Annotated in this window: 53 protein-coding genes and 1 pseudogene (2 of these 54 running past the window's edge); 10 read left to right on the top strand and 44 right to left on the bottom strand. The window is 58.7% G+C overall.

The window, feature by feature from the left end:
• Window positions 1-575: the end of a penicillin acylase family protein gene (locus ABD837_RS06215; RefSeq protein ID WP_345051664.1), read on the top strand. Its footprint begins 1,621 nt before the window's first position; the window shows 575 of its 2,196 coding nt (coding positions 1,622-2,196); its start codon lies off the left edge, out of view; the stop codon is at window positions 573-575.
• A gap of 138 nt (window positions 576-713) precedes the next feature.
• Window positions 714-902 (top strand): hypothetical protein, encoded by a 189-nt coding sequence (locus tag ABD837_RS06210; RefSeq protein ID WP_342300892.1) that lies wholly within the window; start codon window positions 714-716, stop codon window positions 900-902.
• A gap of 70 nt (window positions 903-972) precedes the next feature.
• On the opposite strand, the gene ABD837_RS06205 is transcribed toward ABD837_RS06210, so the two are convergent.
• The 7 genes from ABD837_RS06205 to ABD837_RS06175 all read right to left on the bottom strand — a co-directional run bounded on the left by ABD837_RS06205 (window position 973) and on the right by ABD837_RS06175 (window position 6,812).
• A complete protein-coding gene (locus ABD837_RS06205; protein WP_345051661.1) occupies window positions 973-1,479 on the bottom strand; it encodes a cupin domain-containing protein in 507 nt (168 codons plus the stop codon).
• Window positions 1,480-1,521: 42 nt separating this feature from the next.
• Window positions 1,522-2,172, bottom strand: coding sequence for a hypothetical protein (locus ABD837_RS06200; protein WP_345051658.1), 651 nt, complete (start codon window positions 2,170-2,172; stop codon window positions 1,522-1,524).
• Between the two features lie 32 nt (window positions 2,173-2,204).
• Window positions 2,205-3,086, bottom strand: coding sequence for a ChaN family lipoprotein (locus ABD837_RS06195; RefSeq protein ID WP_345051655.1), 882 nt, complete (start codon window positions 3,084-3,086; stop codon window positions 2,205-2,207).
• Between the two features lie 88 nt (window positions 3,087-3,174).
• On the bottom strand, window positions 3,175-4,560 hold the full coding sequence (locus tag ABD837_RS06190; protein WP_345051653.1) for an ABC transporter permease: 1,386 nt from the start codon (window positions 4,558-4,560) through the stop codon (window positions 3,175-3,177).
• 9 nt (window positions 4,561-4,569) lie between these two features.
• The gene (locus ABD837_RS06185) at window positions 4,570-5,517 is read right to left on the bottom strand and encodes an ABC transporter ATP-binding protein (protein ID WP_345051651.1); all 948 of its coding nucleotides are present in this window, start codon (window positions 5,515-5,517) and stop codon (window positions 4,570-4,572) included.
• 150 nt (window positions 5,518-5,667) lie between these two features.
• A complete protein-coding gene (locus tag ABD837_RS06180; RefSeq protein WP_345051648.1) occupies window positions 5,668-6,303 on the bottom strand; it encodes a hypothetical protein in 636 nt (211 codons plus the stop codon).
• Window positions 6,303-6,812 (bottom strand): RNA polymerase sigma factor, encoded by a 510-nt coding sequence (locus tag ABD837_RS06175; RefSeq protein WP_345051645.1) that lies wholly within the window; start codon window positions 6,810-6,812, stop codon window positions 6,303-6,305. The genes ABD837_RS06180 and ABD837_RS06175 overlap by 1 nt, the downstream gene beginning before the upstream one ends.
• Before the next feature lie 298 nt (window positions 6,813-7,110).
• On the opposite strand from ABD837_RS06175, the gene ABD837_RS06170 reads away from it, so the two are divergent.
• Window positions 7,111-8,001, top strand: a complete 891-nt coding sequence (locus tag ABD837_RS06170) for a TraB/GumN family protein (protein ID WP_345051642.1) — start codon at window positions 7,111-7,113, stop codon at window positions 7,999-8,001.
• 106 nt (window positions 8,002-8,107) lie between these two features.
• On the opposite strand, the gene dnaJ is transcribed toward ABD837_RS06170, so the two are convergent.
• Both dnaJ and ABD837_RS06160 read right to left on the bottom strand, forming a co-directional pair.
• A complete protein-coding gene (gene dnaJ, locus ABD837_RS06165) occupies window positions 8,108-9,247 on the bottom strand; it encodes a molecular chaperone DnaJ (protein ID WP_345051639.1) in 1,140 nt (379 codons plus the stop codon).
• A 117-nt stretch (window positions 9,248-9,364) separates the two neighbouring features.
• Window positions 9,365-9,946: a nucleotide exchange factor GrpE gene (locus tag ABD837_RS06160; RefSeq protein WP_345051636.1), complete on the bottom strand. Its 582-nt coding sequence runs from the start codon at window positions 9,944-9,946 to the stop codon at window positions 9,365-9,367.
• Window positions 9,947-10,086: 140 nt separating this feature from the next.
• Here ABD837_RS06160 and ABD837_RS06155 point away from each other — a divergent pair, with 140 nt between their 5' ends.
• Window positions 10,087-10,563 carry a hypothetical protein gene (locus ABD837_RS06155; RefSeq protein WP_345051634.1) on the top strand — a complete coding sequence of 159 codons (477 nt, stop codon included), beginning with the start codon at window positions 10,087-10,089 and terminating at the stop codon, window positions 10,561-10,563.
• Window positions 10,564-10,566: 3 nt separating this feature from the next.
• On the opposite strand, the gene obgE is transcribed toward ABD837_RS06155, so the two are convergent.
• From obgE to ABD837_RS06130, 5 genes are all read right to left on the bottom strand, one after another.
• Window positions 10,567-11,556: a GTPase ObgE gene (gene obgE, locus ABD837_RS06150; protein WP_345051632.1), complete on the bottom strand. Its 990-nt coding sequence runs from the start codon at window positions 11,554-11,556 to the stop codon at window positions 10,567-10,569.
• Between the two features lie 159 nt (window positions 11,557-11,715).
• Window positions 11,716-12,339, bottom strand: a complete 624-nt coding sequence (locus ABD837_RS06145; RefSeq protein WP_345051629.1) for an adenylate kinase — start codon at window positions 12,337-12,339, stop codon at window positions 11,716-11,718.
• Window positions 12,340-12,414: 75 nt separating this feature from the next.
• Window positions 12,415-12,954 (bottom strand): phosphoribosyltransferase, encoded by a 540-nt coding sequence (locus tag ABD837_RS06140; RefSeq protein WP_345051626.1) that lies wholly within the window; start codon window positions 12,952-12,954, stop codon window positions 12,415-12,417.
• 232 nt (window positions 12,955-13,186) lie between these two features.
• Window positions 13,187-15,463 carry a sodium-translocating pyrophosphatase gene (locus ABD837_RS06135; protein ID WP_345051624.1) on the bottom strand — a complete coding sequence of 759 codons (2,277 nt, stop codon included), beginning with the start codon at window positions 15,461-15,463 and terminating at the stop codon, window positions 13,187-13,189.
• Between the two features lie 208 nt (window positions 15,464-15,671).
• A complete protein-coding gene (locus ABD837_RS06130) occupies window positions 15,672-16,586 on the bottom strand; it encodes a M20/M25/M40 family metallo-hydrolase (RefSeq protein WP_345051622.1) in 915 nt (304 codons plus the stop codon).
• Window positions 16,587-16,694: 108 nt separating this feature from the next.
• On the opposite strand from ABD837_RS06130, the gene ABD837_RS06125 reads away from it, so the two are divergent.
• Together ABD837_RS06125 and ABD837_RS06120 are read left to right on the top strand one after the other, a co-directional pair.
• Window positions 16,695-17,945: a tetratricopeptide repeat protein gene (locus tag ABD837_RS06125; RefSeq protein ID WP_345051619.1), complete on the top strand. Its 1,251-nt coding sequence runs from the start codon at window positions 16,695-16,697 to the stop codon at window positions 17,943-17,945.
• Complete coding sequence (locus ABD837_RS06120; RefSeq protein WP_345051616.1) at window positions 17,945-19,333, top strand: hypothetical protein; 1,389 nt, start codon at window positions 17,945-17,947, stop codon at window positions 19,331-19,333. Before ABD837_RS06125 ends, ABD837_RS06120 begins: the two co-directional genes overlap by 1 nt.
• A 7-nt stretch (window positions 19,334-19,340) precedes the next feature.
• Here ABD837_RS06120 and ABD837_RS06115 read toward each other — a convergent pair whose 3' ends face one another.
• The 29 genes and pseudogenes from ABD837_RS06115 to asnB all read right to left on the bottom strand — a co-directional run bounded on the left by ABD837_RS06115 (window position 19,341) and on the right by asnB (window position 51,835).
• Window positions 19,341-20,417, bottom strand: a complete 1,077-nt coding sequence (locus ABD837_RS06115; RefSeq protein WP_345051614.1) for a glycosyltransferase family 4 protein — start codon at window positions 20,415-20,417, stop codon at window positions 19,341-19,343.
• A 40-nt stretch (window positions 20,418-20,457) separates the two neighbouring features.
• Window positions 20,458-21,600, bottom strand: coding sequence for a dTDP-4-amino-4,6-dideoxygalactose transaminase (gene rffA, locus ABD837_RS06110; RefSeq protein WP_345051611.1), 1,143 nt, complete (start codon window positions 21,598-21,600; stop codon window positions 20,458-20,460).
• Between the two features lie 62 nt (window positions 21,601-21,662).
• Complete coding sequence (locus ABD837_RS06105) at window positions 21,663-22,397, bottom strand: GNAT family N-acetyltransferase (RefSeq protein ID WP_345051608.1); 735 nt, start codon at window positions 22,395-22,397, stop codon at window positions 21,663-21,665.
• Window positions 22,394-23,344 (bottom strand): glycosyltransferase family 2 protein, encoded by a 951-nt coding sequence (locus ABD837_RS06100; protein WP_345051605.1) that lies wholly within the window; start codon window positions 23,342-23,344, stop codon window positions 22,394-22,396. The genes ABD837_RS06105 and ABD837_RS06100 overlap by 4 nt, the downstream gene beginning before the upstream one ends.
• 39 nt (window positions 23,345-23,383) lie before the next feature.
• A complete protein-coding gene (locus tag ABD837_RS06095) occupies window positions 23,384-24,964 on the bottom strand; it encodes an ArnT family glycosyltransferase (protein ID WP_345051603.1) in 1,581 nt (526 codons plus the stop codon).
• Between the two features lie 165 nt (window positions 24,965-25,129).
• Entirely contained in the window at window positions 25,130-26,347 is a 1,218-nt protein-coding gene (locus tag ABD837_RS06090) for a glycosyltransferase (protein ID WP_345051600.1), read from the bottom strand.
• 76 nt (window positions 26,348-26,423) lie between these two features.
• Window positions 26,424-27,335: a glycosyltransferase family 2 protein gene (locus tag ABD837_RS06085; RefSeq protein WP_345051598.1), complete on the bottom strand. Its 912-nt coding sequence runs from the start codon at window positions 27,333-27,335 to the stop codon at window positions 26,424-26,426.
• A gap of 39 nt (window positions 27,336-27,374) precedes the next feature.
• Window positions 27,375-27,953: an acyltransferase gene (locus tag ABD837_RS06080; RefSeq protein ID WP_345051596.1), complete on the bottom strand. Its 579-nt coding sequence runs from the start codon at window positions 27,951-27,953 to the stop codon at window positions 27,375-27,377.
• A 720-nt stretch (window positions 27,954-28,673) separates the two neighbouring features.
• On the bottom strand, window positions 28,674-30,074 hold the full coding sequence (locus ABD837_RS06075) for a lipopolysaccharide biosynthesis protein (RefSeq protein WP_345051593.1): 1,401 nt from the start codon (window positions 30,072-30,074) through the stop codon (window positions 28,674-28,676).
• Between the two features lie 60 nt (window positions 30,075-30,134).
• Window positions 30,135-31,073, bottom strand: coding sequence for a glycosyltransferase (locus ABD837_RS06070; RefSeq protein ID WP_345051590.1), 939 nt, complete (start codon window positions 31,071-31,073; stop codon window positions 30,135-30,137).
• A gap of 22 nt (window positions 31,074-31,095) precedes the next feature.
• Window positions 31,096-32,250 (bottom strand): glycosyltransferase family 61 protein, encoded by a 1,155-nt coding sequence (locus ABD837_RS06065; protein ID WP_345051587.1) that lies wholly within the window; start codon window positions 32,248-32,250, stop codon window positions 31,096-31,098.
• An 87-nt stretch (window positions 32,251-32,337) separates the two neighbouring features.
• Window positions 32,338-33,462 (bottom strand): GDP-mannose 4,6-dehydratase, encoded by a 1,125-nt coding sequence (gmd, locus tag ABD837_RS06060; protein WP_345051584.1) that lies wholly within the window; start codon window positions 33,460-33,462, stop codon window positions 32,338-32,340.
• A gap of 164 nt (window positions 33,463-33,626) precedes the next feature.
• Window positions 33,627-34,622 carry a glycosyltransferase gene (locus ABD837_RS06055; RefSeq protein WP_345051581.1) on the bottom strand — a complete coding sequence of 332 codons (996 nt, stop codon included), beginning with the start codon at window positions 34,620-34,622 and terminating at the stop codon, window positions 33,627-33,629.
• A 152-nt stretch (window positions 34,623-34,774) separates the two neighbouring features.
• On the bottom strand, window positions 34,775-35,554 hold the full coding sequence (locus ABD837_RS06050) for a methionyl-tRNA formyltransferase (protein ID WP_345051578.1): 780 nt from the start codon (window positions 35,552-35,554) through the stop codon (window positions 34,775-34,777).
• A gap of 14 nt (window positions 35,555-35,568) precedes the next feature.
• Entirely contained in the window at window positions 35,569-36,492 is a 924-nt protein-coding gene (locus ABD837_RS06045) for an NAD-dependent epimerase/dehydratase family protein (RefSeq protein WP_345051576.1), read from the bottom strand.
• A 107-nt stretch (window positions 36,493-36,599) separates the two neighbouring features.
• Window positions 36,600-37,169, bottom strand: a complete 570-nt coding sequence (locus ABD837_RS06040; RefSeq protein ID WP_345051574.1) for an acyltransferase — start codon at window positions 37,167-37,169, stop codon at window positions 36,600-36,602.
• A gap of 108 nt (window positions 37,170-37,277) precedes the next feature.
• The gene (locus ABD837_RS06035; RefSeq protein WP_345051571.1) at window positions 37,278-38,411 is read right to left on the bottom strand and encodes an aspartate aminotransferase family protein; all 1,134 of its coding nucleotides are present in this window, start codon (window positions 38,409-38,411) and stop codon (window positions 37,278-37,280) included.
• Between the two features lie 35 nt (window positions 38,412-38,446).
• Window positions 38,447-38,593 (bottom strand): annotated as a pseudogene (locus ABD837_RS24950) (DapH/DapD/GlmU-related protein); the annotation flags it as partial.
• Between the two features lie 387 nt (window positions 38,594-38,980).
• Complete coding sequence (locus ABD837_RS06025; RefSeq protein ID WP_345051565.1) at window positions 38,981-40,021, bottom strand: hypothetical protein; 1,041 nt, start codon at window positions 40,019-40,021, stop codon at window positions 38,981-38,983.
• 47 nt (window positions 40,022-40,068) lie between these two features.
• Entirely contained in the window at window positions 40,069-41,001 is a 933-nt protein-coding gene (locus ABD837_RS06020) for an NAD-dependent epimerase/dehydratase family protein (RefSeq protein ID WP_345051562.1), read from the bottom strand.
• Between the two features lie 8 nt (window positions 41,002-41,009).
• Complete coding sequence (locus tag ABD837_RS06015; RefSeq protein ID WP_345051559.1) at window positions 41,010-42,170, bottom strand: DegT/DnrJ/EryC1/StrS family aminotransferase; 1,161 nt, start codon at window positions 42,168-42,170, stop codon at window positions 41,010-41,012.
• Between the two features lie 214 nt (window positions 42,171-42,384).
• Entirely contained in the window at window positions 42,385-43,893 is a 1,509-nt protein-coding gene (locus ABD837_RS06010; RefSeq protein ID WP_345051557.1) for a DUF6056 family protein, read from the bottom strand.
• A 107-nt stretch (window positions 43,894-44,000) separates the two neighbouring features.
• A complete protein-coding gene (locus ABD837_RS06005) occupies window positions 44,001-44,933 on the bottom strand; it encodes a glycosyltransferase family 2 protein (RefSeq protein WP_345051554.1) in 933 nt (310 codons plus the stop codon).
• A gap of 10 nt (window positions 44,934-44,943) precedes the next feature.
• A complete protein-coding gene (locus ABD837_RS06000) occupies window positions 44,944-46,047 on the bottom strand; it encodes a DegT/DnrJ/EryC1/StrS family aminotransferase (protein ID WP_345051552.1) in 1,104 nt (367 codons plus the stop codon).
• Window positions 46,048-46,056: 9 nt separating this feature from the next.
• A complete protein-coding gene (locus tag ABD837_RS05995) occupies window positions 46,057-47,004 on the bottom strand; it encodes a GNAT family protein (protein ID WP_345051550.1) in 948 nt (315 codons plus the stop codon).
• Complete coding sequence (locus ABD837_RS05990; RefSeq protein ID WP_345051546.1) at window positions 46,986-47,408, bottom strand: sugar 3,4-ketoisomerase; 423 nt, start codon at window positions 47,406-47,408, stop codon at window positions 46,986-46,988. Before ABD837_RS05990 ends, ABD837_RS05995 begins: the two co-directional genes overlap by 19 nt.
• Before the next feature lie 11 nt (window positions 47,409-47,419).
• Complete coding sequence (locus ABD837_RS05985) at window positions 47,420-48,376, bottom strand: UDP-glucuronic acid decarboxylase family protein (protein ID WP_345051542.1); 957 nt, start codon at window positions 48,374-48,376, stop codon at window positions 47,420-47,422.
• Window positions 48,377-48,504: 128 nt separating this feature from the next.
• Window positions 48,505-49,842 carry a UDP-glucose dehydrogenase family protein gene (locus ABD837_RS05980; RefSeq protein ID WP_345051539.1) on the bottom strand — a complete coding sequence of 446 codons (1,338 nt, stop codon included), beginning with the start codon at window positions 49,840-49,842 and terminating at the stop codon, window positions 48,505-48,507.
• Between the two features lie 43 nt (window positions 49,843-49,885).
• Complete coding sequence (gene asnB, locus ABD837_RS05975; RefSeq protein WP_345051537.1) at window positions 49,886-51,835, bottom strand: asparagine synthase (glutamine-hydrolyzing); 1,950 nt, start codon at window positions 51,833-51,835, stop codon at window positions 49,886-49,888.
• 187 nt (window positions 51,836-52,022) lie between these two features.
• Between asnB and ABD837_RS05970 the strand changes: the two genes are divergently transcribed.
• Window positions 52,023-52,469 (top strand): acyl-CoA-binding protein, encoded by a 447-nt coding sequence (locus ABD837_RS05970; RefSeq protein ID WP_345051534.1) that lies wholly within the window; start codon window positions 52,023-52,025, stop codon window positions 52,467-52,469.
• Between the two features lie 182 nt (window positions 52,470-52,651).
• Window positions 52,652-54,307: an amidase gene (locus ABD837_RS05965; RefSeq protein ID WP_345051531.1), complete on the top strand. Its 1,656-nt coding sequence runs from the start codon at window positions 52,652-52,654 to the stop codon at window positions 54,305-54,307.
• Between the two features lie 205 nt (window positions 54,308-54,512).
• Here ABD837_RS05965 and ABD837_RS05960 read toward each other — a convergent pair whose 3' ends face one another.
• The gene (locus ABD837_RS05960) at window positions 54,513-55,934 is read right to left on the bottom strand and encodes an FAD-binding oxidoreductase (RefSeq protein ID WP_345051528.1); all 1,422 of its coding nucleotides are present in this window, start codon (window positions 55,932-55,934) and stop codon (window positions 54,513-54,515) included.
• 85 nt (window positions 55,935-56,019) lie between these two features.
• Between ABD837_RS05960 and ABD837_RS05955 the strand changes: the two genes are divergently transcribed.
• Together ABD837_RS05955 and ABD837_RS05950 are read left to right on the top strand one after the other, a co-directional pair.
• Window positions 56,020-56,601 carry a C40 family peptidase gene (locus ABD837_RS05955; protein ID WP_345051525.1) on the top strand — a complete coding sequence of 194 codons (582 nt, stop codon included), beginning with the start codon at window positions 56,020-56,022 and terminating at the stop codon, window positions 56,599-56,601.
• 168 nt (window positions 56,602-56,769) lie between these two features.
• Window positions 56,770-57,005 carry the 5' end (the start) of a TonB-dependent receptor gene (locus tag ABD837_RS05950; RefSeq protein ID WP_345051523.1) on the top strand. 3,346 nt of this gene lie beyond the right edge of the window, so only the first 236 of its 3,582 coding nucleotides appear in the window; the start codon lies at window positions 56,770-56,772; the stop codon falls past the right edge of the window.

Below are 57,005 nucleotides of genomic sequence, written 5' to 3'. Positions count from 1 at the left end.
CCTCGGTGGCCCAGACCGTGGCCATCTATTGGGGCGAACGGGTGCTGGCCAAAGCCCGGTCGCGCATGCCCAGTGCGCAGCCGCAGCTGGACTACATCGCCTTCACCAAATTTGCCATGGCCAACACCAGCCCGCAGGAGAAAACGGCGGCCCTCGCCGAAGCCATTGAGGACCTGACCCGCGACTTCGGCACCTGGAAAATGCCCTGGGGCGATGTGAACCGCTTTCAACGTCTTACTGGCCGCATCGAGGAATCGTACGACGACCAGAAGCCCAGCGTGCCAGTGGCGTTTACATCCTCCTCGTGGGGCTCTTTGGCTTCCTTCAAGGCGCAGGTGTATCCCGGCACCAAAAAACGCTACGGCACTGTGGGCAACAGTTTCGTGGCGGTGGTAGACTTTGGCCCGCGCATCTCGGCGCGTTCCGTAGTCACGGGTGGGCAAAGCAGCCGGCCCGGGACTCCCCACTTCACCAACCAGGCTGATTTATATTGCAACGGCCGCTTCAAGGAAGTGCGTTTCTATCCCGAAGACGTGAAAGCTCACGCCGAGAAAACCTACCATCCCGGCGGGTAAACTCTTTTTGTTTCATCAGAACGTCATGCTGAGCTTGTCGAAGCATCTCTACCGCGCACGTAATTGATTTACTATTGCGGTAGAGATGCTTCGACAAGCTCAGCATGACGTTCTGAAATCATTCAACCCCTACTCATCATGGACGTTAAATATCTCTCCGACGACAAAGGCAAAATCACCGGCGTGTTCATCGCCATCGAAGAATGGGAGCGGCTGCAGAAGCAGTACAACATCAGCGAAAAAGCCCCCGCCGACTCCGGTGCCAAGCTGCAGCAGTCGCTGGCAGAAGCTATGAAAAAGGTGAAACCCAGCGAAGAAGCCGAATAGCTTCTTACAGCCCCGAATTCACGAAAAAAGCCCGGCATGGCCGGGCTTTTTTACTTCTTAGTGCAATCTCCTAGCGGCCGAAGTCATCCTGCACGCGCACGATGTCGTCTTCGTCGGATGGGCTATTGGAATCGGTGTGCTGCCAGATTTCGGCCAGCACGCCCCAATCTTTAAGGCCCACCAGGCGGTGACGCTCGCCTTGTTTGAGCACGATGCGCTCGCCCACCTGGTAGCTTTTCACTTCGCCCTGTTCGTCGGTGTCGCTGGTAGCCACGCCCACGGGGCCCTGCACCACCTGCCAGATTTCGGCGCGACGGTGGTGGTATTGCCAGCTCAGGCGCTGCTGCGGAGCCACGAGCAACACCTTGGGGCTAAGCTTGCCCGAAATGCGCAGGTTATCAACCGAAAGTCCGTTGAAATAGGTGTCGGCAAATTGCTGGGCCTGGTCTTCGTCAATCACGAAAAAGCCGCCCCACGGGCGCGTGGGGTCTTCTTTGGCGATGGTAAAGCCTTGCTGCTTTAGTGTTTCAGCGACCTGCTGGAACAGGGCTCGTTTTTGGATGTCGGTATCGGGCATAAGGTCAAATAGACTATTCTGTTTAGAACCGGCAATTTACGATTACGCACGCCAGTTTTTCTCCAATTGGTTTTTTGATTGCTCCACCGCGAACCACGTCGAGGCGTCAGCTTCACTGGGGTAATCAGCCGATTGCATGTAAGGATTTTCGGCCATGATGTAGTGAAAATAAAGCCGTTCCCCATCTTCCATGGCGGGAATTTGGGTAGACACTCCCCACGGGGTTATCGTGGTTATTTCCATCTCGTACTTCAACAACGGAGATGCAAAGCGCGTGGGCATCCAGTCGCCACATTCTGCACGACCGGCCATTGCCTCTTCGTCCTCGGTGCCGATGTGGATTTGTCGAATGCCGTTTTCCAATCCTATGGCAATCAGATTTTGTCCTGTCTCCCCTCCGCATTGCACGGACGTATTTGGCTCTCCTAATGCTATGGCAAACGACAATTGCTCGATGACGGTATTGCATTTGCTGATGTAAAAAAGCCACGCAACGGCCGACTCAACTTGCATTCCGAGCGGCAGCCAGGCAAAATCAGGAGTCCCTCTTTTAAGCTGCACTTTATGGCCTGCCGTAGTGTAAACTCCATTTTCAACTTCTACCTGTCCCAGTTGGCTGGTTGAACACATCAAAAGCTCAAGCTGCCCAAGCTGCGACTGATACGTTTCGATGATAATGCGCGAATGATTCATCGGTAACAGCTTGGTCTAATCTGAACTATTGGTCAATATGTCTTAGCCGCATCGGCCGGTATTACCACCACAAAATCGGCGATGTTCACCTGCTCTTTCTCCAGCGTCTGCAGCTGCTCCTGGGTTACCACACTTAGGGTCTTCACGCGCAGCTTGGGGGCCGACTGGCGCAGCCAGGCCACAATGCCGTCGTGGTGGTCGGAGTGGTAGCTGCCGTTAAAGTGCAGCAGCGTCTGGCCGGGCTGCCGGCTGGTTTCGATGAAGTGCGCCATGGTGGCATCCTTCAGGGCCTGGGCTTGGATGATGTTCTGAGCGCCACCGCCATGGGCCTTGCCGTCGCCGCCAAACATGGCAGCCATGTTTTTGTAGCCGGGCAGGTCGTAGTCCACTTTCAGCGGTAATGGTGCCAGCAGGGTGCGGTCGGCGGCCGTGAGCTTGTCGAGGGCAGTGAGGCTGCGCTGGGCCACCACTTTGGCGAAAGGGCGCGGCGCGTTGGTGCCAATGATGGGCAGGTGGTTATCGCGGGCGAACTGCAGCAGCGGGCGGTAGTCGGTGCCGTAGTTGGGCCACGGACGGGCCTGGCGCTCGAAAGCCGTGTCGGCCAGCGTGCCGGCGGCGTATCGGGCCACCAGGGGCTGCACATCGCGCTCAAACATCTCCATCCCGATGAGCAGTTGCCCGGGTTTCTTCAGCTTCAGCAGGTCTTTGGCTACCTGCAACTCCAGCCAGTGGGCCAGGGCATCGTTGTGCTGTTCGCCAAAGAGCACCACATCGGCTGCGGCCAGCTCCTGCATCATCTGGTCGTAATCGGCGGGTTGGCCGGCGGCAGTAAACAGGCGGTAGGCCAAGCGGTCGCCGCGCAGCGTGAAGCTGGTGAGCAGAAAGAAGAAACTGGCGAGGCAGAGGAAGCGCATAGCGTTGAAAGTGGTACTACAAAAGAACGTCATGCTGCGACAAGCGCAGCATGACGTTCAAAGTTTGGCAAACCAGCAATCGGGCTTACTACCCCTTGTAGAACATCCATTTACCCAATTCCTTGTAGGTCACTTTCTTGCCGTACATCAGGATACCCACACGGTAGATACGGGCGGCCACCCACACCGCGCCAATGAAGCCGAGGATGAGCAAAAAAATGGATAGGGCCAACTGCCACATGGGCACCCCAAACGGCAGGCGAATAACCATGGCAATAGGCGAAGTCAGCGGGAACATCGACATCCAGAAAGCCACCGGTCCGTCGGGGTTGCGCAAAATCACTGTCACTCCTACAATATAACTCAAGATGAGCGGCATAGTAATCGGGAACATGAACTGCTGGGTATCGGTCTGGTCGTCTACGGCTGCTCCCACTGCTCCGAACAGCGCCCCATATAGCAGGTAGCCACCCAGGAAGTAAATGATGAAGCCGAATAGGATGGTGCCCAGCGGCAGGTTGGCAAGAGTGGCGAACATGCCGCCAGCACGGTTAGCCGGATTCATGTTTGCTGCCGAGCCACTCATCGCCTGGTCCATTTTTGCGCTAGTCGATTGCGTAGCGGTAGCCGAAGCCGATGAGGTAGTTGGAGCAGTAGTTGCCATTTCAGTCTTGGGCTTATCGGCCTTCATCACCATCGGCATGAGCACCGACGATACGCCAAACGACAGCACCCCCCATAACAAAAACTGGGTTAGGCCTACCGCCGCAATACCTACAATTTTGCCCATCATCAAGTCAAACGGTTTCACCGATGATAGCATCACCTCCATGATGCGACTTGATTTCTCCTCCCCTACCCCACGCATAATCTGCACGCCGTAGATGAAAATGAACAGGTAAATGGCCAGTGCCAGTCCATATGCAGTTAGCGAAGTAGCTTTTGCATTACTATTGGCCTCCTTGCCCGATTCATCGAGACTAATAGTTTTGAGTTCAACTTCCGAGCGCAACCGGTCAAGCTTTTCTTGCGAGAGGCCTGATTTCTGCATTTTTAACTCCGAGAATGCTTTATTAACTGCATCTTCTACAGCGCCTTGTTTTTTCAGGCTAATGTTGCCTTTGCCATAGAATTGTACACCTTCGGCCTTTTCCACGTCGAGGCCGGCAGGCAAAACCAGCAGACCATCGTGCTTGGCTTTTTGGAAGCCCTTTTTGGCTTCGGCCAGCGTACCGGTAGCTGTTTCGAAGCGTAGCTGCGGAGTGCTCACCAAATGGGCAGTCACATTAAGCCCGGAATCGTCGCGCACTTCCACTACATCGGTGGTGTCATTGTCGGAGCTGGCTACTTTAACGATGATGAACCCGAAGGCCGCCAGCAGCAGTGGCACGGCAAGCGTCAGGATAATAAAGGCTTTTTTGCGAACGCGGGTGAGGTACTCGCGCTGGGCTATGAGGAAAAATTTAGAGGCCATGATGACGTATTAAAGCAGCGCCTTAGCGGTTTCTTTGAGGGTTTCGGGCATGGTTTCGCCCACGCGCCGGATGAAAATCTCGTTGATGCTCGGGATTTTCTCGCGGAATGCTTCCACTTCCACCGCCCCAATGAGGTAGCGCAGCAGGTCGTTGGGCCGCACGCCGTCGTGCAGCTGCACGCGGGCGTAGAAGTGGCCGTTTTCGCGCTCCTTTTGCTCCACCACCTCAAAGTCGGGGTGCACCAGAATGAGCTTGCCTTTGCCTTCCACCTCGTAGGTATTGGTTTTGAACTGGTTACGGATTACACCAATGGGCCCGTCCAGCACCTTGCGCGAGCGGTTGATGAGAGCGATGTTGTCGCACATCTCTTCCACCGATTCCATGCGGTGCGTCGAGAAAATGATGGTGGCGCCTTGCTTGCGCAGCTCCAGAATCTCGTCCTTAATCAGGTTCGCATTAATCGGGTCGAAGCCCGAGAACGGCTCGTCCAGAATAATCAGCTTGGGGTCGTGCAGCACCGTGGCAATGAACTGCACCTTCTGCTGCATGCCCTTGCTCAGGTCTTCCACGTTTTTGCCGGCCCATTCTTTTATATCGAACCGGTTCAGCCACTGCTTGATGCGCGCCGTGGCATCGGCCCGGCTCATCCCGCGCAGCCGGGCCAGGTATAGCAGCTGCTCGCCTACTTTCATCTTTTTGTAGAGGCCGCGCTCCTCGGGCAGGTAGCCAATTTGGGCAATGTGGCTCGGGTTGAGCCGCTCGCCCCGAAAGCGGATTTCGCCTTCGTCGGCCCCCGTTATTTGGGTGATGATGCGGATGAGCGAGGTTTTGCCGGCGCCGTTGGGCCCGAGCAGGCCGAAAATGCTGCCCTCGGGAATTTCCAGGCTCACGCCGTCGAGGGCAACGTGGTTGGCGTAGGCCTTGCGCACGTCGATGGCTTCCAGAATTGGTTTCACAGAAAGAAGGGTTAGTTGGCGGGTTAAATGTAGAGGAATAGAGCTCGGCAAATGTATTGAGCGACTCCGTCCCTTACCAGAAGATGAGAGCCAAGCGGCTGCCCCGAGCCCCCAAACGGTGAATAAACCAGATGAATGGGCGCGTCCAGCTTAGTGGGGGGGGACCGGCCCGGGCTCGTCCAGCTCGCGCAGATTGGCTTCGAGGCGGTCGAGGTGCCGGCCATAGAGGCGTTGCTGGAACCAGCGGGTGGCGTACACAATGACTATTTGCATCAGCCCACCGCCAATAAACATCCCGGCGCCAAACGAAAGCATTTTGGTGGAGAACACCTCTCCCCGAGCCAACGCCCGGCTCACGTAATAGCCATACATGAGCACCAGCGTCCACGGCCCGGCCCACAGCGACAAGCGGTAGTAGAACCGGAGCATTTCCCGTATCCCGCTGCACAACCGAACTAGGCTTTCGCGCACGTTGGTATCGGCGCGCGTCATTTGGCCCAGCATTTTCAGTTTGCGGTAGTAGTAGCGCAACATCACCAGCACCAGCACTAGCAACAGCACGGCTTCTGCTTTCAGCAAGGGGTTCTGCGCCTGCAGCAATATCAAAGGAGTAGCCAGCCCGAAGAGCGTCGTGTAGGCCATTTCCAGCCGGGCATTGCGCTGCATTTTTTCTATCAGGCTGCCCGAACGTTGGGCCAGCAGCCCGTCTAGCTCTCGGGGGTTGAGGGCCGGCAAATCGGCCGGCGCGGGCTGCTGCCATTGGCGGCGGAGGTCATCGAGTTCCATCAGGCGGCGGGGACTAAAAGGGCACGGAGTTTTTCCTGTACGCGGTGCATTTTCACGCGCACATTGTTTTGGGTGATGCCGAGAATGTCGGCCATTTCCTCATAAGGCCGGTCTTCGAGGTAAAGCAGGATAAAGGCCTTGTCGACCTCCGACAAGCGGCCAATGGCGCGGTAAAGCTGCGCCAGGTCTTCCGCATCGAAACCCGTTTCCGGGGCCTGGGCCACGGCTAGCGCCTCCGCATCCAACTCGCTCGGGGCCGGGCGGCGGGTGCGCTGGCGCAGGTTCGAGATGGCTACGTTCAGCGCGATGCGGTAGAGCCAGGTGCTGAGCTTGGCTCCCGGCTGCGGTACGTAGCGCGGCCACGCCCGCCACAGCTGCAGCACCATCTCCTGGAACAGGTCCTGCCGGTCGTCGGCATCCTGGCAATACAGCCGGGCCACGCGGCGCAGCAACGGCTGGTACTCGTGCAGCGCGGCAACAAAATCAGCGGAGGGAGCAGTTGAGCTCATGCAGAAGAAAGATTTCGGGAAGTTAATCGTCGCCCTGCCGCGGGCATTACAGCGCTAGCTAAAAATATTGTTGTGATAAATTTTAGCCTCGGGGGTAATGCCGGTTGACCGGCGGCGATATATGGGTCAACACGAACATCCCCGTCCCTAATCTGCCCCATCAAATGCCTACCGACCCTCGCCGGCAATGCCTTCGGCTCGGGAAGCAGCCCACCATTTACCTGCCCGCAAAAGCTTGCGTTTGCCCAGGTTACCTAACCACCTACATTTTTTGATTCTCTCACCTTTTTTCTGTAAAATGCGCCTTATTATCCTTTCCCTGGCCGCCGCGGTGCTGCTGGCTTCCCCTCTGGCTCAGGCCCAAAAAACCACCAAAACGGCTGCCGCACCCGCGGCTACCAAGTCCCTGCTTTGGGAAATTTCGGGCAATGCACTCGCCAAGCCTTCTTATGTGTTTGGCACCATTCACCTGCTTTGCGCCGATGACCTGAAAGTGAGCGAGGCAGTGAATAAAGCCGTCGGCAATTCGCAACAAGTGGCCCTGGAGCTGGACATGGACAGCCCCACGATGGCCGAAGAAATGCGCAGCCGCCTGACGCTGCCCGCTGGCCAAACCGTGCAGGGCTGCATGACCAAGGAGGAGTACGCGGCCGTGAACGACTACTACACCAACGAGTTGAAAATGCCCTTCGCCCAAATGGGCACCTTGAAGCCGTTCATCCTGTCAACCTTGCTCTACCCCAAAATGCTGGGTTGCCCCACTGGAAGCTACGAAATGAAGCTAGTGGAGATGGCCAAAGCCAAGCAAATGGAGGTCATCGGCCTGGAAACGGTAGCCGAGCAACTGGGCCTTTTCGACAAAATACCGTGCGACAAGCAAGCCCGCCTCCTGTCCGACATGGTGATGAAGAGAGCCGAGGCCCAGCAAGAATTCCGGGCCCTAATCCAGCTCTACCAAGCCCAGGACGTGGAAGGCATCCTGAAAATGTCGATGGCCAGCAAGTTTGGCATGGAGGAGTTTGAGGAAATGCTGGTCACCAGCCGCAACAAGCGCTGGATACCGCTTATGGCCCAGCAAGCTGCCAGCAAGCCAACATTTTTCGCGGTGGGGGCAGCCCATCTGGGCGGCCCGAACGGGGTACTGGCGCTACTCCGCCAGCAAGGCTACCAGGTCAAACCCATCCTCTAGGCTCGGAGAGGCTATTCGGCCAGGCCCCTGGCCTTATTTCAACCCAGCAAAAAGCCCGCCTTCCCATTGAGGAAGGCGGGCTTTGTATTGTAAAACACTTGGGTGCTTACGCGAAATATTCCTTCACTTTCTCGAAGAAGCCCTTCTCGTTCTTGCCGGGGTGTGGTGTAAAGTTGTCCGAATCGCGCAGCTTCTCCAGCAGCTCGCGCTCCTGGTTGCTCACGTTTTTAGGCGTCCACACGTTCAGGTGAATGAGTTGGTCGCCGCGGCCGTAGCCGTTCAGGTCCTTGATGCCCTTGCCGCGCAGGCGCAGAATTTTGCCAGGCTGCGTGCCGGGGTCCACCTTGATTTTCACCTTGCCCTCAATGGTCGGCACTTCCAGGTTGGCACCCAGGGCGGCATCGACGAACGAGATATACTGCTCGAACATGATGTTGTTGCCGTCGCGCTTCAGGAACTCGTGCGGTTCCTCCTCAATCTGAATGAGCAGGTCGCCGGGCACACCGCCGCGCTCCGGGAAGTTGCCTTTGCCGTTCATGCTCAGCTGCATGTCGTTGGCCACACCGGCGGGGATATTGATGGGAATCACCTCCTCGTGCAGCTGGCGGCCTTCGCCTTTGCACGCGTCGCAGGTGGCCACAATGGTTTTGCCTTCGCCGTTGCAGGTGGGACAGGTGCTAGAGCTCACCATCTGGCCGAGCATGGTGTTCACCACGCGCTTGGTCTGGCCCTGGCCCTGGCAGGTGGGGCAGGTTTTGAGGTCGGTGCCATTTTTGGCGCCGGTGCCACTGCACGGCTGGCACGCCACGTAGCGCTTCACCTTGATTTTCTTCTCCACGCCGTTGGCGATTTCCTCCAAATCAAGCTTCAGCTTGATGCGCAGGTTCGAGCCTTTGCGCTGGCGCCGGCCACCGCCCTGGCGCCCGCCCCCGAAAAAGCCTTCGAAGCCCCCGCCACCACCGAAAATATCGCCGAACTGCGAGAAGATGTCCTCCATGTTCTGCGGACCGCCGCCACCGCCGCTGCTCTGGTGGCCGTACCGGTCGTAGCGTGCCCGCTTGTCCGCGTTGCTAAGCACTTCGTACGCCTCAGCAGCCTCCTTGAACTTGTCCTCGGCCGTTGGGTCGTCGGGGTTTTTATCGGGGTGGTACTTGATGGCCATCTTGCGGTAAGCCGACTTGATTTCGTCGCCCGCCGCATTCTTGGCAATGCCTAATATTTCGTAATAATCGCGCTTAGTAGCCATTTTCTGCTTTATGAATCATCTGTCATCCTGAGCGTAGCGAAGGACCTTATCATAGCCGAGCAATTTGTTTCAGCGTGATAAGGTCCCTTGATACGCTCAGGATGGCAGTTAGTTAATTTACTGCCCAAGCACCACTTTGGCGTGGCGAATTACCTTGTCGCCCAAATAATAACCCTGCTCCACCACGTCCACGATTTTCCCTTTCAGGTCGTCGCTCGGTGCCGGAATCTGGGTGATGGCCTCGTGCAGTTCGGCATCGAAGTCGCCACCCTTGGCCTCCATCGCGGTCAAACCCTTTTGCTGGAGCGTTTTGTTCAGCTTGGTCTGAATAATCTCGATGCTTTCGCGCACGGCGTTGGCATCGGTAGTAGCCTGGGTAGCATTGCGGGCACGCTCGAAATCGTCGAGCACCGGCAGCAGGGCTACCATCAGCTCCTGATTGGCGGTTTTGAACAGGTCGATACGCTCCTTACTGGTGCGCCGCTTGTAGTTCTCAAACTCGGCGGCCAGGCGCAGGTACTTGTCTTTGATTTCGGCCAGCTCGGCATCGGTGCGGGACTCCTGCGGCTGCGGCGCACCGGTGGCCGTCATGTTCGGGTCGGTGATTTCACCGTCGGCGCTATCGGTCATTTCGCCGGCTACGTGGGTGGGGTCAGCGGTCAGGTTGTCGTCCTGGGGCAAGGTGTTCTCGTCAGCCATTTTAGGAAATATTCGTCGGAAGGGGTTTTTCACGGGGTTAGCCGGTTGGTCACGTTGCGGGCGCAATTCACTTGCCAAAGGGGAGGCGGCTGCCATAGTGGCACGGCATCTACTTCTGACCTTTTGCCAATCTTTGTAGGATGAAAAACTATTGGGCTGGCTTGTTGATGGCGATGCTGGGCATCCTTTTTCTTGGACTGAATACAAACACCAACTCTTCCGGTGCATTAGGGATTCTTGCCTTTGCACTCATTTTCGCGGCTATTCCTTTTGCTATTTATAATACATTTGCAGCCAGCCGCTTTACATTGATTACGGCCGTTGCTTCTCCGCTTATTCTTGGCCTAACGTGGGGCAAATGGGCAACGTATCTGCAAAATCGCCAGCTAGATTCGAGAGGCATTACTACTAAAGGGGTTGTGTTCGCAACCTGGAAAGAGAGAACCAAAAACGGCGGCCAGCAGAAACTATTTAAAGCCACATTTCAAGCAGCTTTAGAAACACATGAAACCACTTCTCACAACAACCTGAATAATTTACAAAAGGGCGACACCATTGTAGTGAAGTACATTCCGACTGACCCAAGCACCTACCAGATTATTGGCCTCAAGGAATAATTTCTACTCATGCAACGCCTTCCAAATCATGTCCTTCAGCGGCGTGATGTTCTTGTTCGTGAGGCTGGAAATGAAGATGGCGGGCACCTCAGCTGGGAGCGTGGCGCGGATTTCAGCCTCCAGTTCCTCATCAATCATGTCGGACTTGGTGATGGCCAGCAGCCGCTTCTTGTCCAGCAGCTCAGGGTTGAACTGTTCCAACTCGCCGATTAGCACCTTGTATTCGGCATCAATGTCGGGCGAGTCGCAGCTTATCATAAAGAGCAGCATGGAGTTGCGCTCGATGTGGCGCAGGAAACGGGTACCCAAGCCCTTGCCCTCGGCCGCGCCCTCAATGATGCCGGGAATGTCGGCCATCACGAAGGACATGTAGTCGCGGTAGGCCACCACGCCCAGGTTAGGCACGAGCGTGGTGAAGGCGTAATCGGCAATCTTGGGTTTGGCGGCCGACACCACCGACAGCAGCGTGCTCTTGCCCGCGTTCGGAAAGCCCACGAGGCCTACGTCGGCCAGCAGCTTCAGCTCTAGGATGACAATGGCCTCGATGGCCGGCTCGCCGGGCTGCGCGTACTCGGGGGCTTGGTTGATGGAGTTTTTGAAATGGTCGTTGCCCCAGCCGCCGCGCCCACCGGGCACGAGGATAAGCCGCTGGCCGTGCTCCGTGATTTCCAGCAGGTGGGTGCCGTCGGGGTCGCGGGCCACGGTGCCAAGGGGCACTTGCAGCACAATATCTGCGCCCTGAGCGCCGCTGCGCAGGTTTTCGCCCCCACCGTCGCCGTCTTTGGCGAACACGTGCTTCTGGTATTGCAGGTGCAACAGCGTCCAGAGCTGCGAGTTTCCTTCGAGAATAATGTGGCCGCCGCGGCCGCCGTCGCCACCATCGGGCCCACCGTTGGGCAAGCCCTTAGCCCGGAAAAAGTGGTGCGAGCCCGCGCCGCCTTTGCCCGAGCGGCAGATGAGTTTGACGTAGTCGATGAAGTTATTAGAGGCCACGGAGATGGGGTATTGAGGTAAAAAACGGTCATCCTGAGCGTAGCGAAGGACCTTGTCACGTTGAGGAATGCCGGCAGAACTGACGTTCTAATGCCGGTTTTCTAACGTGACAAGGTCCTTCGCTACGCTCAGGATGACAGTCGTATTGAAAACGTAAAGTTACGCCTTTACTTCTTTGGTAGCTGCGGCCGGGGTTTCGGGCTTCACGGTCTGGTGCTGGTCAATCAGGCCGCAGATTTGGCCGAAGATGCTGTCGATGGGACCGATGCCGTTGAGGGCGTGGAATTTATTCTGCGTGGCGTAATAGCCAGCTACCTGGGCCGTCTCGGTGTTATACACCTTCACGCGGCGGCGGATTTTGGTCTCGTCCTGGTCGTCGGGGCGGTTGCTGGTTTTGCCGCGCTCCAGCAGGCGGGTAACCAGCTCTTCTTCCTGTACTTCGAGCGCAATCATGCAGCCAATGTGCGTGTTGTGCTCGGCCATCAGGCGGTCAAGGCTTTCGGCCTGGGCCACGGTGCGAGGAAAGCCATCGAAAATGAAGCCGCCCGCCTGCGGATTATTCTCGAGCGCGCTGCCAATCATGCCAATCACCACGGCATCGGGCACGAGCAAGCCTTCATCCATCAGCTTTTTGGCTTGTATGCCCAGCTCGGTGCCTTCGGCAATCTGGGCGCGCAACAGGTCGCCGGTGCTCAGGTGCACAAGGTTATACTGGGCGATAAGTTTCTGGCTCTGGGTTCCTTTGCCGGCGCCGGGAGGGCCGAACAGCACGATATTCAACATGAACGAGAAGAGTTGCGCGGAGGCAGGTGGGTTAGTGGGGTTGGGCAAGTTACTCAATCGGGGGCAGAAACGTTGCTATACGGCCACGTACACGTCGGGCAGGTTGCGGCCCAGCCCGTCGTAGTCGAGGCCGTAGCCCACCACAAAATCGTTGGGAATTTCCTTAGCCACGTAGCGGATGTTTAACTCGTGGCGCAGGCTTTCGGGCTTGAAAAACAGCGTGGCTATCTCCACCGAAGCGGGGCCTTTGCTTTGCAGCGTAGGCAACAGGTGGTGCATGGTGGTGCCGGTGTCCACAATGTCTTCAACCAGAATGATGTCGCGGCCCTGCACTTCTTCACGCAGGCCCAGCACCTCCTGTACCACCCCGGTGCTGCTCGTGCCTTCGTAGGAGGCCACGCGGATGAAGACAATCTCGCACTCGCCTTGGTAGTGCTTCAGCAAATCGGAGGCAAACATGAAGCCCCCGGTAAGCACCACTACAAACAGTGGCTGCCGGCCCGCATAATCGGCACTGAGGCGGGCCGCTAACCCGACCACAGCTTCATCCAGCTGAGTAGCCGACAGATACGGCCTGAATTCTTTGTCGTGGATGGTTACGTTGGCGTGGCCCATGCGGCGCGAAGGGTGTAATGGAGCCGCAAAGCTAATCATGGATTTAGCCGAATTTTTCGGATTCCACGGATTTAGTGGACAATACCGTTTGGTACCGTGCGCTACTCCTACCTGCAACCGCAACAAAAAAGGCCGCCCGTAGGACGACCTTTTTTGAGATTGAACCGCGGCGGGCTGCCTGCGGTTGGCATCATTTGACGCCACTGTAACCTAGCACAATGGTGTCCGGTGGCTACTTTACCAAAACGGTGTACACCACGCGCAGGGCGGCCGGGGCTACCTCTTCCATGGCGTAGCGCACGTGGGGGCGGGCAGCTACTTCTACCCGCTCCTTTTCGAGTTGCACCGGCGCCATGCCGCGCTCGCCGTCTTTTACAGCGATGTGAGGCGCGATAACCAGCGACACAATGCTCATCAGCTTAATAAGGATGTTCATGCTGGGGCCCGAAGTGTCCTTAAAAGGGTCGCCGACGGTGTCGCCGGTTACCGAGGCCTTGTGAGCTTCGGAGCCTTTGTACTGCATTACGCCGTTTACCATCACGCCTTTCTCGAAGGATTTTTTGGCGTTATCCCAGGCTCCACCAGCGTTGCTCTGGAACATGGCCATGAGCACGCCGCTCACCGTGACACCGGCCAACAGCCCGCCTAGTACTTCGGGCGAAGACGCATTCGAGAACAAACCCCGGCAGCCGAAACCTACGATAATGGGCGTGAGCAAAGCAATGGCCCCGGGCAAAATCATTTCCCGAATGGCTGCCTGGGTCGAAATAGCCACGCACTTCTCGTACTCCGGCCGCCCAGTACCTTCCATAATGCCTGGAATCTCGCGGAACTGACGGCGCACTTCCTGCACCATGGCCATGGCGGCACGGCCCACAGCAGCAATGGCCAACGAGGAGAATATAAACGGAATCATAGCGCCGATGAATACTCCGGCCAGCACGGGGGCTTTGCTAATGTCGATAGACGTGATGTTGGCAGTACCCATGAAAGCGGCAAACAGAGCCAGCGACGTGAGCGCGGCCGAGGCAATAGCGAAGCCCTTGCCGGTGGCGGCGGTGGTGTTGCCCACGGCATCCAGAATATCGGTGCGCTCGCGTACTTCCTTGGGCAGCTCGCACATTTCGGCGATGCCACCGGCGTTGTCGGCAATGGGGCCAAAGGCGTCGATGGCCAGTTGCATGGCGGTTGTGGCCATCATGCCAGCGGCAGCAATAGCCACGCCGTAGAGGCCAGCCGCCTCGTAGCTGAGCACGATGCCGGCGGCCAGCACCAGGATGGGCAGCACCGTGGACTCCATACCCACGGCCAGACCGCCGATAACGGTGGTGGCATGGCCCGTGCTGCTTTGCTGAATGATGCTATTGACCGGGCGCTTGCCCATGGCTGTGTAGTACTCCGTGATGATGCTCATCAGCGTGCCTACTACCAATCCTACCAGTACCGCATAGAAAACGTGCATAGCATCGAAACCAATGCCACGAATGGTGAAGGTGCCGCTCGGCAGAATCCACATAATCAAGCCATAGGCTCCTGCCGCTGATACAGCCACCGAAATGTAGTTACCCGTATTGAGTGCGCCCTGAACGTTGCCGCCCTCTTTCACCCGCACACAAAGAATGCCGATAAGGGAGGCAATAATGCCCATGCCCGCAATGGCCATCGGCAGGAAAATGGGCGAAAGGCCACCGAAATTATCAATCATGCGGTCCGAGCCTTGGCTTATCATTTCCTTGCCCAGCACCATAGTAGCAAGGATGGTAGCCACATAGGAGCCAAACAAGTCGGCCCCCATGCCGGCCACATCGCCCACGTTATCGCCCACGTTGTCGGCGATGGTGGCGGGGTTGCGAGGGTCGTCTTCCGGAATACCGGCTTCTACTTTGCCCACGAGGTCGGCCCCTACGTCGGCTGCTTTGGTGTAGATTCCGCCACCCACCCGGGCAAACAGGGCTATGCTTTCAGCACCCAGCGAGAAGCCGGTGAGAACCTCGAGGGCTTTTTCCATCTCCTGCCCGTTGGCCATGCCGCTGGGCACAAACATCTTATAGAATACAATGAACAGCGAGCCCAGGCCGAGTACGGCCAGGCCAGCCACGCCCATGCCCATTACCGAACCGCCCGAAAACGAGACATTGAGGGCGGTGCTGAGGCTGGTTTTGGCGGCCTGCGCGGTGCGCACGTTGGCTTTGGTCGCAATCTTCATCCCGATGAAGCCGGCCAAGGCCGAGAATACCGCGCCAATCAGAAAGGCGATGACGATGACGGGGCTGGAGTTGCCACTGGTGCTGCCCAGGTAGAACAGGAAAGCTCCGGCAATGAGGCCAAACAAGGCTAGTACCTTGTATTCAGCTTTCAGAAAGGCAATGGCACCGTCGGCGATGTAGCCGGCAATAGTCGTCATGCGAGCATCGCCTGCGTCTTGGCGAGCTACCCAGCTAGCACGAATCGCAGTATAGAACAGCGCAAGGACACCCATGATGGGCACTGCGTAGAGGTAATTCGTCATAAAAAGTGAACGGGTGGGAAAAAGTGAATTAAGCGGTTTTCGGTTCGCAAAATAGCGGAAATTGAAGCGAATCCAAGTTTATGTGATTTAGCCACTCCGAATCAGGGATGTTACTCGTGGCTTCCTCACCATTTGCCCAGAGCGACAGCCAGTTTAGCGACAACCGCATTGAACCCGTGATTGGGAACGCCCCCAAGGGCCTCCTCATTTAGAGTTCGCGCATCAGCACTTGGTAAAGCGCGAGCATGCTGGCAATATCACGCTTATCCACCAATTCGTTGGGAGTGTGCACGTGGTCTTCGGGTGCGCCAACAAAGCACCAGTCCCAAGGTGCAGCGGCGTGCTGTAGTTCCTTGGCGTCGGAGCCCCCGCTGCCTTCAACTTCGAGCTGGTGCGGAACACCCGAAGCTGCCGCAATGGCCCGGATGCGGTTGATGTAGCTGCGGCGTGGAATGAGCGAGTCGCGCAGCGAAATAGCGCAACCCTGGCCGGCGTGCACGCCTTCCGTTACCCAGGTAATATCGGAGATGAGGGCCTGGCGTACGCCGTAAATTTCGTAAATGTGCTTGGCTAGGTAAGCAACGGAGCCACCACCGTGTTCTTCCCAGCACGAGAAGGCGATGATGCCATGCTCGAGGGTTTCGCAGAGGCGCAGGGCATTCCACACGCCAAGGCGGTTGTCGAGGTAACAGCTTTGTACTGTAGTTTCGGTTTCGCGGAAGTCGCAACGAAAGGTGAGTTCGGTGCCGCGGTCGATTTCACGCGGGAACGCATAACTAAGTTCGCCGGTTTCTTCATCAACCGTTAAAGTACAATCTATCTCTCCTTGCGAATCTTTCCCCACCAAGCGATATCCGGCCTCGGCCTGCGGGCCCCCGATGCGCACGAGCTGGCGCCCGTAGCGCACCGTGAAGCCGATGCTGTCGAGGTGGGCAAAGACAGCCGTGCGGGGCTCGCCAAACACCAACAGAAGGCAATCCTGCAGGTTTTCGTGGGCTACCACGCGGGGCTGGTGCTGCCACGAGGCCTGATGCTGGCGCACGTAGTCGAGGACAAATGTTGTGAGTGGGGCTTCGTTGCCCGAGGGAGCCGCAATGCGGCACAAATTGTGCAGAAGCTGCATAGGAAACAGGGAAAACGCCCAAAGCTAGGCCAAAGTCCGTACTTTAGCTGTTCCATTTCCTCTTCGGCTCTTCCGCGGAATGCCGGCCCTGCCCTCTATATATCTCTTATGCTGCGTTCGCTGCTTTGTTTCTGCCTCGGGCTGCTGTTGCTGCCGCTGTCGGGCCGAGCCCAAACGCCTGATACCATTCGCACTCCGCCGCCAATGCGCACCGTGGCGCTCGATTCGGTGGGCGTAATGCCTTCGGCCGTAGATACGCAAGGCTGGCTACTGCTCGACAAGGATATTCAATTAGAATTGGATGGGGCTGTCCATAATATTTACAATTTTAAGTTCGACAAAGCTGAAAAACAGTTTCGCTCGCTGCGTCGTCGCTACCCCAACCACCCGATGCCCTACTTTTTGCTGGGCCTCAGCACCTGGTGGAAGATTCAGCCCTCCCGCTTCCAGTCGACGCAGTACGACAAAGCTTTCTTTGCATACCTCGACACGGCTGCAACCAAGGCCCAAAAGCTATTCGACGCTGACAATAACAACTACGAAGCAAGCTTTTTTCTATCGGCCGCCTACGGATTTTCGGCGCGGCTGCACGGCGAGCGTCACGATTGGCGCAAAGCCACTGTGAATGCCCGGCGCTCACTCAACTACCTCAAAAAGAGTCAGGAAGCAAACGGATTGAGTCCGGAATTTCAGTTCGGGCAGGCACTGTTCAACTACTACTCTATCTGGATTGGCGAAAACTATACCTTGCTTAAACCAGTGCTGCTGTTTTTTCCGAAGGGCGATAAAAAAGTAGGACTTCAACAATTGCGCAGTGTGGCGGCCAACGGCTTTTACACGGCAACCGAAGCGAAGGTCTATTTGATGCTCATCCTCAAAAACGAAGAGAATAACGCTGAGGAAGCACTGCCAGTGGCCAGACAGCTGGCCTTCACTTACCCCGACAACGGTTACTTTCAGCGTTTCTATGCCTTGCTAGCTTACGACCAAGGCGATTTTGCGGACTGCGAGCGTGTGAGCCGCGAGATTCTCGACAAAATCAACAAAGGCATGCCCGGCTACGAGGCCATCAGCGGGCGGTACGCCAGCTATTTCCTCGGTTACCTGATGCAAAACCGCTACCGCGACTTGGCCAAGGCCAAGGATTACTTCCAACGGTGCATCGTATTTTCGGAAAGCACCGGGGATATCGACGCTGGTTTTTATCTGTTTGCCAATGCCAACTTGGCCCGCATCGCGGCGAAGGAAAAAAATGTGGCAGCTGCCAAGCGCTACTACAACGTGGTGGTTGACAAGGCCCCCCGGAAGTCGGAGATGTTCAAGGAAGGCAAAAAATACTTGGCTTCGGCCCCGAAGTAATGGTGAAGACACTGTTTTTGTCGCTTCAGGACCTGCTCCTGACGCCGATATACCTCGGTATACTTTATGGTATTGCCTATGCCGTGCGGTCGAAGGTAACCAATGTGTACACCCGCAAGTACTTCATACCGGCGCTGACCATTAAATTCATCGGGGCCATCATGTTTGGCCTGATTTACGAGTTTTACTACCATGGCGGCGACACCAGCGGCTATTTCGCCGAGTCGCATCGCGTGTACGACATCATGGGCCGCGATTTTACCGAAGGCTGGCAGTTGATGACTACAGCCGTGGGCGGCACCAGCCCGGCCACGCTGAAGTACGGCGGCATGTTCACCTGGTTCACGCATGCGCCCACTGAGGACTTTGTGGTGCGCCTGTGCGTAGTGCTGGCCATCCTCAGCTTCGGCACCTACACGGTAATGGCCCTATTTTTTGCCGTGCTCAGCTTCAGCGGGATGTGGGCCATGTACATCACCTTCATCAAGTTACGGCCGCAACTGTACGAGAAGCTGGCACTGGCCGTACTGTTTATTCCGTCGGTGTTTTTCTGGGGTTCGGGTGTGATGAAGGATTCCCTTTGCATTGGGGCGCTGGGTTGGGTATTTTACGCGTTCTATCGTGGAGCTATCGAGAAGAAGAACATTCTACGCGTCACCATCACCGGCCTGATTGCAGCAGTTCCGCTCGTGGAAACCAAGATTTACATCCTGCTGGCGTTCCTGCCGCCGGCTTTGCTGTGGGTGTTCAACGAAAACAGCACCCGCATTAAAAGCGCGGGATTGCGCCTGGTTGCCAAGCCTGTGCTGCTGCTGGTGGGCGGTGGGCTGGCGTATGTGGCCGCCACCACCCTCACGGCCGGCGATGAGCGCTACGACATTGATGCCATCGGTGAGCGCACCAAAATCACGGCCGACTACCTCTACATCACCAGTGTGACGCAGGAAGGCTCGGCCTACAACATCGGCAAGCTCGACGGCTCGATTGGCAGCATGATAAAAATCAGCCCACAAGCCATTGTGGTGACTTTGTTCCGCCCCTTCTTGTGGGAAGTTCGCAACCCCATCATGTTGCTCTCGGCATTTGAAGCACTGTTCTACTTGTACTTCACCATCCGCACGTTTTATCGAGCGGGAGTGGCCCGAGGGCTCAGCCTAGTTGCCACCACGCCCATCCTGACGCTGTGCTTCGTGTTCTCACTGATTTTTGGGGCGACGGTGGGCATTTCAAGCAGCAATTTTGGTACGCTGGTGCGCTACAAAATTCCGCTGATGCCCTTTTATATGTGCGGCCTGCTCATCATGGAAGATATCGCCCGCATGGGCCGTGTGCCCAAGCGCACGGCTGTAGCGGCGCGCCGGCCACAGACTAACCTTCGGCCGGCTTAAGGGTGTTTTACGAGAACAAGCCCAGAAAATTCGGAGTGTTGGCCACTACGGAGTAGCGCTGCTCGACAGTGCGGCGAGCTGCCTGGCCCAGGCGTGTACGCAGCGGCGCATCGATTAACAACTGCTTGAGGGCGATGTACCACTCGTCGGGCGTGGTGCACACGTAGCCGTTTTCGCCATTCTGCACCACTTCGGTGTTCATGCCTACCGGCGATACCACGGCGGGCATACCCAAGGCCATGTATTGCAGTGCTTTAAAGGCGCACTTACCTTTGGCCCAAGGGTCGTCTTCCAGTGGCATCAGGCCAAAGTGGAAGCCCAGCAGGTCGGCAATTTCCGTATCCTTGCGCCAGGGCTGGAACTTGAGCGAGCGCAGCGGGACCGACAGCACGGGCGGCTGATTGGAGATAACGCGAAACTCAAAATCCAGCCCTTCGGCTTCGAGACGAGCCAGCACGGGCAGCACGGGCTCAAGATACTTGAGGGTGGAGTGGGTGCCCGTCCAGCCGATGACGAGGCGACCGGGGGCCGTCTGGTCGCGCACCTGGTTGTGCAGGTGCACCGTGTCGATGGTAGTGGGGTTGACAACGGTGCTGGGGTTGAACTGCCGGGCGTAGGCCGCCAGGTAGCCGTTGCCGCAGCTGTTGCGGTAGGCCCAGCGGCAAATGCTGTCCACCTTGTGGTGGAATTTCAGGCCCGCCGCTATGCTGTTGGCCGCCGAAGTATTCGGAATCCAGATGGCGTCGTCAAAGTCGTAAATGAGCTTTTTGCCCAGCACTTTTGAGATGAGCCACTCGAACACGGGCGGCCCCAGCGGCGCTGCCTCACGGTGCACAAAGATGTAGTCGTAACCCGGCACGCTTGGCAGCAGTAGCAGCCGCCGCCCAAACCCGGCCGCGATGCCCAACGCCTTTTGCAGCGCCCGGCCCGGCTTGTAGAGAATGCTCCAGGTTTCGGGGCTGATAAAGGGTGCCAAGTGGTACTCGTGCCCGTACGCGGTCAGGATGTCGAGGTACTGCTCGAAGCGGAAGCGCTGCGACGGGGCCTGGCCGGGCGGGTATGGAACAAGAAAAAGAATGCGCACGGTATCGTGGTGCACCCCTGGGCCGCCCGCGACGGGCAGCCTAGCGGCTGTGATAAAAATTCAGAATGGCGCTGATAACACGCTGCTGCAGGGCCGGCGTGAGCTCGTAATAGAGTGGCAGGCGTACCAGGCAGTCGGTGTAGAAATCGGACCAAGGCAACTCGCGGCCGTCGTGCTTGTCGGCGTAGAAGGGGCTTTTGTGCAGCGACAGGTAGTGGAACACCGGCAGAATCTGCTGCTCGCGCAGGTGTTCAATCAGGGCGGTGCGCTCGGCCAGACTGGTGCAGGTGAGGTAGAACATGTGCCCGTTGTTGGTGGCGTAGGCCGGCAGGTTAGGCACGCCCACGCCGTACTTGCTCAGGCTGCTCAGGGCCGTGTGGTACACCTGCCACAGGGCCTTGCGCTGGTCCTGAATCTGGTCGAGGTTTTCGAGCTGCGCGTAGAGGAAGGCCGCGATGATGTCAGAGGGCAGGAAGGACGAGCCCATGTCCACCCAGCCGTATTTGTCGACTTCGCCCCGGAAAAAAGACGAGCGGTTGGTGCCTTTTTCGCGGATAATCTCGGCGCGTTGCGCAAAGCGCGGGTCGTTGATGGCCAGCATGCCGCCTTCGCCCGAAATAATATTCTTGGTTTCGTGGAAGGAAAAAGCCGCCAGTTCGCCGAGGCTACCAAGGGGCTTGCCGTTATAGTACGAGTCGATGGCCTGGGCGGCATCCTCCACCACGGCCAGCCCGTGGCGGGCAGCCAACGCCTGAATGGCGTCCATGTCGCAGGCAATGCCAGCGTAGTGCACCGGCACAATGGCGCGGGTACGCGGCGTAACCAATGCTTCAATGGCCGCCGCGTCGATGTTGGGGTTGAGGGCGGTGCTGTCGGCAAACACGATTTTGGCTCCGCGCAGCACAAAAGCATTGGGCGTGGAGACGAATGTGTAGGATGGCACGATGACTTCGTCGCCGGGCTGCAAATCGAGCAGGATGGCCGCCATTTCCAACGCATCGGTGCAGCTGGTGGTTAGCAGCACTTTATGAAATCCAAACCGCTCTTCAAAGAACTGGTGGCAGCGCTTGGTAAACAGGCCATCGCCGGAGATTTTGCCGGAGCGCACAGCTTCTTCGATGTAGGTGGTTTCCTTGCCCGACAGGTAAGGCTTGTTGAACGGGATGGCCGTGGAAGTAGTCATAGAAAGTAGTAGGCGGTGCAAACGCAGCCGCAAAGGTACGCAGGCGCGGTGGGTACCGGGCCTTACAACCAGAAGTGGTAGATATGCTCGACCTGCCACTCCACAAAGCCGCAGCGGCGGTAGAAGCAGCAGGCGGGCTCGTTGTCGAGCTGCGTCACGACCTGCAACTCGGCCAGCCCCCAGGCGGCGGTGCGCTGCCGGGCGGCAGCCACCAGCTGCTGCCCGATGCGCTGCCCGCGCGCCTCGGCATCCACGGCCAGCAAGCCAATATCGGCGCGGCCGTTTTTCAGACCCAGCGTGAGCAGGCCCTGGGCGTGGCCGGTACTTGCTGTATCAAAAACCAATACTTCGCGGGCAATTTGGTGGTTCAGCGAGTTTTGGAGCCAGCGGTGGTAGAGGCCGGGGAAGACCGTGGGGGCGAAGTTGGCATCGAGCCGGAAGCGCGAATACTCGCCGCTTTGCAGGGCTAGGCTTTCGAGCTGCGGCGTCCAAAAGGTGGTGGGCTGAATGGCCGGGCCCAGGAGCGCGGACTGCTCGGCCAGGCCAACGGGCATGGCAAACGTCACCTTGCGGTCGGCGAGCCACGCGCCGGCGGTGTGAGCGCTGGCGTTGCTGGCCGCATCGTCGGGAGCAGCAATGAGGTAGAGCAGGCGCAAGCCGGCGGCGCGAGCCTCGGCTACGCAGCGGGTCAAATCCTCCGGCGCGAGGTTTTCAGCTTTGAGGCGCGCTACGCCAAAACCCATGAATTCGCTGTCCCAGGCCAAGGACTGGAGGGCATTGACGGAGGGAGTGCTCATGCAGTCGCGGTGGCGGTGGTATCGATGTCGACCAAATAGATTGGCCGGTTCTTCACTTGCTCAAAGGTTTTGCCCAGGTACAGGCCCACCATGCCGAGCACCGACAGCAGCAGGCCCGAGAAGAACCACACCGAAATAATGAGGCTGGTGTAACCCAGCACCAGAATGTGGCCCGTCAGAAACCGAACGAACATCACCAGCACCATCAGGAACGCCGAGGCGGAAACCAACAGCCCCAGCTTAATGGTCAGCCGCAGGGGTTTGTCTGAGTACGCCAGAATAATATCGAGCGCCAGGTTGATGAGGCTGCGGAAGTTGTAGCTGCTCGAGCCTTCGGCGCGCTCGGCATGCACCACATCCACAGCGCTGGTGCGAAAGCCCACCCAGCGCACCATGGTGGGGAAGTAGCGGATACTCTCGCGCATGCGCAGCACGGCATCCACCACTTTGCGGTGGTAGATGCCGAAGTTGGCAATGGCCGGGTCCTGCTTGGTATCGGTCAGGTACGAGAGCACGCCGTAGAAGGAGCGTGAAAAAAACCGCTTGAAGAACGTGTCCTGGCGCTGGGCGCGGCGGGCAAACACAATTTCGGCGGGCTTTTGCTGCGCGTGGGCCAGCAGGGCCGGAATCTCTTCGGGCTGGTCCTGCAGGTCGCAGTCCATCACCACCACCCACTCGCCGCGGCTGTGGTCGAGGCCGGCCGTAATGGCGCGGTGCTGGCCGAAGTTGCGGCTTAGGCGCAGGCCGCGTACGCGCGGGTCGAGGGCGGCTTGGGCCTGAATGCGGCCCCAAGAATTGTCCGGGCCGCGGTCGTCGACGAGGATGATTTCGAAGTTGTCGGTGATGGGAGCCAGACTGGCCTTGATACGGCGCACCAGTTCATCGAGCATGGCTTCGGCCCGGTACACGGGGCTGACAACGGAAATATAGGGAAGCGGAGCAGCCAAAGGGCACGAACAGTAAGTGAGCAAACGGAGCCGGGCTGTTTACGCAGCTTCGGCCGGAAGAGGTTGGGCTGGGGCCAGGCGGCGGCCCAGCAGGCGGTCGGCCAGCGCGCCCAGCAGCACGGCCGCGGGCAGTAGCATCAGAATGTCGGCCTGCAACAGGTAGCGCATCTCCAGGTTACGCATCAAAAAACACACGAAGAACACCATCCCCCCGGAGAACAGGGCGATGGGCCACATGGCCGGCTCGCGACGGTGCACCCACAGGGCCAGCACACCCAGCAGCAGCAGCAGGCTGCGGTAGCCAAACAGCACCCGGATGGCCAAGTCCTTGGCCCCGCCCATGCTGGCGGCTGTGCTCGACTTGAAGAAGGCTTTGAACAGGTTGGAGCCCGGCACGCGCAGCCAGTAGCTCACGGAGTGCTGGCGGGCGTAGCTCCGGCGCAGCCCCCGGAACCCCGCTGCTATCTCGGCGTTGCAGTTGTGGTTGCGAAAGTGCAAGTAAGTCGAGTCGTGCATCATGTAAGCGGTGTCGCGGTACACGGTGTAGATGCTGCGGTATATCGACTGGCCGTTGGTGCCGGTGATGGGCAGGTTGGCGGCAGCAGCGGCCTTTTCTTTCTCAAGACCATAGTGGGTGCTATTGGCGGCCTCGCGCTGCATGAAGAAGCTGGAGCCGCACTGCCGGGCCATGGTAATGAGTTCCTGAGCGCGGGCAGCTTCGGTGACATTAGCAAAGACGCCAGCGGGAAAGGCAATGGGGCCGTCGCCTTCGGCAATTTTCTCAATCCAGGGGTTTTCATCGTTGGTCCAGGCGTGCACCCAGCTGCGGTACTCGTCCAGGTCTTCTTTGTGGCTGGCGTAGCCGGCGGTCTTGGGCTTGATGAGCTCGATGCGGTGGTAGCTGAGGTAGTTGCGGATGGGCCACAGTGCATACAGGGCCGTGAAGCCCAGGCCCACCAACACGGCAGCGGTCCAGGCCTGGCGGTGGGCCAGGCCCCCTTTTTTCCACATCACCCACAGCAGCACGATGGGCAGAAACAAGCCCAGGTACTCACGCGTGAACAAGCCCACGGCCACCAGCAGCCCTAGCCCAAAAGCCGCCCGGCCGCTGCCCGAGTACCGCAGCATAAAGTAGAAAAGCAGCAGCATCACATCCGTGGCCATCAGTTCGGTGTACGTCATGGGTACCCAGAAAATGATGAACGGGTACGACGCGTACAGCGCCGCCCCCACCCACGGCGCACAGCGCGAGCGCGGGGCCAGCCGCCGCACAATGGCGAATACCAGCAGCACCGCCAGCGAATCGAGCACCACCTGCGACCACGCCGTGGCATAAATGGCGCGCACCGGCCCGAAAATCAGGTAGTGTAGGCCGTAGAACAGCGGGTAGCCCGGCAGCCGCCCAAACGCCGCATCGGGCTCCAGAAAATCAAAAGTGTAGTGGCCCTTGTCAATCAGGTTTTCGGCCGCCCACATGTAGGAAGTGGCATCGCCGAAGGAGTAGCACAGCGGCGCGGGCATGCCGTAGTACACCGGCGCGCCGTACACCGTGAACAGTGCTCGCAGCACGAACGCGGCCAGTACCAGCGCCAGCAAGCCCTGTTTAGCAGATATTTTCATGTAGTCAGGTAAGCAGGTCGTCGGATTCAAGCAGCCAGCAACAAGACAATAGTGGGCAGGCAATCAAAAATCATTTGACGCCCCGCCCCTGCTTGCGTATATCTGGCCACTTATGTAAAGGCCAAAGTTACGCGGCAACCCCTGCTTTGCGCACCCGGCCCGGCACTAAGCCGCGCTGCCCACCGGCAACAAGGCCGCGTAGGCCTCGCGGGCGCGGGCACTGCTGCGATGGCGCAAGGCTAGCTCGTGGATGCGCGTGCGGTAGTCGGGTACAGCCAGCAGGATACTGAGGCGGGCCAGCGCGGCGGCCACGCTGCCGGGCCGGGTCACGTCGAACACAGCCCCGCCCTCTTCGGCTTCGATGATGGCCGAGTCGTCGCCCACGCCGGGCGTCACGAGCACGGGCAGGCCGCTGGCCCAGTATTCGCCGATTTTGATGGCCGAGCAAAACAGCCGGCAGGGCGCGGGCCGAATGGGCGCAAACGCGAAGTCGGCGGCCGAGAGGTAGTCGGCCACTTCGGCGTGCGGAGCTTTGGTGACGAAGGCCTGTTCGGCGCTTAGCCCCACGGCGGCCAGCTTGCGGCGCACCTCGGCTTCGGGCTGGGGCGTGAGCACGATGAGGCGAAAGCCCGGCCCGAAATGGTCGGCCGCCGCCCGAAACAGCGCAAAGGCCTCCTCGTCGTAATAGATATCGCCGAACTTGCCTACATAAATGCCCACCATGGCCTCGGGGCCCGGGTAGCCCAGGCGCTGACGCACCCGCTGGCGCGCGGCGGCATCGAAGGCAAACGCCGTGGCATCCACCGAGCAGGGCACCGTGACGATGCGGCGGGCGGGCACGCCTTCGGTGATGAGTTGGCGACGGTAGTTTTCGGCCACTGGCATCAGGCCCTGGGCCAGCTGCTTCTGACGCGTTTCCCAGTGCCGTTGGAACAGGTAGCGAGGGTCGTAAGCCTTCCATACCCCCGACTCGCGCATGTAGTCGGCGTGCGGCTCGAAGGACTCGACGTAGAACGGCAGCTTGGTTTTTTGCCACACCAGGTAGGCCAACGCGCCGGCCGGCGCGCCCCGGCCGATAATAAAGTCGGCCCGAAACTCGGCGGCCTGCCGAATCAGCTCTTTCGGAAAGCGCGTGAAATCCTCCATCTTGTTGAGGATGACATTGCGGCCCGGCTTCGAGCGCAGCGGCTCGAACGAGATTTTGGGCGTGGCATAGCCCGGCGCGAACGTGAGCGCAGCCTGGGCCTCGGCCCCGCGCTCGATGGTGACGAGGCGAATGGCTTCCACGTCGGGCCGCTCCTGCAGCAAGCGCAGGTGCGGAAACACGGTTGAGGTGGTCAGGCCGTCGTTCAGGCCCCAGTAGCTTAAAAAAAGAATGCGCATAGCGTCGGTGACAAAGCAGGAAAGCGAATGGTTGCGGGCAGGCAAGTAGGCGGGCGGCCCGTGGCAGCGGCAGGTATTAGGCGCGCTGCTTTTTCAGCCAGCCCACCACGCCGGGGCCCACCACGCAGCGGGCCAGCAGCACCGCCGCCTGCGCCGCCGGTAGGTGCGGGGCCGCCAGCCGCGCAAAACGCAGCGACTCGGCCCGGTACCCGTCGGCGTAGGCATGAATGGCGCACAGGTAATACACCCGCCCCGTGAGCACGCCGCGCTGGGCGGCCGAAAGCTGCACGCGGGTCAGCATCCAGCCCAGGGCCAGCTGCAGGCGGCGCACCAGGGCCGTGTTGTCTGAGCGCATCGAGCGCTGGTCGTGGTCGTTCATGGTCAGCGTCACGGCATTCACTAGGTAGATGCGGTCGTGCTGGGTGTTTTCGAGCATGAACATCCAGTCCTCCACCGCCGCGTAGCTGCGGTCTTCCTCGAAGCGGCGCAGGCCCGGGTTCTGGCGGCGCACGCAGATGTTGCAGGCCAGGGCGTTGCCGCGCACAAACGTGTCGAGCCCGTACCAGCCTTCGGGCAGGGCAGCGGTGTCGCTGGGTGCCACCACGCCGTCGCGGTCGAAGTCGTACTTCGTGGCGATGAAATTGGGCTGGTTTAGCTCCTGGATTTTGGCATGCAGCGTGGCCAGGTGGTTGGCGTGGAACCGGTCGTCGGAGTCGAGAAACAGCACGTACTCGCCCTGCGCGCGGGCCAGGCCGTAGTTGCGGGCCACGCCGCGCTCGGCGTTTTCCTTGGGGTAGTAGCGCAGGCGCGGGTCGGCGTAGCGGCCCACCACCTCGGCAGTGTTGTCCTTGCTGCCGTCGTCCACCACCAGTATTTCCAGGTGCGGAAAGGTTTGGGCCAGCACCGAATCGAGGGTGGCACCGATGAAGCCCGCTCGGTTGTAGGTGGGGATGACAACAGAAAAAAACAATGTCACGGGTTGGTTCATGGCGCAAAGGTAGGGGCTGTTGCCAGCCGCCCCTGCTTCTCACCACTTCACATTGCGCCGCACTATCTGCGCTGGATTACCCGCTAATAGAACATTTTCCTCGGTGAACGCATGTTTAACAACCGAGTTGCTCGCTACAACGCAGCCGTTTGGAATAACCACACCTTTATACACGCTCACGCGGTTGCCAATCCAGACCCGGTCGCCAACAACTATTTCGGGTGGTCCACTGGGGCGCTGGCCTTTGTAAGAAAGTGTGTGAAAATCCTCGTCTAAGAACTGGCACTCCCACGATATAGCACAGTGCTGGCCAATGCGCAGCCCGTGTTTAATCACAAACTGGGAACGCGGGTTGATGTACGTTCCGTCACCGATATCAACAGTAGCATCTGGGCCGATATCGACACGACAGCCGCGGCCAATGGCAACATCACCATTTATCTGCATTTTGCCTTGTACATCAAGCGAAGTTGGCTCAGTCCCGTCGATGGCCCCACAACTCAGGAGCAGGTTGAGGACGCCCCCGTCTGTGCTAATGTTTCGCAGCCCTTTAATGCGCGTCTTCGGGTGCGACAAAACATTGACTCCTTGCCATTTTCGCCAAGAGTAGCTCACCATGGCGGGGAACGCAGAAGTGTGGTTGGCGCGGCATGTGCGGTAAACTCCTTTAACGGAATGGAGCTTTTTCGACAGCCATTGAATTGGACCTGGCATAATTTGACCGGGGTATATGTGGACTATACTCCCGGCTTACTAACGAAGCGTTGCCCATTCCTGATGCCTTTTTCAACCATCAACTAGCCGTATACCAATCAACAATTCGTCGCCCACTTCCCGGCACTGGCGTGGGTAGCTGGAGCATTAAGCCTGTAAGCGCACGACGTGCAGCCCTTTACCTGGCTTGGGTGCGAGCCAGGTTTTGCCAGGCAATTTAATCTGCTTTATCGGCTGCGCCGTAAGCCGCCCGGCGCTATTGCCATGCGTTATTTGGCGCGAGCGGCGAGCCGATGCGTAGCACCAACCACCCGTTACGGGCCGCTCTGAATGCGTGCAAAGCACTTCACAGGCCCTGGAGAACTCGGCTCAGATAGCCGGGAGCATGCGAACGTGGCTTCACCAGTGGGCTAGCGGTGCGCACCAGGTTCCGTACAAGACAAGCAAGCCGTTTAGGTTGCGAAAAAAGGGGCGGCCGGCAGTGGCACCATGGTGGGCGGCCCCTGCCCGTTGTTAGGACGCAGTAAAACGGAACGTTTCTTTTTAAATCCATGCCCTACTAACGAAGCCCCGCAAGCCAAGGGCCCGCGGGGCTTTGTCGTTTCGTGCCGGGTTCGGGCCAACCTATTGCAACAGCATTTCGGCCCCCATCCGGAGGCCTTTCAGCACCACCAGCGTGGTGCCCACAATGGCCACCGTGCGCAGGCCAATGCGATACACTGGCAGCTTCAGCAACGACAGTACCTGCAGGTCGATGATGAACGTGGCCAGCAGGCTGAACAGGCCAAACAGCATCAGGGCCGTATTCAGGCTGTGCATGAGCAGGCCAATGCCCAGGCCGGCAGCCCGGGCAGCCAGCAGGGCAATGTTGCTCCAGAGAATGTAGCGCTGCTTGCCCATCACAGTGTAGATGGGCCCGGTGGCCTGCGACATCAGCTTAAACACGTAGTAATACCCCAGGTAGCCGGTATACACGCCGGCCATTTCCCAGCGCGCCCCGAACACGAACTTGAACAACAGGTCGCCGTACACGGTGATGACGCCAAACGGCAACAGCCCCAGGTACAGCAGCTTGTAGTACAAACTCAGCGTCATGCCGGGCAGGCGCTCGGGCTCGTTCTGCTGGGTTTCGGCCGCCTTCTGCCAGAACACGGGCACGATGGCATTGCCAATCAGGTTGATGGGGATTTCGAGCAAGCCCACCGAAAACGAGTAAAGCCCCACCGGGGTCGAGCCGAAACTCGCGTTGAGGGTGTAGATGGGAAGCTGCGTGGAAAGCACGCTGATGAAGCTGGCGGGCAAAAAATACAGCGGAAACTCCTTGAACTCCATCGCAATGGCCCGGATATCAACCCAGCGGGCCGTGCGCCACAGCGCCCCGAACGAGTGTCGAATGCTGCCGGCCGCTAGAGTAATGGTGCTGGTGAGGCGGTTGAAAAACTCGCCTAGCAGCAGGCCGGCCACGCTGCCGCCCATCCACCAGCCGTAGCCGATGGTGGCCCCGCGCCCCACCAGCGCCGTGGTCACTTCCACGCTGCTGCGCTTCAGGAACTGCTTGTCGCGCATGTACCAGCTGCTCATAATGCTGTTCAGATTGAAGAGCAGCAGCACCACGGGCAGCGTGTAGAACAAGTTGCCCAACGCTTCTACGTTTAGCCAATGCAGCACGTGGTTGCCGCCCAGCACGAGCGCACCCACCAGCAGCAGGCAGGTGGCAAACGTGAGCGCCACCGTGAGCTGCACCAGCGACAAAAATTTCTCTTGGGTTTTGGGCAGCAGAAATGCTGCCGTGTATCCCAGCGTAGTCACCATGCTCAGGTTGCCAGCCAGCGAGCTGAACACGGCAAACTGCCCGTACGCGGCCGGCGGGTAAATGCGCGACATTACCGGCGAGAGCAAAAAGCCCAGGGCCGTCACCGCTGCCGAACCCGACAGCGTCACGGCAAAATTCTGCGCGAACGAGCCTTTCCGCAGCAGCGGAGCGATAATATTCTGCTTAAATCGTTGGATGGGTTGCTGAAGCAAACTCGTAAACTAAGGCCCGGTGACTGATGCTTGAACTAGCGGCTTGCCCAGGCGAATGGGCTAATAAATAAAGTCGAGCTTGCGCACGGCGTTCTGCGCCGCCATAAACTCGTCGCACACCCGGTACACAGCATCGAGCGGGTCTTCGCCCGGCGTGGGCACGTAGCCGGTCGGAAACACTTCCGGGTTTTGCACCTGCGCCCAGCCCATGCGGTCGAAAAAAGCCCGCTTGGCCGGCCGCATCGGACGCTTGGCCTGCTCCACGAGGTCGCGCACTACCTGCGCGGGGTTGCGGGGCTTGGGCTTGAGGTAGAAGCCGCTGATGCGCTGGTATTCCAACTCGCGCGCTTTGTTGGCCATCTGATTGAAGTTACCTTCGGGGTGGCTCACGTGCATGCTCATCACGGCCGTGCACCAGGCCATTTTCGCCCCCGAGGTGCTAATGCGGTACAGAAAATCCAGGTCCGGAAACTTGGTGTTGGTGTAGAGCAGCCCCGTCAGGGGCAGCGCCGAGCGGCGAATCATCAGCGGCAGGCCAATCATCCAGAAAGGCTGCTTGGTTTCGAGCCACAGCTGGAAATCGCGGGCCGGCTGCTCCTTCACCACGGCGTAGGTCAGGTCTTCAATCTGGGTGGAAGCGTTGTAGCCGTTGATGGCCGCAACCTGCGGGTTGGCGAGGGCAAAGTCGGTTACGGCCCGAATTACGGGGTACGCAAAAGCGTCGTCGTCCGAGATAAACTTTATCATCTCGCCCCGGGCCATCATAATGGCCTTGTTGAAACCGTGGGCCTCGCCCCGGTCGGGCTCTGATACAAACTGCTGAATGCGCCCAGCCGCGAAGTGTCCCTGCAGGTAGTCCACGGTGCCATCGGTGCTGCCGCCATCGGTTACCACGATTTCTTCGTCGGGTTGCCGGGCAGCCATCAGGCGCTCCAGCGTGTGCCGCAGGTACCGCGACTTGTTGAAGGTGGTAATGATGTAGGTAAGACGGTATTGCATTAGGCTGATAACTGATTGAAAATTAAACGCTGGCGCTGCAGATGCGGCGCACCACCTGCTCGACCAGTACGGGGTCAGCCGTGATGTCGGCGTAATTGTGCTCTACTTCCGGTGGCGAACCCAGCGCCGACGGCACCAGCGAGTAGTGCACGCCAATACTGTCGGCCATCGATAAGTAGCTGGGGTTTACGTAAGTATTGCTCATCATTTCGATGGCGTGGGTACCGGGCGTCATGAACAGGATATTGGTCATGTTGGCCCCATGAATCCCGATGAATACCGCCGCTTCGTACATGGTACACACCTGCTCCACGAAGCTCATCTCCTCGAAATAGATGGTTTCGAAGCCGTAGCCCTGCAACACGGCTAACACTTCGGACTCGTTGGTAAGTTGCCGCCAACTCTGGCGACTGCGCGACACGTAGAGGCGCCGGCTGGCCCGGCGGGCGGGGTCGAGGCTGCTAGCCAAATGTTGCATAACGGCTTCGCGCACTTCGCGTACCAGCGAAGGCAACATGTATCCGTGGCGGCCGGGGCGGGCCGCCACCCACAGGTCGGCCACGGGGGCCAGTTCGCCGGGTGCCAGCACGTAGGTATGCCGAAAACCCAGCGCCGCAACGGTATTGGCCACGTACTCGGGCGTTTTGGGGCCAGGCAGCAGCAGCACGCAGTCAGGCTGCACTTTGCGTAGCAGCGCCAGCCGGGGCAGCACCTCGGCAATCCAGTGAAAGTAGTTGCCCGACCAACTATCGAAAGCCAGCCCAACTGGCCCGGCGGCCAGTTGCGGCACCGGCTGGCGGCGCAACTGGCGCAGCATAAATAAGCCAGCCAGTTCCATTTCCATCCAGGGCTGCGGCAGGCTGGGCAAAAACACCCGCAACCCTTTCAGTACCGAGCCATGCCAAGCTACCCGGGCGTGTCGCAGTCGGTACACCACTTGCCGGAAGTTCGGCTGGATTTCCGAAAAAATCTCGGCAAACCCGGCCAAAAACACCGGTGGCACCATGTCGGCGTTGAAGGGCTGCGGCAGGCGGGCATCCGAGGGTGCCGGGGCAATTTCAACTTCCTCGGCCACCAGCGGCGTGCTCAGGGCCTGCCCGGCCCGGCCCAGGGTGCGGTCGACTATTTTTTTGGTGCGTTGCCACCAGGTGGGGCGCGGCAGCGGCGCGGTAGCCATGGCGAGTGCAATAAGAGCCCCAACCACCCGGCACAGGGGCCGGCCGGTTGGGGCTGGGGGTTAAATCAAAAAGAGGAGCAGCCGCGCTTATTGGTGCTGCTCGTGCTGCCACGACACCTTGTGGCCGCCTTTCAGCAGGTAGGCTTCGCGCTTAAACAGGTCCACATCGGCCCGCATCATATCCTGTACCAAGGCTGGCAGGTCGTACTTGGGCTCCCAGCCCAGCTTCTCCTTGCACTTGGTGGGGTCGCCGATGAGCAGTTCTACTTCGGTGGGGCGGAAGTAGGCCTTGTCGACGCGGCACACCACGGTGCCCGTTGCCACTTTGTATTCGGGGTTGGTACACGCCACCACCCGGCCAATTTCCTGCACGCCTTCGCCTTCGAAAGCAACTTCAATGCCTACTTCGCCAAAGGCCATGCGCACAAAGTCGCGCACGGTAGTAGTAACACCGGTAGCAATTACGAAGTCTTCCGGCTCGTCCTGCTGCAGAATGCGCCACATGGCTTCCACGTAGTCTTTGGCGTGGCCCCAGTCGCGCTTGGCGTCGAGGTTGCCTAGGGCAATATCGTCGCGCATGCCCATGGCAATCTGGGCCACGCCGCGGGTGATTTTACGGGTTACGAAGGTTTCGCCGCGCAACGGGCTTTCGTGGTTGAACAGGATGCCGTTGCAGGCGAACATGCCGTAGGCTTCGCGGTAGTTTACCGTAATCCAGTAGCCGTAAAGCTTGGCCACGGCGTAAGGTGAACGGGGGTAGAAAGGCGTGGTTTCGCGCTGGGGCACTTCCTGCACCAAGCCATAAAGCTCTGACGTGCTGGCCTGATAAATCTTGGTTTTCTTGGTGAGACCCAGCAAACGTACAGCCTCCAGAATGCGCAGCGTACCTACGCCATCCACGTCGGCCACGTACTCAGGCGCATCGAAGGAAACCTTCACGTGCGACATGGCCCCGAGGTTGTAAATCTCATCGGGCTGTACTTCCTGAATGATACGAATCAGGTTGGTCGAGTCGGTCAGGTCGCCGTAGTGGTTGGTCAGGCGGGGGTTCTTACGGCCGTGGTCGTCGGCCAGCAGGTGGTCGATGCGGTCGGTGTTGAAGAGCGAAGAACGACGCTTGATGCCGTGGACGTCATAGCCTTTTTCAAGCAAAAATTCGGTGAGGTAAGCGCCGTCCTGGCCCGTAATACCGGTAATGAGTGCTACTTTCATGTAAATTAATTGGTGCGGCTGAAGTGATTATTGCGGCTGGCGCGTGAGTACCGTCGGATGAGCCGCGTCGGGAAACTTGCGAATATATAGAGGCCAAGGAAGCTAGGGTGCAGTCCTTGTGCCACGCAAAGTTAACAGGTAGGAGCCAATCCGGGTCGGGCGTTCTATGCGTCCAGCGCTTTGGTAATGGGCTGGTCACGGTGCAGAAACTCTAGGGGGTGCTGCTCGTTGTAGGCCTTCATAAAGTTGTCACAGATGCGGAAAGCCGCTCCCAATGGGTCTTCGCCGGGTGCCGGCTGGTAACCGCTCGGAATCTTCTCGAAGCCTTCGTATTGCTTCATTTTTAGTGTTTCGAACAGCAACCGCTTAGCAGGACGAATGGGAGCCTTCAGTGATTCCACCCAGCCCGATTTGTGGCGGGCAAAGTCGAGGAAAGAGTCGCTGATACCTTTGTCGTAATAAAAGCGCATGCGATTCGACTCCAGCACACTGGTGTTGCGGCCCTTACCTTGGTTCATTACCCGGAAATTGCTCTGCGGGTTCTCAATTCGCATGCTCAAAATGTGCGAGCACCAGGCAATATTGACGTTGAGACTGGTAATTCGGTAGGTGAATTCTGTGTCCATCTGCACCACGCCAGTATTGAACAGGCCTGTGAGCGAGAGCGAAGTGCGGCGAATCAGCAAGGGTAGACCAATCATCCACACCACTTCCTTGTGGCTGAGCCAGCGCCGAAAATTGTCGGCAACGTCCTCATACAGCGTTACGCTGCTTAAATCTTCAAGCAGTAACAACCCAGTATGGCCTGTAGCCACATCCACGGCAGGATGTTCCACCATAAAATTGGCAGCCTGGCGAATAGCAGGGTAGCAAAAAGCGTCGTCGTCGGTAATGATTTTAACGAATTGCCCACGCGCCATTAGCATGGCTTTGTTGAAGCCGTGCGATTCGCCTTTGTCGCGCTCCGACACAAATTGCTGGATGTGCCCAGCTTCGTGAAGGCCACGCAGGTAATCGGGCGTGCCGTCTTTGCTACCGCCATCGGTTACCACAATCTCCTCATCGGGCAGCCGTGCGGCGACGAGCCGCTCGAGCACCTGTTTCAGGTACGGCAGTTTGTTGTAGGTAGTGACGACGTAGGATATTTTATAATTGCTCATGCACTTTGTTGGTTAATAAGCATCTGCTTAGCGTATTTCAGCTATTTTCTGTACGCTTCTGTTATTGCTGAATATACCTGTATGCCTTACGACGTACAGGGCCCCACGTTGGTTGCTACCGCCAGATAAGCCGAGTTCCAAAACGCTATTTATTATTCAGACTGAGGCTGAATAGTGGGCATGATGGTATAACGACGGCCAGCTATTTGCATCCAAGGGTACGAAATTGGCTCGAATGTAGTAGCCCGGATGAAGCGCTCGATTTGGTCGCGGCTCCAGCTTAGGTCAACCTCTAAGCCATTGGGTTCTTCAAACTTGTAGTAATTGCTCTGGCCGTGTTGGGGGCTGCGTGGCAGCGGCTTTTGCTGGATGAAATATTCCAGGGTACGCTCAAAAGCTATGGTCCCCACTTCTACACAGCGCATATACAAGGTACGGGCAGTATCGGTGGGCAGTACCGGCAGCCAGTCCTCAAAAACAACGTCTCCGGTGTCTACGCCCTCGTCAATGTAATGTGTTGTGACACATGTTTTTTCTTCGCCGTTGAGAATGATATGCGTAACAACGAACCGTCCCTGATACTGTGGCAAATGGCCGTAGTGGAAATTAATAATTTCCATCCCAGGCAAGTCAACTAAAGCCCTGGGAATGATGCGGTCGCAGAACACATTCAGAATTGTGTCAATATTGAGCTCCTTGAACCGAGCCACTACCGCTGACGATTTAAGTGAGGACGCTTCAAATACCTCGAAGCCCAATTGGCGAGCATGGTCCAGCAACTTGGGGTTCCAGTCGGAGCCCTCGGTACCGTCCTGCCGTAGGCACATTACAAAATGTACATTAAACTGGTCCCGGTAGCGATTCAATATCTCCAGGCACCGGTAGCCAAGAATACGCCCGCCCATAAACACAACATTACGCTTAGGTCCCATTGATTTACAAGCGGTTATAATAATTCTTTATAATAAGCAACGGTAGTCGCAATGCCTTGTTCGAAATCAGTAAATTTAAAATCGGGGAAAACCTGCCGGAAGCGGGTGTCATCCATCACCTTCTTCAATACTCCGTCGGGTTTAGCAAGGTCATAGTGTACAGCACCATCGTAGCCAACGATACGCTGAATCATCCCCGCCAGTTCGCGGATACTCAGGCCGGTATTCTGGGCGACATTCAATGGATGTTGTAGACCACTGTTTTGCGGGTTCAGGCAAATTTCTACCATGATTCGCGCCAGGTCGGGGGCGAAAATCCACTCCCGGATGGCCGCGCCCGAACCCCAGATGACAACTGGCTGGCCGGTACGCCGGGCGGTGAGAAAGCGAGAAATCAGCGCGTCAAGCGCAGCTGTCTGGTTAGGGTCGGTTGAATCGTGGGGGCCGTACATATTCGGCACGAGCAACGATATACTACGAATACCGTGGCTTTGCGCAAAGCTCTCGCCAGCGGCCCAGGCCAGTCGCCGCGTCGCCGCAAATGGCAAAACGGTGGAATGAACCGGGCCATCCTGCCAGGTTTCTTCACTCATAGTCTCAGCGTTGGCCGGAAACACACAGTTAGCAAGTGGATGCACGATAATAGCTTGCGGGCATACCTGGGCCATGGCCTCGTAGACCGACAACGCCATGCGCGAATTGTCGAGCATAACCGCTGAAGCATTTTCGGTTACATAGTTGAAGCTCCCTACATGCGCGGCGCAATGCAGAACCACGTCCGGACACGTATTGCGTAGGAAGTCAGCCGTCTGCTCGACGCTACGCAAATCGACCCCATTGCCACGCGAGGCACCTGCAAACGCAATTCCGGCTTGTGTAAGCGCGTCGGCTACGTTTTTACCTAAGAAACCTGTGTGGCCAAGTAAAGCTACTTGCATAGAATGTACGAACTAGGTTAGTTATCTGCCTGCCTCCTACTGAAAGCACGACAAGCCCGGCAGGCACAAGCCTGAGTGACTATTGGCTAATGAATACCCCTTCTCGACTAATAGCCGAGACGCTTGGCATATTCGAGCATCTTTTCGCGCGGCCGCACTTTAATGGGCTTGGCTGGCACTCCCACATATATAGTCCAGGGTTCGGTGTCTTCCGTGACCAAGGCGCACGCGCCAATAACACAGCCTTCGCCCAACGTCACGTTGGGCATAATAACGACATTGGTGCCGACCCCAGAGAATCGCCCGCAGCGAATGATGCCGAAATCGACAGTATCCCGAAACTCATCCGGAACGGTCACACTGGTAAAGCCGTCGCCCATAAAACGGTCAGAGCCGCAAATCAGGCGGCTGCCGGCCGCAATAGTCACGAAGTCTTCGACAATCAAGGTGCTCTTACTACCCCCAATAATGGTCAGATAAGGTGAGAGGTGTACGTAATTGCCAATCTCCGCGGCCGTAGTCAGGTACACACCGGAGTCGATGGCTACGTGGCTCTTGACCGATACCAAATGGGGCCGACGAATTTCCACGGCAGCGCTGATGAATACATCTTCACCGCACGCTTGGAGTAACGATTTATCGTATTGCCCGGAGATAGAGCCTGCTGATTCGGTCATGTGCGAAAAACAAAAAACTATAGAAAAGATAATTCGTCAGCCGCAACGATTTTAAGCATCACTCGGCTGAGCCGTGCGCCAGCAGCCGGCTGAACCCCGGCTGCTAATTTAAAGTGGTCCCAGCTGGCGAGCGGTCTGCCCGAAACGCCGGGCTACGTCCTGCATGTCCTCTGAGGTGTAACGCTGGTCGAGCGGCAGGCACATGATGCGAGCCGAAAGATGGTAGGAAGAAGCAAACTCGTTAGTGTCGATGGCTTCGGGCAGTGGCCATAGCACCGGGCAATACAACTGCTCCCGCACCAGTGCGCGGCGCAAATCATCACGCAACGGCGGGCTTACCAATACCGGAAAGGCAAAAGGAGACGCTCCAGCGGGCAATGTGGTATACAATGGAGTAGCCCAACGGGCAAGGTCTGAGTGCTGCCAAGCCTCGGCCAGTGCTGCGAAGTTTAGCCGGCGCTGTGCACGTGCGGCGGTTAAGTCCTGCGCAGCAAGTACTGGAGCAGACCACGGCGAGGCTGGGTAAGGAACTCCGCTGGCATCGAGAAGCTTTTCGGCCTGGCTAAACATAGTCATGAACAAACCTTCCGCTTCGGGCGGGCCACCAGCACCGTGCAGAAACTCCCACCGCAACAGCTTGGCGAGCGTGCGCTGCCGACCAAACGCCTCGGCGGCAAGGTCAGGAGCGAGGCTAGCATTGGAACCTAAACTGCTCGGGTTCTTTATGCGCAGCAACGCGCCATCGGGTACAGGCAGGTATTTGCGCAAGCTGCTTACCACTGCGTCGCCGAGGCGGCCAGCGGGAGCATCGTCTCCTTCTAAGACCGAGCCGTGGGTAGCATCCTCGATGATGAAACAGCCATACTTCCGCGCATCGTCGATGGCCTGTTGCTCATCAGGCAGCAGCGGCATACCAAAATAGTTGATGAACAGCAGGCCCACCGGCTGGTAGCGCGTTATCTGTGCTTGCAGGTGGGCGACATCGATGCGGGCATCGTCGTTGATGCGGTAAAACTGCACGGGGCATCCCAACTCGTCAAAGGGCTGCTTTACACTTTCGCAGAGGTAAGACGGCAGCAGCCAGGTACCTGTCGGGCGGCTCGTAGCGGCAGCGTAGCGAATTGCCCCCCGCCCGCTGCGCAGCCACTGCTGTCGAGCATCGGCACGCAGGCCTAACGGCAGTGTGGCGCTGCTAGCCAGCGCTACAGGGTCAAGCTCAAATTCTCCACCGATTGACTTCATGCTGCAGACGGGCTAGGCGGAGTGAGGTACTGGCTTACCTGAGCAGGCTGGCCTTTCACGATGGCATAGGGAGGAACGTCGCGCGTGACAATGGCCCCCGCTCCGACCACGGCGTGGTGCCCGATGGTAACGCCAGGCATCACGATGGCATTTGCTCCAATCCAGACATGGTCTTCGATGACAATCGGGGCGGTGCACACCAACTTTTCTTTAACCAATTCAAAATCAGCCAACTCCGACATGTTAGGACCCGATTCCGGAATGAGCGAAATGTTAGCTGCCAACGCGCAATTGGCTCCGATAGTGACCAGCGGCTGGTAAGAGTCATACACAAATAAGCCCGCGTTAATGGTCGTTTTGGGACCAACAGCCACATTGCTCAGACGGTAGAGGTTCTCCCGGGTTTTATTGTCGGGATGATGAATAGCGAGCCAGCGCACATTCTTAATGTGCAACTCGGTGCAGAGTGCGCGCAGGTCGTCGGTGCTGAGGTCGGCCCAGTCGAAGAGAATGCGGAGGGCCGTAGCAGATTGCAACGCAGGGGGCATGGGCAAGATGAAAAGCTGGGCCTAAGCCTCGGGGTGTAAGCGGTATTTCAGAAAGAAGCGCACATCGGCCAATTCGGGATGGCGCACCACGGCCTCATTCACCAAAGCGGTGAGTCGTTCCTGGTCGTGCGCCAGGCATCCCATGGTCAGGGGCGTGAGGTCGTGGGCAAATTTGCGTTTGAAGCGCAGCAATGGGTCGTCGTCGCTGGCTGTATTGCCACCTCCCATAATCAGCCATTTCCCCCCGGCCCGGCCCAGAGCCTGCGCGATAGTGAAGAGCAGAAACTCGTTGGCCCCCTGTACGGGCTGTTGGCCGCTGGCAGCGGCAAAGTAGTAGCTAGCCAGTGGGTGCTCAATCACGAGCGAGAGCGAGGCCCACTGCCCTTCATATTTCACTACATATACCTGAAAAAAGTTGGATTGCGCGGCCCGCTGCAACAGCTCGGCTGGGTAAAACCATTTTTTGTCAGCCCCAATGCGCTGGAGCGAGGCATAATAGAACTGCACGAAGGCATCCCACTCAGTGGCTTTGTCCAGCATCTCGTAGGTACAGTCGCGCTGGCCACGCTTCACGCTACTACGGCACTTGGTCTGGAAAGAGGCTAATTGCGCAGCGTCATCGGCATGGCATTCGGCCACTACAATATCCTTGGCCGGAATCACCCGCAGTTGCTGGGCATCGGTGAAGTGGTCAACGTTGTTAAGCAAGGGGTTGAATCGTACTACTTCAGCCACAATGCCCGCCGTACGGCAGTGCTCGGCATAGCTGGCGAGTGCGACGCGGCCAAACTCGGCATCGCTTCCTTCCGTCACTACCGGTCCGGCGTAGCCGATAAAAGGCTCTATGTCGAAGCCCATATGGCCGTGAGGCAGCGGGTTCATGACGTAGGAGTGCAGAAAGGCATGGCCTGCATCGTCGGTAATTAACACCGAATACCAACCTTGGTCGTAGAGAACCGTCAGCACTTCCGGATGATGGAAGGCATCGAGCTTCGTGAAATCAAAGTAGTCGGTGGCGGCCTCAGGGTAAGCGCCCTGTGCTGTTTGGAGTCGAAGCGCCATAGTCAGGTCTCGGCGGCTTCGCTGCTGGAAGTCCGCCTGCTGGGTTCTTAGTAAGGGAAAACCGATTCGTAATACTTGACTGTTTCAGCAATGCCTTCCTCGAAATCCGTAAACTTGAACTCGGGGAACACCTGCCGGAAGCGGGTGTCGTCCATTACTTTCTTGGGGGCACCGTCGGGCTTGGTCGCATCCCAGGTCAGCTTGCCCTTGTAATTGAATTTCGACTGGATGATGTCGACTAGTGCTTTCACGCTTAGACCGTCGTTCTGCGCCACGTTCAACGGGGCCTGTAAGCCGGGGCGGCTGGGCTGCTGAATTACTTCCCACACCATGCGGCCAAAGTCGGGGGCATACAACCACTCACGGATGGCCACGCCGGTACCCCAGATGGGCAGCTCGGCCTGGCTGGTGTGCTCAGCTTTCACGAATTTCGAAATCAACGCGTTCAGGGCGTGGGCCTTGTTGGGGTCGGTCGAATCGTAAGGGCCATACATGTTGGGCGTGAGCAGGTGAATGCTCTTCACGCCAAACTGCAGCTCAAAGCACTCGGCGGCGGCCCACAGCAGGCGGCGGCTGGTGCCGTAGCTCAGCACCGAGCGGTGCAGGTGGCCGTTCCACCACTCGTCTTCGCGGAAGATGTCGGCAGCGGCGGGGTAGGCGCAGTTGGCAATGGGGTTGATAACCAAAGCCTGTGGGCAGGCATTGGCCACACCTTCATACATACCCAGAATCATGCGCGAGTTGTCGGCCACCACAGTCGCCGCTTTCTCGGTTACATAATTGAGGCTGCCTACGTGGGCAGCGCAGTTCACCACGAAATCGGGCTGATGCTCGGCCAGAAAGGCCGTAGCGGCAGCTGGGTCGCGCAGGTCGAGGCCGGTGCTCAGCGAGGCTTCGATGGGCTCGACGCCGTGCTGGCGCAGAACATTGGCCACGTTGCGGCCAGCGAAGCCACGGGCTCCAAACAATACTACTTTCATATTCGGAATTACCAGCCTTGCTTAATGACGTCAACTACATAAGCGGCTTGTTCAGCGCTCAGGTCGTCGTGCAGGGGAATGTGAATTTGGGTGGCGTCGAAACGGCGCTGGTTAGTAAGCTCCATGCGGCGGCCGCCGAACAGGGTGTTGTGGTCAATGCCGTCGTGTACGACTGATACGGCAACGCCTTTGCCACGAATGGCGCGAATGAACTCCAGGCGGTTTTCGACGTGGAAGCCGAACAGCCAGTGGGCGCTTTCGCGGTCGGTTTTGTGCTCGAAGTGGGTGATGCCGGCCACGCCGCGCAGGCCGTCGAGGTACTGCTGCACGCGGGCGCGGCGCTGCACCATGCGCTCGGCAAAGCCGTCGAGGTTGGCCAGGCCGAGGGCGGCGGCATAGTCGCTCAGGTGGTATTTGTAGCCCACGTCGACCAGGTCGTAGTCGCGCTCGCCCAGTTCATTAACCGGCGAGTTGGCGCGGTCGATGCCGAACCAGCGGCGGCGGAACACCTCGCGGGCTTTCGCGGGGTCGCGGGCGCAGAGCGCACCGCCGTCGCCGGTGGTGAGGTGCTTGATAGCCTGAAATGAGAAGCAGGTATAGTCGGAAATCGAACCAATGGGCTGGCCCTGGTAGGTAGCGCCCGGTGAGTGGGCGGCGTCCTCAATCACGACCAAGCCGTGCTTGGTGGCAATGGCCATAATCTCGTTCATGTCGCACGGGTAACCACCCCAGTGCACGGCCATAATGGCCTTGGTGCGGGGCGTGATGCGGTGCTCAATGTCAGCCGGGTCGATGTTGCCATTGCCGTATTGGATATCGGCAAAGACTGGCTTGGCACCGACCTGCACCACTGTCAGGGCGGAGGCAATAAAGGTCTGGGGGGAAAGAATCACCTCGTCGCCGGGGCCCACGCCGGCCACTTCCAGGGCCAGGTGCAGGGCACTGGTGCCGCTATTGAGGGCCGCGGGGTGCACCATGCCCAACTCAGCACTGAGACGGCTTTCGAACTCCTTCACCAGCTTGCCTTCGCTGAGGAAAGTGCTGGTCAGCACGGCGCTCACGCGCTGTTGGGCCGAGGCATTGACGAAGGTGGTGAAGAGCGGAATGGGGTTGCCGCCGGGAGGCGTCGAGGCGCCGGGAGTCTGGGTAAATGCCGAAATGTCAGCCATAAGGATAATGCAAATGCGGCCGCAAAGGTAAGGCCGCCCCAGCATTTACCTATTCATCTGCAGCCAGCAAATAGATAAATGATTAGTATAGTGCTGCTTATACGACCCACGCACCTCTCCTTTCCCGGCCGGAAATCGTTTCCATACGTCAGGCCACTTTACGAGGTTGGCAAGCGCCGCGCAATCCACCACCTGGGCTGGTCGATGCTACCTTTTAGTCGTCGGCGGAGGCCTGATATGAACGGGGCGGACGCCCTCGGCCACCGGGCCCGGTCCAAGCAGTGCGCAGGCCGAAATACCGGGCGTAATCCTGGTTCAGGCCGAACGTGCTGTCGGTAGTCAGGTCGTGGTAGAGCAGCATGGGCGGGCGGCCCGTGAGGGGCAACGCCGGTACCTGGAGCGACTGAGTAGAAGCTGTGCGGAGGAGCTGATAGCGGGTTTGGAGGGCTTCGTTGTAGCGGGCGGCGCTGCCGCTCAGCCAGTCGCGGTAGGCCAGCACAACGTTGTTGCTTTCCCGGCCCAGGTCGCGGTGGGCAACGCGCACGTTATGGTCGCTGAAAAAGCTGATTAGAAACCAGCCCCACAGCAGCCCGCTGGCCAAGCGGGGCCACGCGCGGCGTGCCACCAGTTGCTGCTGCCAGGCTTGCCGGCGGGTAACTACCAACGCAACCAATACGGCGGCAAACCATCCTACCAGAAACACCAGGTACACGCTGGCCCGGGCCCGGGGCGGCATCAGCCCTGCGGTGGCCCAGTAGCTGGGCAGCGCAGCTAACGGCAGCAGGGCCAGCAGCAAGCCCAGCGCCAGCAACAGTTGCCGGGGGCGCAGGGTGTGCAACAGGCGCAGCGCCGGCAGCCCCGCGGCAACCAACCGCGCCAGCACCGGCAGGGCAATAGCAGTAGTGGCCAACAGCACTCCGCTGCTCAGCCAGTTCAGCAGCATATAGACTGAGGCGCCCACGGGCCCCAGCAGCAGTACAAGGGGGGGCACTTCTACCGCAATGAGGTCAGCGCGGGCCATGTTGCCCGGGGCCAGCAGCGACACCGCCAGGGCCAGGGCATACCAAGTTGTAAGGGCCAGCAGTGCTGTCCGGCGGGGACTGCCCCGCCACCATTGCCACAGTGCAAGCCCAGCTATCACGGCCATTAGCGGCAGGGCAACAATTTCGTTCGACCACAGCACACAGGTACCCAGCGCGGCTACCAGCGTCAGCCATACCGGCCGGGCTGTAGGTGCGGCCAGCCAGTAGCGCACCAGTGCGGCCAGCCACCCCACCAGCACCGCCGTGGGCACTGTGTACACAGCTAGTCCGTTGAACCAGTACACCGACTCGGCTATGCTGGGGTTTTGCAGCAACCACAACGCCAGTAGTAACCCGGCGGCCAACAGCCGAGCCGGCCAACGCCACGCTGGGCCGACCAGAACGCTCACAAGCCAGTACAAGCTGGCGCCCAGCAACAACAGCGCCCCCGCCGGAGCCATTCCGTACCAGGACAGGTGGTGCGACGTCAGGGGGCTGGCCTCCATGAGCAACACGGAGGTAAACAGTCTGCCCGTCAGGTTCAAGTATAGGTCGCGCTGAATTCCCCAGAACCCGAAGGCCTGCCGCTGCACCGCGTCGGTGAAATCGTCGGCGCCCGGGTGGCTGTAGTAGCAGAGCACCACAAACGGCAGCAGCATAAGGAAAACAAGCAGGCCCGCGAGCCGTTGCTGATTGCGCATGAAGGGCAATTAAACAGAATAAACCATTAGAAGGAAAAGCCGATAAGTAAACCGGCTCGGTAACTCCCCTCCTACCCAAGATAGCGCTTACCGGTTGCCGCAGGTTGCTATTGCTCGAATACCTCGCGCACCACGTAAAGCGGGCGCTGCCGGGCGGCATCGAGCCCGCGCCACACATACTCGCCAATAACCCCAAGCGCAATCATTTGAAAAGCAGAAACAACGAGCATAACGACCATCAAGGTAGTCCAGCCCGCAGGCTCGTTGGGGTGGGTAATTTTGAGCAGGATGACATACAGGCCGTAGAGCAGCGCGATGGCGCCCAGCCCCAAGCCCAGCCCCGAAATAGCCCGAATGGGAACAAAGGAAAAGGCCATCAACGAGTCGATGAAGAGCTTAACTTTTTTGCTCAGCGTCCAGCGCGAGCGGCCCACTTCGCGCCGGCGACGGGTGTAGGGAATGTTGACGTAGGCGAAGCCCAGCCACACCATCAGGTAAAACACGTTGGAGTTGCGCTCGTGAAGCTTGAGCACTTCGGTAGCCACCTGACGGTCAAAAAACACGAAGTCGAACCCGCCGGGCGGAATATTTTGCAGGGCCAGCTTTCGCATCAGCCAATGAAACAGCTGGGCCAACAGTGCATTCAGGCCGGTTTCTTCGCGGTTCTGGCGATTGCCGATGACGAGCTTAAAGCCTTGTTGCCAATGCGCGTACATCTGGGGCAGCAGTTCGGGAGGGTCCTGCAAATCGGCGGTAATAACGGCTAGGCAGTCGCCGGTGGCGTGGGCCATGCCGGCCACAATGGCATTGTAGGACCCCACATTGCCAGCCAAATCCACAATGCGGATGCGGCCGGGGTACTCGGCCTGCGCCCGCCGCAGCGCCCCTAAGGTATCGTCGCCTGAGCCATCGTTCACGCAGACGTACTCGAAGCTAACCTCGGCCGGAAACTGGGCTTCGTTGGTCACCAGCTCGCGCACCGTTACGGGGATGTTGGCCTCGTTGTAGTAGCAGGGAATGATGACGGAGAGCTTGGGCATAGCCACAATATTAAGCCCTAAAGGCCCGAATGGCGGCTGCCACGGCTGCTACCTGCTCTTCCGTCATGCCCGGCCACAGCGGCAGGCTCAGGCAGGTGGCGGCCAGCTCTTCGGCAATGGGGAAGCCACTGGCAGGCAACTGCAAGCCTTGATAGGCGGGCTGGCGGTAGGGCGGCACAGGATAATGCACCAAGGTGCCGATGCCCTGCGCCGCAAGGTGTTGCTGCAGGGCCCCGCGCCTGCTATGGTGCACCACGTAGAGGTGGTATACGTGGGTGGCGCCCGAAGCCGTTTGTGGTAGCCGCAAGCCGTCAATACCGCTCAGGTGCTGGTGGTACCAGGCGGCAAGCTGCTGGCGCTGGACTGTCCAAGTAGCCAAGTGCGGCAGCTTCACGCGTAGCAGTGCCGCCTGCAGCTCGTCGAGCCGGGAGTTGTAGCCGATTTCCTCGTTGTGGTATTTCTGGGCCGAGCCGTAGTTGCGCAGCACCTGCACGCGCCGGGCCAGGGCTTCGCTGGCCGTTGTGAGGGCCCCGGCGTCGCCGAGGGCTCCCAGGTTTTTGCCGGGGTAAAAGCTAGTCGCGTTGAGGTGGCCGAAGCTGCCCGTTAGCTGCCCGTCGAAGGCTGCGCCGTGCGCTTGGGCATTGTCCTCCACTACATACAGCCCATACTGCGCAGCCAAAGCCATAATGGCCGGCATGCAGCAGGCCTGCCCGTACAAATGCACCGGAATAATGGCCCGGGTGCGGGGCGTGATGGCGGCCGCAACGGCAGCCGGGTCGAGGTTACTGGTGGCCGGGTCGGGCTCGACGGGTACCAACGTTGCGCCGACCTGCGTTACGGCCAGCCAGGTGGCGATATAGGTATTGGAAGGCACGATTACCTCGTCGCCCGGCCCTACGTTCAGCGCGCGCAGGGCCAGCACCAGCGCATCAAGACCGTTGGCTAGGCCCACCGCGTACGGCACCTGGTTCCAGGCCGCATATTCCAGCTCGAATTGCCGCACCTCTTCTCCCAGCACGTACCAATACGAGTCGTGCACCCGTGTAAAGGCGGCAGTCAACTCAGCCCGCAACGGGGCATGCTGGGGTTCCAACGACAAAAAAGGCAGCTGCATGCGGCAAAGTTAACCGCCGTGGCATGCCAGCACGTGCGTGGTAGCCCCGAGGCGGAAGCCCAGCTTTTCGGCATTGCGCAATACGGCGCGGTTGGTGGCCTGCGTAGTCATGACCACGGCGGTGTGCTCCAACTGCCTGGCCCGCAGCAGTGTAGCCGCCAACAACCGGGCGTGCCATCCCCGCTGGGTCTCCCCTACTGCCGTAAGCAATACCCGCGAAAGCGGCTTTCCCAGCGCGGCCGAATCCTCCCACAAGTCGCTGATGGCCAAGAAGGCATCAACTTCTTCCGGCACTACATCGGGCACTAGCACGGCAGCCGCCAGCTGCGGGCCAGTCAGGGTGTTTTCGGCGTAGCGGGCCAAGTAAGCATCGGCTCTTGCCTGGCCATACCACGGGTCGGCATGAAACCGGTCGTAGGGATTGCGGGCCGCCGCCGCTACGCGGCCCAGGTGCGCGGCCTCGGCTGGCGCAGCCAGGCGTACGGGAGGTGGCGTACACTCGAATCCGGCAAGCTGGTCGTGGTAGTACGTCAACCGGGTTTCAATTAGCCGCCAGCCGCCCCCCGTCAGGCCCTGCAACAGGGCCACATCTTCGGCGGGCACTTGGGCAAAGCAGTAAAAGGCAGCGTGGCGCTGCGACATCTGCTGGCGTAACACTTCCGCCGCCTGCTTTATTGCAGCTGGGGTTGTCGCTTCCGCAAACAGGCCGGTGAACAGGCGATACGTAGGCGTACCGAAGTAGGCGGAATCCCAGGCAAGCGCCCGCAACAGCCACGTCACCTCCTTAGTTGGCAGCAACTCAGCACCGACCTGCTCCTGCCAGGCAAGGGCCAGCCCGGTACCGAACAAGCGCTGCTGGTCAGCAGCTGGGAATTGCCGCAAAAAGTGGTAGGGCGAGTGGAATGCCAATGCTGCCGCGCGGGCCACCACAAGCTGGCCTAGTTCCGGAGTGCCCATTGCTGCCGGAATTCGTCGTAATCGCGAATGTAATCCACCTCATCGAATGGCCCCGATGCTAGTACCAGTTGCACCGCCGTGTGCGAATGCTGGATGGTATGCCAGGCATTTGGCGGCACGTACAACCCTTCGTTGGGATGCTCCAACCGGAAGGTTTGCAGCTCGCCCGTAGCTAGTTCAGTAATGACCGTGAGGCGGCCAGCCACAGCTACCAGCACCTGCTCGGTGCGGTGGTGAGCGTGGCGCCCCCGCACAATGCTTTCGGGGGTGTAATAAGTCCAGAAAACCCGCTGCACCACGAAGGGCAGCGGGTTTTGCAGAGGGTCGCAAACCGAAATGTACCCAATATCCGGTGCGCCCAGTTTCGGAAAATGAATCAGGTGTGGCGCCGGATAGTCGGTCATCGAATTGCTGCTTATTTCACGTGTTCCTTGAAGTATTCCAGCGTGCGACGCAGGCCTTCGGCCCGGTCCACCTTTGGCTCCCAGCCCAGAATTTCCTTGGCCTTCGTGATGTCCGGACGGCGCTTCATGGGGTCGTTTTCGGGCAGGGCCTGGTAAGTAGGCTGGAACTCGACGCCGGTGAGGCGCGCAATTTCCTCGCCGAACTCTTTGATGGTGATTTCGTCGGGATTGCCGATGTTCACCGGCATATGGTAGTCGCTTAGCAGCAGGCGGTAAATGCCTTCCACGAGGTCGTCCACGTAGCAAAACGAGCGGGTTTGCGAGCCGTCGCCGAACACCGTCAGGTTCTCGCCGCGCAGGGCCTGCGAGAGGAAAGCCGGCAACACGCGGCCGTCGTTGAGGCGCATGCGCGGGCCGTAGGTGTTGAAGATGCGGATGATGCGGGTTTCCAGGCCGTGGTGGTTGTGGTAGGCCATGGTAATCGCCTCCTGGAAGCGCTTGGCCTCGTCGTAGCAGCCACGAGGACCCACGGGGTTTACGTTGCCATAATACTCCTCCACCTGGGGGTGAATTTCGGGGTCGCCGTATACCTCCGAGGTGCTGGCAATCAGCATGCGAGCCCCTTTCACCCGCGCCAGGCCCAGCAGGTTGTGCGTGCCGAGCGAACCCACCTTCAGGGTCTGAATCGGAATTTTGAGGTAGTCAATCGGCGAGGCCGGCGAGGCGAAGTGCAGGATGTAATCGAGCTTGCCGGGCACGAACACGAATTTGCTCACATCGGCCTGATGAAACTCGAAATCGGGCCGGCCAAACAGGTGCTCGATGTTCTGAAGCGAACCCGTAATCAGGTTGTCCATGGCGACGACGTGGTAGCCTTCTTTCAGGAACCGGTCGCAGAGATGCGAGCCCAGAAAACCGGCGCCGCCGGTAATGAGGACGCGTTTTTTATCGGTGGTATTGTCGGTCATATATTCTTCTTGTCATCCTGAGCATAGCGAAGGACCCTATCACGTCCGCTCGGCTCGGGTAAATAGTAATCCTGAAGAGCGCAGCCATGATAAGGTCCTTCAATGCGCTTAGGATGACAGTTTTGTTATTAGGCGGGCTCCTTGTGGTCGGTTTTGATGCCGATACAGTAGTAAACAAAGCCCAATTCCTTCAACTCCTTGGCGTCGTAGATGTTGCGGCCGTCGAAAATGGCTTTCTGCTTCATTAAGCGGCTCATTACCGAAAAATTAGGCACGCGGAATTCGGGCCATTCCGTCACAATAAGCAGCGCGTCGGCGTCGATGAGGGCATCGAATTCGTCCTTAGCGTAAGTAATGGAGTTACCCAGCGTGTGCTCAGCCTCCTTCATCGCAACGGGGTCGTAAGCTGTCACGGTGCAGCCAGCGGCTAGTAGCTTCTCGATGATAACCAGCGAGGGAGCCTCGCGCATGTCGTCGGTTTTCGGCTTAAAGGACAGGCCCCAAAGGGCAATTTTCAACCCTTTCAGCTGGCCGCCAAAGTGCTTGCTCACCTTGTCGAAGAGCACCGATTTCTGGTCCTCGTTCACGCTTTCTACGGCGCGCAGTACCTGCATGTCGTAGCCGTTTTCCTGGGCCGTTTTGATGAGCGCCTTCACGTCCTTCGGGAAACAGGAGCCGCCGTAGCCAATGCCCGGGTAGATGAACTTGGTACCAATGCGGGCATCGGAGCCAATGCCGCGGCGCACCATGTTCACATCGGCACCCATGATTTCGCACAGGTTGGCGATGTCGTTCATAAAGCTGATTTTCGTGGCCAGCATCGAGTTAGCCGCGTATTTCGTCATCTCCGCCGACGGAATATCCATGAAGATAATCGGGTGGCCGTTCAGCAAGAAGGGCTTGTAGAGCTTGGTCATCACATCCTCGGCACGTTCCGAAGAAATCCCTACCACGATGCGGTCGGGCTTGAGAAAGTCGTCGATGGCGGCCCCTTCCTTCAGGAATTCAGGGTTGGAAGCCACGTCGAACTCGATATCCTCACCGCGTTTAGCCAGCGCTTTTTCAATTTCGGCGCGCACTTTGGCGGCGGTACCCACGGGCACCGTGCTTTTGGTCACAATCACGCCGTAGCTGCTCATGTGCTCGCCAATGCCACGGGCCACGGCCAGCACGTATTTCAGGTCGGCCGAGCCGTCTTCACCGGGCGGGGTGCCCACCGCGATAAAAGCCACGTCGCAACCCTTAATGGCCTCGCTTAGGTTGGTGGAGAACTGCAGGCGGCCTTTCTCCACGTTGCGGGTCACCATTTCTTCGAGGCCCGGCTCGTAAATCGGCAAAATGCCCTTGTGCAGATTGTCAATCTTTTTTTGGTCGATGTCGATGCACGTAACCTCAATGCCAACTTCGGCAAAGCACGTTCCGGTTACTAATCCGACATAGCCGGTGCCTACTACTGCGATTTTCATGAATAAGGTATTTCGAAAAGAAACGACTGGTTAAGAAACTGCTTTAGCTCGCCCGTTTAGGAGCGGCTTTCACGGCAGGACGGGTCTCGTTGGCCATGTACTGCTTCCACCAAGTCTGGAACACGATGAGGCCCCAGATGCGGGCGTGCACGTCGCCGGGGCTGCGCGAAAATAGCTGGGCTTTAAGCGCGCGAATGGCATCTACGTCGAAAATGCCCTGGGCTTCGATGAACTCGTCGCGCAGCAAATCATTCTCGATGAGTGAGCGTAATTCGCCGCGCATCCACTTCAATAGGGGCACTTCGAAGCCGTGTTTGGGGCGGTCGTAGAGTTCGACGGGCAGCTCGGAGCGGAAGGCATCCTGCACGATGCGCTTTTTCATGTTCGCATCAACCTTGCTGCTCACGGGCAGCGAGAAAGCGAAGTTGACCACTTTGTAGTCGAGAAAGGGTGTGCGCACTTCCAGCGAGTTGGCCATGCTCATCAAATCAACTTTGGTGAGCATGTCGTACGGCAGCACCAAGCTCATGTCCGTTAGCAGCACCTCGTTGAGGTCGCCGTCGGAGTGCAGGTGCTCCAGGATGTCCTTACGGCGCTTCACAGCCGCCTTTTTGCCCACTTTGCGGCGGCTTTCGGCGCTGAGCAGGTTGCGCGCGTCGGTGGCCGAGGCGAAGCTGGCCCAGTCCCAGTACCGGTCTTTTACGCCGGCCGTCATGCCGCGCGAGAAGCGCTGGAGCTGCCGGATGCGGTTGCCAAAAAAGCCGTTGCGCGACTTGGGCAGCGCGTCCCACACAAAACCCAGGGCCGTGACGGCTTCGGCCTTCACGCCGCCCTGCCGCACCTTGAACTCGCCCATGTGCTTGTTGTAGCCGCCAAACATTTCGTCGGCGCCGTCGCCGCTCAGGGCCACGGTTACTTTTTGGCGGGTGCGCTGGCTGAGGATGTACACGGCCAGGGCCGAGGAATCGGCAAACGGCTCGTCTAGGTAGTCCAGCATGCTGTGGATGTGCTCGTAGAGGTCGTCGTTGCTCAGCGAAAAAACGGTGTGGTTGGTCTTGTGGCGCTCGGCCACGAGGTTGGCGTACTTGGTCTCGTCGAAGAACGGCTCGTCTTTGAAGCCAATGCTGAACGTGCTCAGGTGCGGGGTATGGCGCGAGGCCAGCGCGGCAATGACGCTGGAGTCGATGCCACCGCTGAGGAAGCAGCCCAACGGCACGTCGGCTACTAGGCGGCGCTGCACGGCGCCGTCCATCAGCTCGACCAGCTTTTTCTGCTGCTGCTCGTAGGTGAGCTTGTTTTTGGCGACCTTTTTGGGGTCGTAGGGAATCTTGTACCAGGCCTTGCCCACCACTTTCCCCTCTTTAATGTAAAGGTAATGGCCCGGCAGCAGCTTCTTCACGCCCTTAAAAATGCTGGCGGGGCCGGGGATGTAGTTCAGCTGCAGGTACTGGCTCAGGGCCACAAAGTCGATTTTGCGCGGCACGCCCAGCGCCATCATCGACTTCATTTCGGAAGCGAAAAACAGCCGGTCTTCGTCGCGGTAGATGAGCAGGGGCTTCACACCGTAACGGTCGCGGGCAATCAGCAGGGAGTTTTCCTCCTTGTCGTAAATCGCAAAGCCGAAAAAGCCGTTGAGCTTTTTGATAAAGCTGCGGCCTTCGGTGATATAAAGCTGAAGAATAACCTCGGTATCGGTCTGCGAATGAAACTTGCAGCCCCGCTTTATCAGCTTTTCGCGCAGCTCGCGGTAGTTGAAGATTTCGCCGTTGAATACGATGGTGTAGCGGCCCGACTCGTCGGTCATCGGCTGGTTGCCGTCGGCCGAGAGGTCGAGAATGGCCAGGCGGCGGAAGCCCAGCCCGCACTGGTCGTACACGAAGTGGCCCTCCGAATCGGGACCGCGGCGAATGATGGCGTCAGTCGACGCCTGCAGGTTGGCCAGCGACTGGCGTCCTGTTTCGGTAAAGGCAAATACTCCGGTTATTCCACACATAGTCGCCCGCAAAAGTACGACCCCGCAACCTAAAGCCCATCCTCGGGGTATTGACACAGTGCCGGCCCGGCACTGGTTCAACCAACCATGGCCCGGCCGCTTACCTGATTTTCATTGCCTTTCGCCCCTATACGGTGGCCGACAGGCTTTCCTCTGCTTCACCTCTCATCCTATTTTTTTGATTGTCATGGACCTTAATGCGCAATTTCAGGCTGCAGCCGATAAAGTAAACAACCTGCCCGGCGACGTGGCTGCCAAGCACATGACCGAGCTTTACGGCCTCTTCAAGCAGGCAACCGAAGGCGACGTGAACATGCAAAGCGACGAGGTAGACGCCTCGGCCGCCGACAAAGCCGACGGCCCCGCTGGCCTCTCGCAGGCCCAGTGGGACTCGTGGAACCAGTTTAAGGGCGTGGCCGAGGACGAAGCTAAGCGTCGCTACGTGGCCAAAACGGCCGAAATAACGGGTGGTGCTACTTCGGACCCAACCGGTGGAGCCGCCGAAGCGGGTGCAGTGCCCACCGATGGCCTAACCGGAGCTCCTTCTACCACCGACCACGGCGGCCTGAAGGGTGATATCAGAGCTGGGGCACCCTACGGCAGCGAAGAGAAGCTGAAGGGCCTGCAGAACTAGCTGAAGATTATTCGTCTCGCAAGACAGAATGCTATATAAAAGCCGATTTCCTCCGAGAAATCGGCTTTTTGCATGCTTAGTGGGCATAATGTTGTTGGCCGCAGCGTGCCGATTCGTGTCCTGCTGGGCCGTATCATTGCTAGCCGGCACTTGTGCCACGTCTCCCCTCTCCTTTTTTACTCATGGACCGTCGTCTTTTCCTGAATCAAAGCACCCGCGTAGCCCTCACTGCGGCTCTGCTGCCCGCCGTGGCTTGCCAAACCACCACCGATAAGCCGGCAGCCGATGCCGCAGCCGGGGGTTCGGTGACACCAGAGCCAGCCGGCTCCGGCGCAGCCGACAACTTTGAGCTGCATGAGCTGACCATCGCCGACCTGCAGGACCGCATGGCGAAAGGCACCGACACCGCCCGCAGCCTAACCGAGAAATACCTGGCCCGCATCAAGGCCCTCAACGAAGCCGGCCCGATGCTGCGCGCCGTCATCGAAACCAACCCCGATGCCCTCACCATTGCCGATGGCCTCGACCAGGAACGCAAGGCTGGCAAGGTGCGGGGCCCGCTGCACGGCATTCCAGTCCTCATAAAGGACAACATCGACAGCGGGGACCAGATGATGACCACCGCCGGGGCCTCGGCCCTGGCGGGCCACAAGGCCAAGCAGGATGCATTCATTCTGAAAAAGCTGCGAGCCGCCGGCGCGGTGCTGCTCGGCAAAACCAACCTGAGCGAGTGGGCCAACTTCCGCTCGTCGCACTCGGTGAGCGGCTGGAGCAGCCGCGGCCGCCAGAGCCGCAACCCGTATGCGCTGGACCGCAGCACCAGCGGCAGCAGCTCCGGGTCGGGCGCGGCGGCGGCGGCCAACCTCTGCGCCGTGGCCATTGGCACCGAAACGGACGGCTCGGTGGTGTCGCCCGCCTCGTGCAACGGGCTGGTAGGCCTCAAGCCCACGGTGGGCCTGCTCAGCCGCAGCGGCATTATCCCCATTTCGAGCACGCAGGATACAGCCGGCCCCATGGCCCGCACCGTGCGCGACGCAGCCCTGCTGCTGGGTGCGCTACAAGGCCCCGACCCGGCCGACCCGGCCCGGCTGCCCATTCCGGCCGGCACTCCTTCCGACTACGCTACTTTCCTGAAAGCCGATGCCTTGAAAGGCCAGCGCCTGGGTGTCGAGAAAGCCCACCTCAACGGCCCGCCCGCGGTGGCCGCGCTGCTGAAAGAAGCCATAGCGGCCCTGAAAGCCCAGGGCGCCACCATTGTAGAAATAGAGCTAAACAAGCTGGTGAACCCACTTGGCGAGGCCGAATTCGACGTGCTGCTCTACGAATTCAAAGAGGGCGTGAATAAGTATCTCAGCACCGCTGGGGCCGGCGTGAAGAACCTGACCGATGTCATCGCCTATAATAAGGAGCATGCTGCCGAAGCCATGCCCTTCTTCGGGCAGGAAACCCTGATTCGATCCGAAGCCACCGATGGACTTGGCAATCCCAAATACAAAGCTGCTGTGCAAAAAACTGTAACCGGTGCCCGCCAGGCCATTGATGGCCTGCTGAAAAAGCACCAACTGGCTGCCATCGTGGGCGTGACTACCGGCCCGGCCTGGTGCATCGATTGGGTGAACGGCGACTACTCGACGGGCGTCGACTTCTCCTCGCCAGCCGCTATGGCCGGCTACCCGCACCTTACCGTGCCCATGGGCCAGGTGCTGGGGCTACCGGTAGGCTTGTCGTTTGTGGGTCCGGCCTACCAGGAAGGCCGGCTGCTGGCACTGGGCTATGCTTACGAGCAGGCCACGCACAAGCGCATGGCACCGAAGTTTTTGCCGACAGTGACAGTGTAGCATAGCTTGTCTTCCTAACGAAGCGCGGCAACCTGTCTGTTTATAGCAACTAACCTTGAACTGTGACAAACCTTTTTCACTGAAAAGCCCCGACACTGCGCAGTGTCGGGGCTTTTCAGTGAAAAAGGTTTTTGTGCTGTAATATGTAATTGCTACGCTGCCAACACGAGTACCGCATTGCGCGATGCGGTACTCGTGTTGGCAGCTAAAAAATCTTGCCCGGATTCAGAATCCCGTGCGGGTCGAAGACCTGCTTGATGCCCCGCATCAGGTTGAGGTTGGCTTCTTTCAACGCGATGCCGATGTAGCCTTTTTGCACCAGGCCGATGCCGTGCTCGCCCGAAATGGTACCGCCGAGCCTCACGCACAACTCAAAAATTTCGGTGATGGGCTGGCGCAGGCCCACGTTCCACATCTCGTCGTCGAAGTCGCCGCGGATAATGTTGACGTGCAGGTTACCGTCGCCGGCGTGGCCGTAGCACACGCTTTTGAAGCCGTAGCGGGCGCCAATTTCTTTCACCCCCTTCAGCAACGTGGGCAGTTCGGCGCGGGGCACTACGGTGTCTTCCTCCTTATACACCGAGTTGTAGCGCACCGAATTGCCAATGTTGCGGCGAATTTTCCACAGGTCGTCTTTCTGGCCAGCGGTGTCGGCCAGCAGAATTTCGTCCACGTCGTACTGTTCCAGCACGCTGTACACTTGCTCGGCTTCCTTGTAAAGGTGGTCGAGGTCCTGGCCATCGAGCTCGATGAGCAGGTGGGCTTTGATGTCTTCGGGCAGCGCGAGCGGAATTTTGAGGTAATCAGACGACCAGGCAATGGCTTCGCGCTCCATAAACTCCATGCCCGATGGAATGATGCCCGCCCGGAACACGGCCGACACCGCCTCTGCCGCCTGCTCTTCGCGGCGGAAGGGCACCAGCATCAGAATATTGTGCTGCGGAAAGGGCAATAGCCGAAACACCACTTTGGTAATAATGCCGAGGGTGCCTTCCGAGCCCACCATGAGCTGCGTCAGGTTGTAGCCGGTGGAATTTTTCAACGTGTTGGCCGCCGTCCAGATAACATCGCCGGTGGGCAGCACCACTTGGAGGTTCAGCACATAGTCTTTTGTGGTACCGTATTTCACCGCCTTGGGGCCGCCGCTGCTATGGGCAAGGTTGCCGCCCAGCGAGCAGCTGCCCTTGCTGGCTGGGTCGGGCGGATAAAACAGGCCCACTTCCTTCACCGCATTTTGGAAGACTTCGTTGATAACCCCCGGTTCCACGGTCGCCTGCAGGTTGCGCTCGTCGATTTCCAGAATCTTATTGAGTCGCTCGGTGCTCAGCACCACTCCGTGGTGAATGGGCAACGCCCCGCCGCTAAGGCCGGTACCCGCTCCGCGCGGCGTTACGGGCAGGTGATGCTCGTGGCAGAGGCGCATAATGGCGCCAATTTCCTCAGCGGAGCCGGGCCGTAGCACCACATCGGGCGCAAAGTGAAAGTCCTCGGTATGGTCGCGGCCGTAGTCGGCATAGGCATCGGCGGTAGCGGCCGCTTCGGCGCGCTGAGCCGTGAGTACATGCGCAGGCCCCACAATGGCCTCGAAGTCAACCAATAATTCGGGGGTTAATTCGTTAAAATTCATAAGCGGCAAAACGAAAAGGCCGCGCAAACTATCTTTGCGGCCGATGGGGAGGGTGACAACGAAGATACTACCGCTGCTACTGGCTTTGCTTTTGCTGGCCGGCTGCCACCGCAAGCTAAATTATCGCGACGGCCAGTACCGCTCGGCCCGCGAAATGGTGCGCCTCAAAAAGGGCGGCCGCGTGCGGCCGGTGGGCAAAACCAAAGTCGTAGGCGTAAGCCCCAGCGGAGCCAAAATCAAGGTGGTAGCCAAGCGCCCTGCACGCGTGGGCAATGCTACCGGCACGCTGGCCTCGGTGATTGAGACTGCCCGCTCCTACCAGGGCACGCCTTACTTGTACGGCGGCACCACGCGCCTGGGCCTGGACTGCTCGGGGCTGCTGCAATTGTCTTTCAGCGAGGCCGGGGTAACTATTCCGCGCTCTTCCAATGAGCAGGCGGTATGGGGCGACCCCGTGAAATCGACCGAGCTGCGGCCCGGCGACCTGGTTTTTTTCGGAGCCTCACCCGGCAGTCGTACAATTACGCACGTGGGCCTCGTAACCGTGGCCGATGACGAGGGCATAGATTTTATTCATGCCTCTACCTCACTTGGCGTTGTCGAGAACAGCTTAGAGTCAGACTATTATTTGAGTCGGTTTATCAGAGCTGTACGCCCCAAGCTGTAATAATGCGGTCCAAATTTCTTTTTTGGACCACAACTTACCCTTTTTGTTTCTTAAAAATGGTAAATTTGCCGTAATATTGGCTTTTTCCCCTTGTTCGTACCTTTACCCCGCTTTTCCCTACTGCCCTCTTTTACTTTAAAGCCCACTGTTTCCACCAAACTTTTTTTTATGAACAACTCATTTTTACGCCATTTTGTGTTGCTGGCGATGATGCTCTTCACCGCCCGACTGGGTTGGTCGCAGGGTGCCACGACGGCTGCCATGAGCGGGATTATTTCCGACAAAACCGGCGCGGGCCTACCCGGAGCGACGGTGATTGCCGTGCATACTCCTACGAACACGCAATACGTAACGCCCACCAACTCGGAGGGTCGCTTCAACATCCAGAACATGCGCGTAGGTGG

Origin of the sequence: Hymenobacter glaciei (assembly GCF_039539585.1) — a bacterium.
Classification (GTDB): domain Bacteria; phylum Bacteroidota; class Bacteroidia; order Cytophagales; family Hymenobacteraceae; genus Hymenobacter; species Hymenobacter glaciei.
This window is presented reverse-complemented; position numbering and strand designations above follow the sequence as displayed.

Bases quoted from the DNA above. Each gene is read 5' to 3' on its own strand.
- ABD837_RS06210 (WP_342300892.1), top strand. From the start codon at position 714: ATGGACGTTAAATATCTCTCCGACGACAAAGGCAAAATCACCGGCGTG.
- ABD837_RS06205 (WP_345051661.1), bottom strand. From the start codon at position 1,479: ATGCCCGATACCGACATCCAAAAACGAGCCCTGTTCCAGCAGGTCGCT.
- ABD837_RS06200 (WP_345051658.1), bottom strand. From the start codon at position 2,172: ATGAATCATTCGCGCATTATCATCGAAACGTATCAGTCGCAGCTTGGG.
- ABD837_RS06195 (WP_345051655.1), bottom strand. From the start codon at position 3,086: ATGCGCTTCCTCTGCCTCGCCAGTTTCTTCTTTCTGCTCACCAGCTTC.
- ABD837_RS06190 (WP_345051653.1), bottom strand. From the start codon at position 4,560: ATGGCCTCTAAATTTTTCCTCATAGCCCAGCGCGAGTACCTCACCCGC.
- ABD837_RS06180 (WP_345051648.1), bottom strand. From the start codon at position 6,303: ATGGAACTCGATGACCTCCGCCGCCAATGGCAGCAGCCCGCGCCGGCC.
- ABD837_RS06175 (WP_345051645.1), bottom strand. From the start codon at position 6,812: ATGAGCTCAACTGCTCCCTCCGCTGATTTTGTTGCCGCGCTGCACGAG.
- ABD837_RS06170 (WP_345051642.1), top strand. From the start codon at position 7,111: ATGCGCCTTATTATCCTTTCCCTGGCCGCCGCGGTGCTGCTGGCTTCC.
- dnaJ (WP_345051639.1), bottom strand. From the start codon at position 9,247: ATGGCTACTAAGCGCGATTATTACGAAATATTAGGCATTGCCAAGAAT.
- ABD837_RS06160 (WP_345051636.1), bottom strand. From the start codon at position 9,946: ATGGCTGACGAGAACACCTTGCCCCAGGACGACAACCTGACCGCTGAC.
- ABD837_RS06155 (WP_345051634.1), top strand. From the start codon at position 10,087: ATGAAAAACTATTGGGCTGGCTTGTTGATGGCGATGCTGGGCATCCTT.
- ABD837_RS06145 (WP_345051629.1), bottom strand. From the start codon at position 12,339: ATGTTGAATATCGTGCTGTTCGGCCCTCCCGGCGCCGGCAAAGGAACC.
- ABD837_RS06140 (WP_345051626.1), bottom strand. From the start codon at position 12,954: ATGGGCCACGCCAACGTAACCATCCACGACAAAGAATTCAGGCCGTAT.
- ABD837_RS06135 (WP_345051624.1), bottom strand. From the start codon at position 15,463: ATGACGAATTACCTCTACGCAGTGCCCATCATGGGTGTCCTTGCGCTG.
- ABD837_RS06130 (WP_345051622.1), bottom strand. From the start codon at position 16,586: ATGCAGCTTCTGCACAATTTGTGCCGCATTGCGGCTCCCTCGGGCAAC.
- ABD837_RS06125 (WP_345051619.1), top strand. From the start codon at position 16,695: ATGCTGCGTTCGCTGCTTTGTTTCTGCCTCGGGCTGCTGTTGCTGCCG.
- ABD837_RS06120 (WP_345051616.1), top strand. From the start codon at position 17,945: ATGGTGAAGACACTGTTTTTGTCGCTTCAGGACCTGCTCCTGACGCCG.
- rffA (WP_345051611.1), bottom strand. From the start codon at position 21,600: ATGACTACTTCCACGGCCATCCCGTTCAACAAGCCTTACCTGTCGGGC.
- ABD837_RS06105 (WP_345051608.1), bottom strand. From the start codon at position 22,397: ATGAGCACTCCCTCCGTCAATGCCCTCCAGTCCTTGGCCTGGGACAGC.
- ABD837_RS06095 (WP_345051603.1), bottom strand. From the start codon at position 24,964: ATGAAAATATCTGCTAAACAGGGCTTGCTGGCGCTGGTACTGGCCGCG.
- ABD837_RS06090 (WP_345051600.1), bottom strand. From the start codon at position 26,347: ATGCGCATTCTTTTTTTAAGCTACTGGGGCCTGAACGACGGCCTGACC.
- ABD837_RS06085 (WP_345051598.1), bottom strand. From the start codon at position 27,335: ATGAACCAACCCGTGACATTGTTTTTTTCTGTTGTCATCCCCACCTAC.
- ABD837_RS06080 (WP_345051596.1), bottom strand. From the start codon at position 27,953: ATGGTGAGCTACTCTTGGCGAAAATGGCAAGGAGTCAATGTTTTGTCG.
- ABD837_RS06070 (WP_345051590.1), bottom strand. From the start codon at position 31,073: ATGCAATACCGTCTTACCTACATCATTACCACCTTCAACAAGTCGCGG.
- ABD837_RS06065 (WP_345051587.1), bottom strand. From the start codon at position 32,250: ATGGCTACCGCGCCGCTGCCGCGCCCCACCTGGTGGCAACGCACCAAA.
- gmd (WP_345051584.1), bottom strand. From the start codon at position 33,462: ATGAAAGTAGCACTCATTACCGGTATTACGGGCCAGGACGGCGCTTAC.
- ABD837_RS06055 (WP_345051581.1), bottom strand. From the start codon at position 34,622: ATGAGCAATTATAAAATATCCTACGTCGTCACTACCTACAACAAACTG.
- ABD837_RS06050 (WP_345051578.1), bottom strand. From the start codon at position 35,554: ATGGGACCTAAGCGTAATGTTGTGTTTATGGGCGGGCGTATTCTTGGC.
- ABD837_RS06045 (WP_345051576.1), bottom strand. From the start codon at position 36,492: ATGCAAGTAGCTTTACTTGGCCACACAGGTTTCTTAGGTAAAAACGTA.
- ABD837_RS06040 (WP_345051574.1), bottom strand. From the start codon at position 37,169: ATGACCGAATCAGCAGGCTCTATCTCCGGGCAATACGATAAATCGTTA.
- ABD837_RS06035 (WP_345051571.1), bottom strand. From the start codon at position 38,411: ATGAAGTCAATCGGTGGAGAATTTGAGCTTGACCCTGTAGCGCTGGCT.
- ABD837_RS06025 (WP_345051565.1), bottom strand. From the start codon at position 40,021: ATGGCGCTTCGACTCCAAACAGCACAGGGCGCTTACCCTGAGGCCGCC.
- ABD837_RS06020 (WP_345051562.1), bottom strand. From the start codon at position 41,001: ATGAAAGTAGTATTGTTTGGAGCCCGTGGCTTCGCTGGCCGCAACGTG.
- ABD837_RS06015 (WP_345051559.1), bottom strand. From the start codon at position 42,170: ATGGCTGACATTTCGGCATTTACCCAGACTCCCGGCGCCTCGACGCCT.
- ABD837_RS06010 (WP_345051557.1), bottom strand. From the start codon at position 43,893: ATGCGCAATCAGCAACGGCTCGCGGGCCTGCTTGTTTTCCTTATGCTG.
- ABD837_RS06005 (WP_345051554.1), bottom strand. From the start codon at position 44,933: ATGCCCAAGCTCTCCGTCATCATTCCCTGCTACTACAACGAGGCCAAC.
- ABD837_RS06000 (WP_345051552.1), bottom strand. From the start codon at position 46,047: ATGCAGCTGCCTTTTTTGTCGTTGGAACCCCAGCATGCCCCGTTGCGG.
- ABD837_RS05995 (WP_345051550.1), bottom strand. From the start codon at position 47,004: ATGGGCACTCCGGAACTAGGCCAGCTTGTGGTGGCCCGCGCGGCAGCA.
- ABD837_RS05990 (WP_345051546.1), bottom strand. From the start codon at position 47,408: ATGACCGACTATCCGGCGCCACACCTGATTCATTTTCCGAAACTGGGC.
- ABD837_RS05985 (WP_345051542.1), bottom strand. From the start codon at position 48,376: ATGACCGACAATACCACCGATAAAAAACGCGTCCTCATTACCGGCGGC.
- ABD837_RS05980 (WP_345051539.1), bottom strand. From the start codon at position 49,842: ATGAAAATCGCAGTAGTAGGCACCGGCTATGTCGGATTAGTAACCGGA.
- asnB (WP_345051537.1), bottom strand. From the start codon at position 51,835: ATGTGTGGAATAACCGGAGTATTTGCCTTTACCGAAACAGGACGCCAG.
- ABD837_RS05970 (WP_345051534.1), top strand. From the start codon at position 52,023: ATGGACCTTAATGCGCAATTTCAGGCTGCAGCCGATAAAGTAAACAAC.
- ABD837_RS05965 (WP_345051531.1), top strand. From the start codon at position 52,652: ATGGACCGTCGTCTTTTCCTGAATCAAAGCACCCGCGTAGCCCTCACT.
- ABD837_RS05960 (WP_345051528.1), bottom strand. From the start codon at position 55,934: ATGAATTTTAACGAATTAACCCCCGAATTATTGGTTGACTTCGAGGCC.